The organism is Ensifer sp. Root423 (assembly GCF_001426275.1).
Classification (GTDB): Bacteria; Pseudomonadota; Alphaproteobacteria; order Rhizobiales; family Rhizobiaceae; genus Ensifer; species Ensifer adhaerens.
On the sequence record NZ_LMEG01000045.1, the window covers coordinates 325,205 to 379,320 of the forward strand.

Consider the following 54,116-nt stretch of genomic DNA (forward strand, 5'->3'; position numbering starts at 1 on the left):
AGCCTCGTCGACCCCTGGGGCATCGGCCTCAAGCTCGTCGCCTGATCCTCTCTCCCAGGCCACAGGCGCCTTTGCGCCAGTGGCAAACTTGCCGGCCGCAGCCGCCTCAGGCGCTGCGGTCGTATTTTTGCTGGGCTTGCAGCACAGCCTCGATGTTCTCCTCCGCCCAGCGCGTCAGCGCCGCGACCGTCGATGTCAGCGTGCGACCGAGCGGAGTGATCGCATATTCCACGGTCACCGGCACCGTCGCAAAGACGCTGCGGCTGACGAGCCCGTCCCGCTCCAGCTTCTTCAGGGTCTGCGACAGCACCTTCTGCGAGATGCCGTCGATCTCGCGCTTCAACTGGTTGAAGCGCACCGGCTGTTCATCGAGCTTTCCAAGCACCAGCACGGCCCATTTGTCGGCAAGCCTGTCCAGCACCAGGCGGGTCGGACAGGTCTGGATATAGACGTCGTACTCCATCGGGCACCCCATCGCGGTTTCCGGGCGGAAACCATGTCACCAAAAACTGCCTCCTTTACAGCATTTTCCCGGACCAATATCCAGTATCCATCCGCAACATGGTTTCATTTGGATACTCAGGAGAACGGTGATGGCAGGCAAGATTCTGGTTCTTGGATCGAACGGGACGATCGGCAGCAAGGTGGTACGGGCGCTGGCCGCACGTGGCGAAACGGTCAGGGCTGCGTCCCGAAAGGCGACAGCCGTTGATGGCGCGGAAGCCGTCGCCTTCGACTACGAGGATGCCACGACCTTTGGCCCGGCGCTCGACGGCGTCGACCGCCTGTTCGTTCTGACACCGGCGGGATATCTCGACCCGGTCGGGCTGGTCGGACCGATCATGGCCGCCGCTGCCGCGCGCGGCATCAAGGTCGTGCTGATGACCGTCATCGGCGTCGATGCGGACGATAACATCCCCTATCGCCAACTTGAGCTGCAGCTCGAGAAAACCGGAACACCCTTCGTCATCCTCCGGCCAAACTGGTTCTCCGACAATTTCCAGAGCTACTGGATCGAGGGTATCCGCCACGGCGCGATCGCGGTTCCGGCGGCCGAAGGCAGGACGAGCTTCATCGATACACGCGACATTGCCGAAAGCATCGTGGCAGCGTTGACCAGCGAAGCCTTCAACGGCCGCGCCTTCAACCTCACCGGGCCGGAAGCGCTGAGCTACGGCGAGGCGGCAGCGATCCTGTCACGCGTGACCGTTAAGCCCATCGCCTACACGCCTGTCGATGACGAGACCTTCGTCGGCGTGCTGGTCGGCGCCGGGGTGCCCGAGGACTACGCCCACTTCCTCGCGTCGATCTTCCATCCCGTGCGCGAAGGCTGGGTGGCAAACCCTACCGGCGACGTAAAGATATTGACAGGCCACGAGCCGCGTAGCCTGGAAACCTACGCCAAGGACAATGCCGAGGCTCTCAGGGCCTGACCGAACCCGGACGATGGCCGCTCGTTCCCGCGCGGGCGGCCTGCGTCAACACGCCGCTGGATAGTTCCCAGACAACCGATCAATAAACTTGAGTATTATACTCACATATTTTAACCGCATGCCCAATCGGCCTCGCCCAAGGTCGCATTCATGCGGAGTTAATAATATGAAAAATAAGAGTTTTCTTGCGGCTGCCCTGGCGAGCAGCACCCTTCTTTCGAGCCCCGCGCTGGCGGTGGATTTTCGTCCGCAGGCGGAAATCGAAGGCGGCTTCTTCAGCGGCGGGTCAGCTGCCGGCGGCGGCTTTTTCCTCCCCTTCGTGCTCGATTCGGGCAATGCGATTTTCATCGATACACGCGGGGCCATTGCCAACGATTCCGTCCGCCAGGGCTCCGTCGGCGTGGGCTATCGTTTCCGCGCCAACGACCAATGGGTCATCGGCGGCTACGGCTACTACGACTATCTGAAGAGCGACCACGGCAACGCCTTCAGCCAGCTGTCCTTCGGCCTCGAGGCGCTCAGCGGTGACCTCGAAATGCGCAGCAACTTCTATCTGCCTTTGACCGGCGCCAAGACGCTGAGCGCCTTCAATGCCGCCTATGTGCGCGACCACGTGCTCGTCTTCCAGGAAGGCAAGGAACGGGCGCGGCGCGGCATCGACGCCGAAATCGGCGGGCGCCTGCCTGTCTTTGCGGAAGACTCCAACGTTCAGCTGAAGGTTTTCGGCGGCAGCTACTGGTATGGCGGCCGCAACCTCGGCGACATGTTCGGCGCCAAGCTGCGTGCGGAACTGACCTTTGCCGACCTGCCGGGCCTTTCCGAGGGATCGACCGTCTCGCTCGGCGTGACCGGCACCTATGACAACGAGGACAAGCTGAAGGGCGCCGTCATGGCACGGCTGCGCATCCCGTTCGGCGCGACCGGCTCGACCGCCGACGCTTTCGATCCGATGACCCAGCGTGTCGAGCGCGCCACCCGCATCCGCACCCATGCGGGCGCCACCGGCGATGTCGAGGCCGCGCAGCTTGCCGGCACCGGCCGTAATGCCGGCCGGGTGGTAACCCTTTCCTCGGCTTCCGGCAATGCCTCCGACATCAACGCCCTGATCGGGGCTGCCGGCGCCGACGCGCTGATCCTCGCGGACGGCAACCTCGGTCTCGACCGCACACTCGCACTCGGCAACGGCCAGACACTCCTTGGCGGCGGCGGCGCAATTGCCGTTAGCGGCGCGCGCAGCGGCGCGACCGCAACCTTCGTCAATCAGGGTGCGGCCACCACGATCACCGGCTACAACCCGGCCCAGGACGTGATTGCCATGGCGTCGGGCAGCACCATCTCGTCGCTTTCGGTCCGCGGCGGCCTAGCCGGCATTTCGGCCACGAATACCGCAGATGTCACCGTCGACAAGGTCGACATTGGCGCCACCAACCACGACGGCATTCGCTTCACGCGCGTTAATGGCGCGCTGGTTCAGGACAGCCGCATCCACGACCTCTACATTTGCGAGAACAACACGACCTGCGAATTCTCGATCTACAACCCCAACAAGGCGCCCTATGCCGCCGTCAGCTCCGTCGGCAGCCGAAACGTGACGGTGCGCGACACTGTCATCGACAAGGTCACCTATGGGGTCTTTGCCGGCGGCGAGTTCAGGAAGGTCGGACGGACAGACTACGAACTGGTCACCGGCACGCAGAACGTCACGCTCTACAAGGTGACGATCAGCAACTCCCGCCGCGAAGGCGTGCTGCTCGTCGCCGGCAAGGATGTCAGGCTCAACCGTGTAACGGTCGACAATGCCAAGCAGGACCGGGACATGGATCTCGTTGTGCTGCAGGGCACCTCCAACGTCGCGATCAACGACATGCGGCTCTTTGGCGGCATCAACGGTCTGATGCTGGTCTCGAGCCCGAACCTCGATGCGACGACCACCAACGTCAACGTCAAAGGACTGACCGTCGACGGTACCCGCAACGCCGGCATCTTCTTCAATCCCGTCTCCGGGATTTCGCTCGAGGACGTCAAGGTAACGAATGCCGGCACCTATGGCGCCTTCATCTACGGCAACGAGTTCGAGTTCCTTGGAGGACCGGTGCGCGACGTCGTGCTGAAGAACATGACCGTCGACAAAGCCGGCAAGGCGGGCCTCTACTTCTCGGGCCCGACCGAAGACATCACCGGCAATGTCAGCGTGAGCAACACGCCGAAGGATTGCCTGCTCGACAACGGCTGGTCGGCCGGGACGATCACCCAGTCGCCGGGTTCGGTGCTGACCGTCAACGGCGTCAAGCTCGATCAGGGCAACGCCGCGGCCCGTTGCCGCTGATAACCGAAGCCACGCCCGGGCGACCGGGCGTGGCTCTTTTGTCCGGTTTGCTTCGACGCGCGACCTATACCGGGCGTCGGCATTCGAAGGTGACGACATGGTCACCGTCCCTTGGAGCACGGCCGAAGGTATAGTCGCCGGAAACGACGAGATCTTCGAAACCGGCTGCCTGCAGCGTCAGCAGCATTTCCTGAATGCCCCACCAGCGCATGGTGAAGAATTCAAGCTCGCTCGACGCCAGTCGTCCTTCTTGCCAGAGGTCGTAGCGCAGGTGGGAAACGGTCGTCTGGCCGATGATGTCGGTCTTCACACGCTGGCTGGTCAGGGTCAAAAGGTCGCCCGTCTCCGTTTGCCAGCTCCGGATATTCGGCTGCAGGTCGGCAACCATGTCGCCCGGGTAAAGATCGAAGATCAACCGACCATCCGGCGCCAGGTGATCGTAAAAGCGCTTCAGCACGGCTGATGCCGCTGCATGATCGGCGATCAGCTGCAACGAACCGGCGGGTACGACAATCGCATCGAAGCGCTTTGCATAGGTGAAGGTTTCGAAGGTCTGGCGAGACAGGGCCGGCGCCAAGTCGCGGCCGGCGCATTGGGCGAGGCAATAGTCGAGCATGTCCTGCGAGGCATCAAACCCGCAGACATCGAAACCGGCCTCCAGCAACGGGATCAGCGCTCGGCCGTTGCCGACGGCTGGTTCGAGGATCGGCCCACGATAGCCGTCGAGCCTCTGCCGATAATACTCGATGTCGCCGAAGGACTTTCCAATATATTTGTCTAAATTATAAACATGAGAGGCAAGTCTGCCATAGGTATTGTTCACGATACCTCTGCTCCCGATAAAACAAAGCAACGCTGTGCTTTATACGGGAGTATGCGACCAGGGCTGTTGTTTGCCAGCCACGCCGACGCTTTATCGTCATCGTCCAAACGTGTCAGAAGCGCGCCGGCCGGATGAACTTGCCGTAAACCCAGCCCTCCTGCCAGTTTCCGCTGCGCTGCGGATCGTGCCAGATCTGGCACCAGGTGGCCCGCACGGCCTGGCGCTGGGCGGAAGCCGACCAGCGGGCGATGCGCTTGAGATCGACACCGTTCATGCAGCGGCCGGTCATCTGCAGTTTCGTGCCGTTGGGATAGCCGGCGCGGATCGCCGAGGAGGAGGATGGCCAGGCGCGCGCGTTGAGCACGTCGTTCCAGTCGACCCCGGACACTTCCCAGGCGACAAATGTGCTTGCGGTAGCGGGAAGTGCGGCGGAGAGCGCCCCGGCCAGAATGGCCGCCTGCACCAGCTTGTTCAACATGCCCATCTCCTTGCCCCTTGATCAGACCGCCAGTCGTTGCGGCAGAAAACAGAATGCGACCCCTCGGCTGAATTGCAACTGAATGGATTTCACGACGAGAGCGCCCCTTATCCCATGACGACGTGGGCACGCCGCCCGTCCCGGTTTTCCGGGACGGGGTCTTGTCAGCCCGGCAGGCGGCAGACGACGCCGACCAGCCGCGCGACCACGGGGCGGACCATGAGCACGCAGACGAAGGCGACGGGCATGGCGAGCGCGTAGGAACCGAGCACGCGGGCCGGGTAGCCGGCGTCGATGCCGGTGTTGACGCCGACGATGACGCAGCACATCAGAAACGCCATGATCGCCGACATGAAGAAGGCGAAGGCAACGGGGGCCGCACGCGGCGGCAGCTTGCGGCTGCGCGCGAGCCGCGGCGCCGATAGGGTGTCTCCCATCAGAAGTCTCCTGGTTTGATCGAGGGGACCACCCCCTCGTTTCTGGCCGCACTATACGGATCGCGTCGCAGCCAAGTAGGCCATTGCAGCCTTGTTCAGAAACAGGCAAAACCATCGAATAGATGTTTCTATTCGATGGTTTGGGTGATGGACACTTTGCGCGGCGTCGAGAGTTTCGTCAGGAGCGTCGAGGAAGGCAGCATCGCCGCGGCGGCACGAAAGCTCGGGATTACACCCGCTTCCGCGAGCCAGAACATCGCCCGCCTGGAGCGAACGCTCGGCAGCCGGCTGCTCAGCCGCACCACGCGCCAGTTGGGCCTGACCGAGAGCGGGCGGATTTACTACGAGAGGGTGCGCGGCGTCGTACACGAGCTGGAGCTTGCAGCAGCAGCCGTTTCGGCACTCAGCACCGAGCCGCGTGGGCCGCTCAAGATCGCCTCATCCGTCGCCTTCGGTCGTCATGTGGTGGCGCCGCTCGTCCCCTCCTTCGCCGCCCGGTATCCGGATGTCTCGATCGAGCTCGTCGTCACCGACCGCGAGATCGATCATATCGGCGAAGGCATCGACATCAGCGTGCGCTTCGGTCTGCAGCTCGAACAGGGGCTGATTGCCCGCAAGCTTGCCTCCGTGCCGATGATCATCTGTGCAGCCCCCTCCTATCTGGAGCGACGCGGCCGCCCGCAGCAACCGGAAGATCTCGTGCACCACGATTGCCTGGTCTACCGCTATGCGGGGCATGGCCGGATCTTTCGCTGGGCGTTTACCCGCGACGGCCTGCGCTTCGAGCCGGAACTGAAGGCGACGATCGTCAGCAACGATATCGACACGCTCGCCGAGATGGCGATCGCCGGCGCCGGCATCACCCGGCTCGGCGCCTTCATCGCAGCGCCGCTGATCGAACGCGGGCTGGTGGTGCCGCTGTTCGGCGAACTGCCGCAGGAGGGATTGGCCAGCACCGACCACGAGCCCTTCGATTTCTATGCCTGCTTTGCCGACCGCCAGGCGCAAACGCCGAAGGTGCGCGCGTTCATCGAGCATGCGGTGCAGAGCCTGAAGGGGCGCTGGTAGTGACCGGGACCGGAGCGGCAGCCGTTTCCTTGCGCACGACCTCGACGCCTCGCCGCTGCTTCAGCCGATAGCCGACCTCGACGATGGCATGGATGGCCGGGATGAACTCCGCGCCGAGCTCACTGAGGCTGTATTCCACGGAAGGCGGCGACGTCGGCATGATCCGCCGCTCGACAGCACCCTTCTCCTCAAGTTCCTTCAACCGAGTGCTCAGCACCTTTGCCGAAATACCGGGCACGTCGATCCTCAGTTCACTGAAGCGGCGCGGCCCGGCGCTCAAGGACCAGAGGATGTTCGGCGTCCATGCGCCGCCGAGTAGCACCATGCACTCGCCGACCGGGCAGTTCGGCGGCAAGGCCGCGGCCCGATTTTTCCGAATTTTCAAGCTCATGGGCAAAACTTTCCAGTTACCGCGGGGAAACCGGAAAGGGAGGTAACATAAGGTTATCTGATATACAAAGGTTACCGCTTCCGCTTAGGTTCCGCCGTCCTCGACAAACGGACAATCATTTCAGAAGGAACCAGATGATGAAGCTCTATTACGCCCCCGGCGCCTGTTCGCTTTCCCCCCATATCAGCCTGCACGAGGCCGGTGCCGATTTCGAGATCGTCCGGGTCGATACCAAGACTCATCGCACCGAGACCGGTGCGGATTACAAGGCGGTCAACCCCAAGGGCTACGTACCGGCGCTGGTGCTGGAAAGCGGCGAGGTCGTTACCGAAGGTGCTGCTGTGGTGCAGTACATCGCCGATCGCTTTCCGGCGGCGAAACTTGCGCCTGAAAACGGCACGCTGGCGCGCACCCGCCTTCAGGAACAGTTGAACTTCATCTCATCGGAACTGCACAAGGCCTTCTCGCCGCTGTTCGACCCGACCGCATCCCCCGATGCAAAGGAGGCAGCCACGCTGCAGGTGGCGAAACGCTTGACCCATGTCGAAAGCCTGCTCGCGGACGCGCGCCCTTACCTGCTCGGGGAGGTCTTCTCCGTCGCCGACGCCTATCTCTTCACGGTCGTCAACTGGAGCAGCGGCACCGGGATCGCGCTCACGCAATGGCCGCATCTCGCAGCCTACATGCAACGGATCGGCACACGTCCTGCCGTGCGCAGCGCAATGCGGGCGGAAGGCCTGGTCGCGGCATGAGCGCGTCACCGAAGGATCCGCAGTTCGCAGCCATCGTCCACGTCCTGCAACGCTACTTCGACGGGCTCTATCGCAGCGACACCGACATTCTCAGGCAAGTCTTCCACCCGAAGGCGCTCTATGCCACCGCAACGGACGGAACCCTGCTCGAACTCGACATGAACAGGTACTTTCCGATCGTCGAAAAACGTCCCTCGCCCGAAAGCCGAGACGAAGCGCGCATCGACCGTATTCTTTCCATTGAGTTCGCAGGCCCCGTAACCGCATTTGCCAAGGTGCAATGCGCCATCGGCGAGAAGGCCTTCACCGACTTTTTGTCCCTGGTCTTTCTTGACGGCCGCTGGCAGATCATCGCCAAGGTCTTCCATTACGACATCGCATCCGCGCAATAGGAGAAGCTTGTGCCCTACGTAAACATCAAGATAACCCGCGAGGGTGCAACCCCCGAGCAGAAAGCAACCCTGATCAAGGGCGTCACCGATCTGCTTTACACCGTGCTCAACAAGGATCCGGCCACCACCTTCGTTGTCATCGACGAAGTGGCGCTCGAAGACTGGGGCGTCGGTGGATTGCCGGTTGATGCGTACCGGCGAAAGGTCGGCGAAAAATCGTAGCAACACGCTGCCCCTACCCACCACGATGGAAGGGGCAGCAGCCCACCCGATGCCGCGGTGATCCGCGCGTAGCTCGATTGCGCTTGATCGCTTTCGACAGGGTCTCTATCTCATTGTCTCCCGCCGCATTGATCCCGGAGACGTATCTTGTCCGTATTCAGCAACCTCCCCAAAGCTCCCGTCGCCGCAAAGAAGCCGGTCAGCGACACGCGCCACGGCATTACCCGCACCGACGACTATGCCTGGCTGCGCGCGGACAATTGGCAGGCGATGTTCAAGGATCCCTCGATCCTCGATCCTGATATCCGCAAGCATCTGGAGGCCGAAAACGCCTACATGAACGCGGCGATGGATGACACTAAGGCTCTTCAGAAGACGCTGTTTGCCGAGATGCGCGGCCGGATCAAGGAGGACGACAGCTCGATCCCGGTCAAGGACGGTCCCTTCGCCTACGGCCATGCCTATGTCACCGGCGGCGAGCAGCCGCGTTACTTCCGCATTCCCCGTGACGGCGACCACAAGGACGAGGCGATCCGGCAATTGCTGCTCGACGGCGACAAGGAAGCCGAAGGCAAGGCCTATTTCCGCCTTGGCGGGCTCGACCATTCGACCGACCATAGCCTCGGCATCTGGGGCTATGACGACAAGGGTTCGGAGTATTTCACGCTTCGGGTGCGCGACCTCGCAACGGGCGAAGACCTGGCAGACGTGATCGAGAACACCGGCGGCGGCGGCGCCTGGGCGCCCGATGGCAAGAGCTTCTTCTACACAGTGCTCGACGACAACCACCGCCCGTCGAAGATCTTCCACCATATCCTCGGCACCGCCCAGACCGACGACCGGCTGGTCTTCGAGGAGACGGATCCCGGCTTCTTCATGTCGGTCGGCGGCTCGCTGCTCGACGATTTCATCTACATCGACATCCACGATCACGAGACGAGCGAATACCGACTGCTCTCGACAAAGGATCTGACGGCTGAGCCGAAGCTCGTCGCCGAGCGCGTCACCGGGCTCGAATACGCGATGACCGAAGGCGGCGACGTCTTCTACATCCTCACCAATGCCGACGGCGCCAAGGACTTCAAGATCGTCGAAGCGCCGGTCACGGCACCGGGCAAGGAGAATTGGCGCGAGGTGGTGCCGCATAAGCCCGGCACACTGATCCTCAGCCACATGGCCTATGCCCGCCACCTCGTCTGGCTGCAGCGCCGCGAAGGCCTGCCGGAGATCGTCATCCGCGACCGCAAGACCGGCGAAGAGCACGCGATCGCCTTTGCCGAAGAGGCCTATTCGCTCGGCCTTTCCGGTGCTGCCGAATACGACACCGACGTCATCCGCTTCTCCTACTCGTCGATGACCACGCCGTCGCAGCTCTTCGACTACGACATGGCGACGCGCGCGCGCACGCTCTTGAAAACCCAGGAAGTGCCTTCGGGCCACAACCCGGACGACTATGTCACCCGCCGCGTCTTCGCGCCGTCCTGGGATGGCACCGAAGTGCCGGTGACGCTGCTTTACCGCAAGGACACGCCGCTCGACGGTTCGGCGCCCTGCCTGCTCTATGGCTATGGCGCCTATGGCATCACCATTCCAGCCGGCTTCAACACCAATTGCCTGTCGCTGGCCGATCGCGGCTTCGTCTATGCCATCGCCCATATCCGCGGCGGCAAGGATCGCGGCTTTGCCTGGTACGAAGACGGCAAGATGGCCAAGAAGACCAATACCTTCAAGGATTTCATAGCGGCCGCTGACTATCTGAATCAACAGAAGTTCACGTCCTACGCGAAGATCGTCGCAGAAGGCGGCTCCGCCGGCGGCATGCTCATGGGCGCGATCGCCAATATGGCGCCGGAGAAGTTCACCGGCGTTATCGCGGCCGTACCCTTCGTCGACGTGCTCAACACCATGCTCGACGACACCCTGCCCCTGACCCCGCCGGAATGGCCGGAATGGGGCAACCCGATCGAGAGCCGCGAGTTCTACGACATCATCGCCGGCTACTCGCCCTACGACAATGTCGAGGCGAAGTCCTATCCCGCGATCCTGGCACTCGGCGGTCTCACCGATCCGCGCGTCACCTATTGGGAGCCGGCGAAGTGGGTCGCGCGGCTGCGCGAGAAGACGACGGGCAGCGCGCCGATCCTGTTGAAGACGAATATGGACGCCGGCCATGGCGGCGCTTCGGGCCGCTTCCAGCGGCTCGAGGAGATCGCCTTCGAATACGCCTTTGCCATCAAGGTCGCCGGCAAGATGTAAACGGATCGGGATGAGGAAACCTGTTTGCGGTTTTTCTCATCCCGTTGCCACCTGATGTGAAAGGTCCCACCATGCCCGTCCACGTCGCCCTGCTGCGAGCCGTCAATGTCGGTGGTACGGGATCGCTTCCAATGGCCGACCTCAAGGCGATCTGCGAGGGGCTCGGCTTTGCCGACGTCAAGACCTACATCCAGAGCGGCAACGTGCTGTTCCGCTCCGATCTGCCGGCGGCAGAGGCGGCGGCAATGCTGGACAGCGCACTTCAGGAAAAGCTCGGTAAGGCGCCAGGCGTGATGATCAGGACCGGCGCGCAATTGCAGGCGATCGCCGATCAGGCCCCCTTCCCGGACGCCAAGCCCAATCTGCTGCTTGTCGTTTTCCTGCGCGAGCCGGCACCATCAGACGCGCTCGACAAACTCGTGGCACCCGATGGCGAAGAAGCCCAGGTTGCCGGAGCTGAGATCTATATCCACTTCCCGAACGGCTCCGGCCGTTCGAAGTTCAAGCTGCCGGCCGCCAAACCAGGCACCGCGCGCAACCTCAACACGGTGCGCAAGCTTGCTGCCTTGGCGCTTGAGATGGAAGGCTGACGCACCGCAAGGCGCCATTCCGGACGGAAAACCGCGCTTTTCCTGGAATTGCTCACGCTGCCGGCTGGAACAGCAGCCGGACGAAGGATCGGAGTACGAGCAGCTGCTGCGGCAGGCTTTCAGGCTGCTTCAGCGCCTTCGACAGGATGATGCCGCCTTCAAGCACGGTCGAAACCATATCGGCCAGCTGGTCGACGTCGAGCGGCTCGCGTGGCCGGTAGACTTGCATGATCGCCTCGAACATCGTGCCGAAACGCCGACGCCACATCAGCGCCGCCTGCCGGTTGATCTCCTGGATCTCGCGATCGAAAGCACGCTCCTGCGTGCACATGACCGCGACCAGGCAGCCGGGATGACCGTTCGGCAGGTCAGCGAGAATTTCCGACAGCATCTTCAGTCCCAGAAGAAAAGCCTGCAGCGGGTCGTCTGACAATTGATGGGCGCGGCCGAAGATCTCGTCGTAGATGCGCTCGTCGTTCTCGATGTAGCGCTCGAGCAGAGCCCGCGCGAGTTCGTTCTTGTCGCGGAAATGGTAGAAGAATCCGCTCTTGGTGATGCCGGTCTCGGCGATCAGCTCGTCGATCGAAGTCGCGCCGAAACCCTTGGCAAGCACCGCCGCCTCGGCGACGTCGAGGATTCTGGCGCGCGTTTCCTCACCCTTTCGCATTAGCTGCTCCCTACCATTGGTACGGTTTCCAGCAATTACTCGGCGGCCAGCTCCTAGCGCAGCGGCGGCTGCAAGCCAGTAAGTCACTGATTTTTCGACACTAATTTAGTATATTAGCAATAGTATACCGCAAGTCGTCTAGTTTAGAAGATGATCATAAGGCAGAAATTTACTTGGTTCTGCGGTGTTGGAGGCATCCGCGGGCCCTTCAGCCAAGACTGAACCGGTGGAGACCGATATGGCCAAATACAGACGCAGCCTGCCGCTCTTGAAGGGTGGACTGTTCCTGAGTGACGGTGGCATCGAAACGACGCTGATCTTTCATGAGGGCATCTCCCTCCCGCATTTTGCCGCCTTCGTGCTCATTTCGACGGCGGACGGGCGCCGGCGCTTGCTCGACTACTACAAGCGATATCTCGCAATTGCACAGCAGCACGGCACCGGCTTCGTGCTCGACACACCCACCTGGCGCGCCAGCGCCGATTGGGGCGTGAAGCTCGGCTATGACGCCGCGGCCCTGGCCGAGGTCAACCAGAACGCCATCTACATGCTGGCGGAACTGCGCGCCGAGTACGAACGTCCGCAAGCGCCGATCGTGCTTAGCGGCGCCATCGGGCCGCGCGGCGACGGCTATCGCCTGGGCCGCATGAGCGCGGATGAGGCCGAGGATTATCACGGACCACAGATCTCCGCCTTTGCCGCCAGTGACGCCGATATCGTCGGCGCCTATACGCTGACCAGCATCGACGAGGCGACCGGCATTGCCCGGGCGGCCCAGAGCCATGGCATGCCCTGCTCGATTGCCTTCACGGTGGAAACCGACGGCCGGCTCCCAGACGGCCGAACCCTTCGGGCCGCGATCGAGACCGTTGATGCGGCGACCGGCGGCTATCCGCACTACTACATGATCAACTGTGCCCACCCCGATCATTTCGAGACCAGCCTCGATACGGGGAGCGCCTGGGCGCAGCGCATCGCCGGTATCCGAGCCAACGCTTCCAGGATGAGCCATGCCGAGCTCGACAACAGCGAAATCCTGGATGCCGGGGATCCCCTCGACCTCGGCCAGCGTTATCGAACACTGACGACGCATTTGCCACGATTGCGCATCCTTGGCGGTTGCTGCGGCACCGACCATCGCCACATCGCGGCAATCTGCGAGGCCTGCCTTCCACCGACGGCGCTTAGCGCCTGAGGCGCGGGGCCTCGCCCTCCCGGCCCTCTCGCAAGCAATTGCGGGAGGGCGCCTTCTCGTCGCCACCCTCGCGAAAGCCACAGTGTTTGTGTAGACTTGAACGGAAAGGACGGCAGCCGGACATCCCGGCAAAGGCCGTTGACCGCCCTGTCATGAATTACGCTCCCGCCTCGCCGACCGGAAATGCCGAAGCCTTTGCCTTCGACAACAGCTACGCGCGCCTGCCGCAGCAGTTCTTCGCGCGCGTCGCGCCCACTCCGGTGGCGGAGCCCTGGCTGATCAAGCTCAACAAGCCATTGGCCGAGGAGCTCGGTCTCGACGTGGCGACGCTCGAACGCGAGGGCGCCGAGATCTTTTCGGGCAACCGCCTTCCCGCCGGTGCCGATCCGCTTGCCATGGCTTATGCCGGCCACCAGTTCGGCACCTTCGTGCCGCAACTCGGTGATGGCCGGGCGATCCTCCTTGGCGAGGTGATCGACCGCAACGGGAAGCGGCGCGACATCCAGCTCAAAGGACCGGGCCAGACCCCCTTCTCACGGCGCGGCGACGGGCGCGCGGCACTCGGTCCAGTCTTGCGCGAGTACATCGTCAGCGAGGCGATGTACGCGCTCGGCATTCCGACGACACGGGCGCTTGCCGCCGTCGTCACCGGGCAACCGGTCTATCGCGAACAGATCCTGCCGGGCGCCATCGTCACGCGGGTCGCGGCAAGCCATATGCGCGTCGGCACGTTCCAATTTTTCGCGGCGCGCGGCGATATGGAGTCGGTGAAGGTGCTTGCCGACTACGCGATCGATCGCCACTACCCTGAGGTCAGGGACGCTGAACGGCCCTATCTTGCCTTCTACAAGGCGGTGACCGCGCGCCAGGCGGAGCTGATCGCGCGCTGGCTGCACGTCGGCTTCATTCATGGCGTGATGAACACCGACAACATGACGATCTCGGGCGAGACAATCGACTTCGGCCCTTGCGCCTTCCTCGATGCCTATGATCCCAAGAAGGTGTTTTCCTCGATCGATCAGATCGGTCGCTATGCCTATGCGAGCCAGCCGGCGATCGGGCAATGGAACCTGGCGCGCCTGGCAGAAACCCTGGTGCCGCTCTTCGACGACAACCAGGATACTGCGGTGGAACTGGCCAATGATGCGCTCGGCGAGTACGGCGCGATCTTCCAGCGCCACTGGCTGGATGGCATGCGGCGCAAGATCGGATTGGCCATGAGCGAAAAGGGAGATCTCGACCTGTTGCAGGCGCTGCTGACGGCCATGCATCAGGGGGAAGCGGATTTCACCCTCACCTTCCGGCGGCTGTGCGACAGCGCCCGCGACCCGGCCGCCGATGCCGCACTCGCCTCGACCTTTGCCTCTACCGGGGCAATCGGGCCGTGGCTGCAAGAGTGGCGTCAGCGTCTCAGCCGCGAGAAGGCGACGCCGGATGAACGCGCGACCGCCATGATGGCGGTCAACCCGGCCTTTATTCCGCGTAACCACCGGATCGAAGAGGCGATCGCGGCCGCGACCGAGGATGCGGACTTCTCGCTCTTTGAGGCCCTGGTCGAAGTTACCGCCAACCCCTATACCGACCAGCCGCAGTTTGCCCGCTACCAGGCTCCGCCGAGCCCGGGAGAGGAAGTCCAGCGCACCTTCTGCGGCACATAGCCGTCTCGGGAATGCGGCATTCCGGTGCGCCGTATTTCCGCGGCCTTGCGCTTCTGCTGCCAGGCCGATTCATCAAATCGTTCTATGCCGCTGTTTTTACGCGGGGACGGGCACCTGGCTGCCCTCAGCCAACGCGCCGCCAGCGGCGCTTAAACGCACCGGTCGTCCACGTTCGGTCGCCTTGACCGCAACTTTATTGCGGGCCTGCGAATATTTCCGCGTTGCGGAATGTGGCTATTGAAAGGCAGAGACGGCGCGTTAGGTGCTAACAGGACAGGCGCTCTGCGCCTTCCCTGACCGGGCGGCCGCGACAGGCTTGCGACCGCCGCTTCGAAGCCACCTGTCTCACGCGGTCCCGGCGACGGACCGCCGCAATGGAAAGAACCGTGCCACTGCACCGTTCTTCGATGCGGGAGTTCCCATCATGCTCGTTCTGACGGCCATCGTCTTTGCAATCATCGGCCTCGCGCTTGGCGGCGGCGGCGCCAAGCTGCTGATGCTTGGCGGCAGCCCCTATTACCTCGCAATCGGCATCGGCTTCCTGCTGACGGCGGTGCTGCTGTTCATGCGGAAATCGGCGGCGATCTGGCTCTATGCGTTCATGATCCTGGGCTCGCTCGGCTGGGCGGTGTCTGAGGTCGGTTTCGACTGGTGGCAGCTTGGCCCGCGTGGCGGCGTCATCGTCCTTCTGGGGCTCTGGCTGCTGTTGCCGGCCGTGCGCCGGCCGCTCGGCTTCGAAAGCCCGACGGGCGAGCGTTATGCCGTGAGTGGCTGGCCGCTGGCATTTGCGGTGCTGGTATCGGTTGGTGTCGCGGGCTACGCAATCATGCAGGACCCGCACGACATACGCGGCGATCTGCCGAGCGATGTCGTCGCTGAAAATCCACCGCTCGGCGGCTCGGTGCCGCCGGACGAATGGCACCAGTACGGGCGCACCGCCTTCGGCCAGCGCTACTCGCCGCTCGATCAGATCACGCCTGAGAATGTCGGGGGGCTGAGGGTTGCCTGGCAATACCAGACCGGCGACATCAAGAGACCCGACGACGTGGGCGAGACGACCTATCAGGTGACGCCGCTCAAGATCAAAGACACGCTCTATGCCTGCACACCGCACAACTGGGCGATCGCGCTCGATGCGGCAACCGGCGAAGAGAAATGGAAATATGACAGCAACTCGGGCATGAACCCGGACCGCCAGCACCAGACCTGTCGCGGCGTTACCTATTGGGCCGACCCGGCTGCAGCCCCGGGCAGCCCCTGCGCCGAACGGGTGTACCTTCCGACCTCCGACGCGCGGTTGATCGCGCTCGATGCGGCGACGGGGTCCGTCTGCACCAGCTTTGCCGACAATGGCGTCCTGCATCTCGAAACGGGCATGAAATACAACCCGGCCGGTTACTATTATTCGACGTCGCCGCCGGTTGCCGTCGCCGGCAAGCTGATCATCGGCGGTGCGGTCAACGACAACTATTCCACCCAGGAACAGTCCGGCGTCATCCGCGCGTTCGACATCAACACCGGTGCTCTGATCTGGAACTGGGACAGCGGCAACCCTGATGTGACGGCACCGCTCCCCGAAGGCCAGACCTACACCACCAACTCGCCGAACAGCTGGTCGGTCTTCAGCTATGACGAGGGTCTCGGCCTCGTCTACATCCCCATGGGCAACCAGGTGCCCGACCAGCTCGGCATGGGCCGCAGCGAACACGTCGAGAAATATTCCTCCTCGATCGTCGCGCTCGACATCAATTCGGGCGCGGTGCGCTGGGTTCGCCAGACCGTACATCACGACCTCTGGGACATGGACGTGCCGGCGCAGCCGGCGCTGCTTGACATCACCAAGGAGGACGGCACCGTCGTGCCAGCTTTGGTCGGACCGACGAAACAGGGCGACATCTACGTGCTCGACCGCAGGAGCGGCGAACCGATCATCCCGGTCGAGGAGGTGCAGGCGCCGGGTGGCGCGATCCCCGAGGACTTCACCGCCCCGACCCAGCCGGTCTCCGGCCTCACCTTCATGCCTGCACCGCTACAGGAAAAGGACATGTGGGGCGTCACGCTGTTCGACCAGCTTGCCTGCCGCATCGCGTTCCGCTCGCTGAAATATGAGGGACGCTACACGCCGCCGTCGATCGAGGGCACGCTCGTCTATCCCGGCAACTTCGGCACCTTCAACTGGGGTTCCGTCGCGATCGATCCGGAGCGGCAGGTGATGTTCGGCATGCCGACCTATCTCGCCTTCACCTCGCGGCTCGTGCCCCGCGACCAGGTGCCGCCGAAGGGCCAGGACGAGAAGGGATCGGAGCAAGGGCTCAATCGCAACGATGGAGCGCCCTATGGCGTCTTCATGGGCCCCTTCCTTGGACCGCTCGGCATTCCCTGCCAGGCGCCGCCGTGGGGTTACGTCGCTGGAGCCGATCTCAGGACCGGCAAGATCGCCTACAAGCACAAGAACGGCACCGTCGAGGACATGACGCCGTTGCCGCTGCCGTTCAAGGTCGGCGTACCGGGCATCGGCGGGCCGATGATCACCAAGGGGGGCGTCGCCTTCCTGGGTGCCGCTGTCGACGATTATCTGCGCGCCTATGACCTCACGACCGGACGCCAGCTCTGGGAGGCGCGCCTTCCCGCCGGCGGCCAGTCGACGCCGATGAGCTATGCGGTCGGCGACAAGCAATATGTGCTGATCGTTGCCGGCGGCCACGGCTCGGTCGGCACCAGGCCCGGTGACTACATCATCGCCTACACTCTGCCTTGACGCGCGCGAAGCATCCCTAATTCTCGCTAGAAGGTTGCAAAAGTAAGCTCCGCGCAAGCCCGCGACAGCAGCTTCCCCCGGACGACAGATTCCGGGGGATTCCCATGAAGATCGACAACAGCATTTCGAACTACTACTTCTCCCAGCGCCGCCAGCAGGCGGGCACTATCGCGCCGATCGAGGAGAGCGGCGGTGATGCGCGCCCGCGCCAGGCCCCGACGATCGCGCCGCCTTCGACCTCGAACGCCCTTTCCAACGCGCTGTGGATGACGGCGGCGCGCGACGGCGAGAGCACGGCTTCGATTTCCGCCAAAGAAGGCCCTGCGGCCTCGGACGGTTCGGTCAGCGACGAGTTTCTGAAGGAAGCGAAGAAGAGCCTGGTTGAGAAAATCCGCGAACAGGTCCTCAAGGCGATGGGCCTGACCGAATCGGATCTCAAGGAGATGCCCCCCGAGCAGCGGCAGGCCGCCGAGGAAGAGATCCGCAAGGCTGTCGAGCGCGCGATGGGTGTCGAGCAGCAGCGCGACGTGGCGACCGCCGATCTCGCCAACGGCGGCGACGACATCCCCTGAGAGGGCGGTTTGCGCCGATCGGCTTGTCTCGGTCGGACAATCGATGATATCCAGCGATCCTCCAAAGAGGACCAAGATCCATGCGCCTGATCCGTTAGCGACTTTCGCCGGCAGAAAACGACCGACGCCACAGCCGCCCTTCGGCGGTTTTTGGCATGGCTTTTTTTTCGGCCGCCTGAACGTCCTGACACGGACATGACCGTTCACCGGCCATCGCTAGGATCATCCTCATGACCACCAAAGACGGATTTGTTTCCGAAGCCGGCAGCCTTGGCGCCGGCCCCTTCGACCTCGGCTATAGGATCGAAGGCAGTGGCACGCCGCTGCTCGTCATCGGCAGCGCCGCCTACTACCCCCGCACCTTCTCCCAAGCGCTTCGCGAGAAGTTGCGGCTGATCTTCATCGACCACCGCGGCTTCGCACCGGCGCGGACCAACTATGCCGCTGGCGACATCGGCTTCGAGACGGTGCTCGATGATATCGAGCGAATGCGGGCGCATCTGGGGCTCGAACGCTTCGCCATTCTCGGACACTCCGGCCATGGCTATATGGCCCTCGAATATGCCAAGCGACACCCGGAGCGCGTCAGCCACGTGATCATGGTCGGCACCGGTCCGAGCCATTCGGCTCGTCATATGGCGCTCGCCGACCGGATCTGGGAAGAAACGGTGTCGCCGACCCGTAAAGCGATCTTCGCACGGGAGATGGCCAAGCTTGGCGACGATATCACGGCGCGGCCTGAGGAACGTTTCAAAGCCCTGCTGATCCGGCTCGGCGCGAAGAGCTGGCATCAGCCGGACTTCGACGCAACGACTCTTTGGCGAGATGTCACTGCCAACAACGCGGTATTCGACCATCTCTGGGGCGAGGTGTTTCGCGATATCAATATCCGCAAGGGTTTGAACAGGCTGGCAGCGCCGGTGCTGCTTGCGCTCGGCCGCTCGGACTATCTCGTCGCCCCGGCCTTCAGCTGGGACGAGTACCGGGCGGACTTCACGAACCTGACGGTGCGGCTCTTCGAACAGAGCGGGCATACGCCGCAGCTGGAAGAAAGCGATCTCTTCGACGAAGCCCTGCTCTCGTTCCTCGAAAACGACCGCGGCTAGGACAAGCCGCCCTCGCAGCGTCCAGCATTCGGAGGGGCCGAGACCGGCCCCTCCCCTTCCCAACCATTGACACTTGGTCGCGCCCAACTATCTATTGCTCCAGAAGCTATAGGTTTGAGGCGAGCATGTATTCCATCGGCGATCTCTCCCGGCGCACCGGCGTCAAAATCCCGACGATCCGCTACTACGAGCAGATGGGACTGATCGCAGCGCCCGAGCGCTCCGAAGGCAATCAGCGGCGGTACGAGAAAGGCGAACTTGAGCGACTGGCCTTTATCCGCCATGCGCGCGACCTCGGCTTGTCGATCGATTCGATCAAGGACCTGCTCGCCCTCAGCCAGCATCCGGAGCGACCTTGCGGCGAAGCCGACCGCATCGCCAGCGAGCACCTGGCAACGGTGCGCGAGAAGATCGCGCGATTGAGGAAGCTGGAGCAGGAACTGGAACGCATCGTCGCCTGCGACGGCAATCACACCGTCGGCGACTGCTACGTGATCCGGGCGCTCGCCGACCACTCTATGTGCGAGAGCGAGCACTGAGGCGGCAGCTTAATTAGTCGCCTTGAAAAATCCCCGTTGACAAAATCACGAAAACAAACAATCTAGCGCCCATGATCAAGAACGCACCCATTTGCCGCGTGTATTTTTGGCTGTTCCGATAGGAGCGGCCTGCTGATCATATTCAACAAGGCCGCCATCAGGCGGCTTTTGTTTTTCCGGCTCCTGATGGCGAGAAAACCCGAGGAGCCCAGACATGCTACAGACCGCCATCCCCACCCTTCATGCGACACCGGCGACGCGCCCGCCGATGGTGACGATCCGTTGCGCCAAGCAGCGCGACCTGCCGGAACTGCGCGACATGATCGCCGAACTTTCGGCCCATCACGGCGACGCCGCCCCGATCACGCCCGAACAGCTGGAGCGTGACCTTTTCGGCCGTACGCCGTGGATTACGGCGCTCGTCGCCGAGGCCGGCAACCGGCTGATCGGCTACGCGATCCTCGTGCCGATCTACCGGGCCGCCGAAGGCGCACGCGGCATGGAGCTGCATCACCTCTTCGTTCGCCCGGAAAGCCGCGGCACAGGCATTGGCCGCCACCTGGTCGCCAAGGCGCGTGAGCAGGCGAAGATGGCCGGCTGCGACTTCCTTTCGGTCAGCGCCGCCACGGGCAACTTCCAGGCACACCATTTCTACGAATCCGAACGCTTCGTCCCTCGCCCGGTGACCGGCATGCGCTATATGCAGAAGCTGGGCTGAGGAGCTGCCGATGCGTCTTGCAATCGTCCTGTGCGAAGGCTTCGCCGATTGGGAATGTGCGCTGTTGATGGCGGCGGCGCGCACCCATCTCGGCGTCGATATCGAGGTTGCCACCGTCGACGGCGCGCGTGTCACCTCGATGGGCGGCCTCGACGTCTCGGCGCATCTCTCCGTCGATGCCCTCGACCCGGCCGGCTTCGACGGGCTGGTGATCTGCGGCGGCGCAATCTGGGACACGAACGAGGCGCCCGATCTCTCCTCGACGATCCGTGCCTTCGATCGCAACAAGCGGGTGGTCGCAGCCATTTGCGGCGGCGTCCATGCCCTTGCAACATGCGGCCTTCTCGACCGCGTCGACCACACCGGCAACAGCGCCGAAAGCCTTGCGGCGCTGACCGGCTATCATGGTGCTTCGCACTATCGCGATCAGCCGCAGGCGATGCGCAGCGGCCACGTCGTCACCGCCGCCGGCACCGCGCCGATCAGCTTTTCCGGCGAGATCCTGCATGGCCTCGGTCTCGGCTCACCGGAGCTCGACGGATTTCTTGCACTCTACGGGCGGGAGCATCGGCCCGACGACAGCGGCAGCATCGGGTAAGCCGCCTTCCATTTCGGTGCAGAAAGCGGCCTCTCCACTTTTGGCAACAGGCCTAGAGCCAGTTCGAGATCTGATCGAGCGGCTTCTTCACCTTGCCGGCCACCGGCACGGTCGCATCCGGGGCTGGATAGCCGGCCACCAGAATCAGGAACGGCTTTTCACTGTCCGGCCGACCGCAAATCTCGTTGAGGAAGTTCATCGGCGCCGGCGTATGGGTCAGTGTCGCAACGCCCGCATGATGCAGCGCCGTGATCAGGATGCCGGTGGCAATGCCGACGCTTTCGTTGATGTAGTAGTTCTTTTTCAGATCGCCCGGATTGGGACCACCGCGCTTCTGCGAGAAGACGACGATCAGGTAGGGAGCGGTCTCAAGGAAGGGCTTGTCTTCGTCGGTGCCGAGCGGCGCCAGCGCGTCGAGCCACTCCTGCGGCGCCTTGTCCCGATAGAAGATACGCTCCTCCTCTTCCGCCGCGTGGCGCACCTCGGCCTTGATCCGGGGGCTCTCGATCACGGTGAAATGCCAGGGCTGATGGTTGGCGCCGCTCGGCGCCGTGCCCGCCGCCTTCAGACAGGTTTCGATGACCTCACGCGGCACCGGACGATCGCTGAAGTAACGCGTGGTGCGGCGGCGGTTGACCTCTTCGTAGAAGTCCGCAGCGCGGGCCACCATCTCCTCGGGGCTGCGTTCGATCCACTGGTCGTAGGGCGCGGTTTCGTGTGGGCGCATTCAGTCTCCTCCTCGTTATGAAGCCGAGTTGAGCGCGCCTTGCTACGAAGATCAAGCGTTAGAGCGCCGGTACCGCCTTCAGGTAGGCGGCGATCGCCTCGCGGTCGGCCGGCGTCAGTTTTGCCATGTTCTTCTGCACTTCCACCATGGAACCGCCGACGGAATCGAACTCCGGCGTGAAGCCGGTTTCCAGATAGGAGGCGATATCAGAGGCGCTCCAGCTGCCGATGCTCTTGGAGCCGGGCGTGATATCAGGAATACGGCCCTCGCCTTCCGGGTTCGGCGCGCCTGCGAGCCACTGATCCGGCTCGAAGCCTCCGAGCGCGTTTCTCGGCGTGTGGCATTCGCCGCAGTGGCCAAGCCCCTCGACGAGATATTGCCCGCGGGCGAGCTTCGGGTCGTTGGCGTCCACCGCGGCGCGTGGCTTGTCGGTCAGGAACAGCAGCTTCCAGCCACCCAAGGCTATCCGCATGTTGTAAGGGAATGGCAATTCGTGCGGCGGCGCCACCTCGGTGCTCTTCGGCAGCGTCTTCATGAAGCCCCAGAGGTCGTTGACGTCCTTGGCCGCCATGCGCGCATAGGAGCCGTAGGGGAACGACGGATAGAGATGCTCGCCGTTGCGCCCGACGCCGCGGGTCATGGCGTTGCCGAACTCGGCGAGCGTCCAGGCGCCGATTCCGGCCGTTTCGTCCGGAGAGATGTTCGGCGCGTGGAAGGTGCCGAAGGGGCTCTTCAGCGGCGCGCCACCCGAAAGCACCAGACGCGCGTCACCTTCGGCGCCCTTGTTGGCATGACAGCTGACGCAGCCGCCGGCCCAGAAGACCTGTTCGCCATTGGCAAGATCCGGTTCTCCGAGGCCCTCCCAATGGGAGGCGCTCCAGGGTGCCGGCTTCGTCAGCCACCAGAACGCGGCACCGCCGACGACGCCCAGCACCACAAGACCCGATATCAGCTTTCTCGCCCGACGACCCATAGTCTCCCCTCATGCCCTGCCGCAAACAGTGTGCTCAATACGAGTGAAGGCACGCGGCGGGACGTCGCGTGCCTCCTCTTTCAGCCGGATAGGACGTTGCCGCCGGTCAATTCTTCTTCAGGCGGTAGCTCTCATGACAGCTGCCGCAGTCCTTGCCGATGCCCCCGAGGGCCGCGCCGACGGCCGCCTGGTCAGCGGGCAGCTGCGCCAGAACCGCCTCGGCATCGGTGCCGAGCTTGGCGGCCTTGGCCTTGAAGTCATCCAGGTTTTCCCAGATCTTCGGGCTCGCCTCGGTCTCGTGGCCCGCTTCCGAGCCGGCCGGGAAATGGTCCGGGAAGGTCTTCATCGTCTCGCTGATCGTCGTCAGCGATGCCTTCACGACCTCCGCGTCATAGGGCTTCTCGCCCTTGGCGATGCCGGCAAGCGCGCCAGTCGCAGCGCCCACCTTCTTCATCGCCTGCTGGCGAACCACCTGCGGCTCGTCGGCTGCAGTCACGGCAGTAACACCCAGGCCCGCAAGAGCGGCAGCCAACATGAGTGCGCGTATTTTCATCAGGATCTCCCGGTCAATGAAATCTATTCGGCGAATCTGCCTGCCTGGCCTTCATGCCCAATGCGGCCGCATGATGTCATCTTGAGTATTCGACGGAAGTAACATTTTTTTGATGTGCTTGTTAGGACAAAGGAATTTCCGTCGGCCGGCGTAATTTCGGGATTTCAACAGGCCCGCCAATAACATGACTTTAATATTCATGTTTATACTTTGCAGAAACCGGGACAGCTTCACTGTGCCGACCAGCCCTGCCACACAGTGAAAGCCGCGACCAGAACGAGCACCGCCCCGGCGGCCCGGCCGATCCACATGGTCGTCTCAGGGCTGCCGACCAGAAAATCCCGGCCGCGGCCGGCAGCAAGGGCAAGGCCGCCATAGACAGCGAGCTGCGTCGCCGCAATCATCGCGGCCATGACCAAGGCCTGCGACCAGATCGGCCCGAACTGCGGCTTGAGGAACTGCGGATAGACCGCCAGCATGAAGAGATAGGCCTTCGGGTTCATCAGGCTCGTCAGCGCGCCCTGGCGAAAACTCGCCCAGCGCGACAGCCCGTCCGCGCCGTCGATGCCGCCGATGGTGATCGAGCTTTTGACCAGGGAAAAGCCGATCCAGGCGATATAGGCTGCACCCGCGACGAGCAGCACGTTGAAGAGGCCGGGCACCAGATGCAGGATGACGCTGACGCCGAGTGCCGCATAGAGCGTGTGCAGCACGCCGCCCGCCATGATGCCGGCCGTCGCCGACAGACCGGAGGCCCGCCCTCCCGTTAGCGAGTTCGCCAGGACGAAGACCATGTCCATACCCGGCACGATGATGATGCCGAACAGAAGGGTGAAGAAGAGCCAGAGGTTTTCCGTGTAGGTCATGTCAGTTGTCCGTCGTCCGGGTTTTCACTTCTCAAACGAATTGCTGTTTTTTCAATCCGTTGGCTGATGGTATAAATCCGGTCAACTGACAAGGTAGTGTCAGGAGCGTTGACGACGGGGGAGGTTTTCGATGCGCAAGGCGGCACGGCTTTTCGAGATCATCCAGATCCTCCGGCTTGCGAAAAAGCCCGTGACCGGCGCGCAAATGGCCGAGACGCTGGAGGTGACGGTGCGCTCGATCTACCGCGATATCGCGGCACTCCAGGCGATGCGCGTGCCGATCGAAGGCGGCCGCGGCATCGGCTATATTCTTAGGCCCGGCTTCGACCTGCCGCCGCTGATGTTTTCGATCGAGGAAACGGAAGCGATCGCCTTGGCTCTGGCGCTGCTGGCACGAACCGGCGACGAGGAACTGAAGGCAGCCGCCGGCCGCGTCAACCAGAAAATCACTGCAGCCGTGCCCGAGCCGCTGAGACTGGCCTTTCGTTCGCGGGCGCTGCACGCCTGGGGAACGATCGCCCCCTCGCCCGCCGGCATCGATCTCGCTCTGGTACGCCGGGCGATCCGCGACGAGCAGAAGCTCGAACTCGACTATCGCGACGAACTCGGCCGCGCCACAGAACGCACGATCCGGCCGGTGGCGCTGATCTACTATTCGGAAACTGCCAACATCGTCGGCTGGTGCGAGTTGCGCCAGGCGATCCGCAACTTTCGCGCCGACCGTGTCGAGCACTGCGAGGCGGTCGGCGCCTATTTTCCAGGCGAGGGAAACCGCCTCAGGGAACTCTGGATCAGCGGCTGGAAGACCACCTGAGCCTGGCCTCATCGGTACCCAGCACAAACGAAAAGACCCGGCGCAAGCGCCGGGTCCAAACGTCATGCATCGAAGACGGGCAGCTTACTTGGAAGCCGCTTCGTACATTTCGAGCACGTAATCCCAGTTGATCAGGCTGTCGACGAAGGCTTCGAGGTACTTCGGACGGGCGTTGCGGTAGTCGATATAGTAGGAGTGTTCCCAGACATCGACGCCGAGGATCGGCGAGGCGCCGTGAACGAGCGGGTTTTCGCCGTTCGGGGTCTTGGAGATTTCGAGCTTGCCGTTCTTGACCGAGAGCCAGGCCCAGCCCGAGCCGAACTGGCCGGTGCCGGCGGCGATGAAATCGGCGCGGAACTTGTCGTAGCCGCCGAGGTCGGACTTGATGGCCGCGTCGAGCTTGGCCGGCAGGCTGGTGCCGCCGCCGCCCTTCTTCATCCACTTCCAGAAGTGGATGTGGTTGTAGTGCTGGCCGGCATTGTTGAACAGCGGCTGGTTGGTGCCGTAGGACTTCTTGACGACTTCCTCCAGCGACAGGTCGGAGAGGCCGGCCTCTTCAGCAAGCTTGTTGCCGTTGGTCACGTAAGCCAGATGGTGCTTGTCGTGGTGGTACTCGATCGTCTCGCGCGACATGTAGGGCGCCAGCGCATCGTAGTCATAGGGAAGGTTCGGCAATTCGAAAGCCATGTGGGCATCTCCTCTTGGCATGGAATTTCGTCGGGAAATCCGTGAGCGGGAACATAGGCACCGACCCTCATGGAGGCAACCGATGCAATGCCAATTTTTCCTCAACCCACGGAATATACTTTCAACATCATTTTGAAAGCATGACACTTTCAAGCACATTCATGCCACGGTTTGGCTGCAGCTTCGCGACCGTTGCAACCATGCATAAAGGACAGTCCATGCCGCAGCGTCTCATCCCTGCCCTCGCCCTTTCCGCCATCGCCGCTTTTGCTGCGTCCAGTGCAGCAGCCTCTTCCGGCGACGCGTGGGAGACATTCCGGGCAGAGGTTTCGAAGAAGTGCCTCGCCGCCGCCACCTCGCTGCAAAAACCCAGCGTCGTCGTAGACCCCTTCGGCTCGCAGAGTTTCGGGCTGGCGCTGGTGATCGGCACGCCCAAGGGCTCCAAGGCCGCCATCACACAGATCTGCGTCTTCGACAAGCAGAAGAAGACGGTCGAGCTCGGTGGTGAGCTTGCACCCGACGCGGTCAAGGTGGGCGTGCCGGCAAAGAAGAAATAGCGCGCGCGGCCCGGCGCAAGCCGTCCAGTTGCCGCCCACGTCGGCCCCGGTCACTGCATATGTGGACTGCTCCTCACTTGAGCTTCGACCGACCGGTTGATAGATTTTGCTAATGGTGAGCGATACTTCCGAACGAATCCTGGACGCAACCGAACGCCTGATGGTGTCGCGGGGCTACAGCGCGTTCAGCTACGCGGACATCTCGGCCGTGGTCGGCATCGGCAAGGCGACCATCCACCATCACTTCCCGACCAAGGCGGACCTGGCCGCAGCCGTGCTTGCCCGCTACCGCAAGAACAATCGCCGCAGCGTTGAAGGACTGCTAGCAGCTGTCGGCGATCCGGCGGCCCGGCTCGAGGCCTATGTCGGCTTCTGGGAAGAATGTATCGCCAAACGGGACATGCCCTTCTGTATCGGCGCCCTTCTGGCCTCGGAAATACCTTCGCTTCCCGATATTGTCGTCGCGCAAGTGCGCGGTCATTTTGCCGACCTTTCCGGCTGGCTCGGAGCCGTGATCGAGGATGGCGTAGCGAAGGGATCCCTGAGGACCGCTCACGGCCCCAAGGCGGCCGCCGAGGCGCTGATGGCGACGGTCCACGGCGCAATGCTCGCGGCCCGCGTCGCCGGCTCGGATCAAGCCACGTTTTCGGCGATCGCACGGCCCGCCTTGGCACAGCTTCAGGCGCCAAGCGATGTCTGACCCCGAAGCTCCGACCCTTCGAAGCGACACCGGTCGAAAAAGACAGTTGTTCCCGTGGGAACGGCGGGCCACATTTGCGAGCGCTAGAAATCAAACCGAACGGACGCGATGGCAGGTGAAATCATCGCGTTTCTTTTTCAAATCTCTCCCGACCAACTAGTCGGTCCAACGAAGGAGGAAGATCATGGCAAATCCGCTTTCCACACTCGGCATCATCCATACCGTCATCAGCCTCGCCCCCGTCGTGGCGGGCCTCTATGGCTTTGCCCGGTATGGTGCGATTGTTCCCGGCACGCGCTCCGGCAAGCTTTACCTCGCCGCGATCATCCTGGCGGTGCTGACGTCCGCGGGGCTTTCGAGCACCGGCGGCTTCAACGCGGGCCATGCGCTCGGGATCGTCACGCTGCTCGTCATCGGTGGAAGCCTTGCAGCACAAAGGCTCGAATTTTTCGGCCGCCTGCGCCCCTACCTGGCAACGCTTGGCCTTTCGTTCAGCTATTTCCTGCTGATCGTGCCGGCGATCGCCGAGACGTTGAAGCGCCTGCCCGCCTCGCAGCCACTTGCCAGCGGCCCGGAATCGCCGATCGTGCAGACGACGCTGCTTGCCTGGCTGGTGATCTTCCTCGCAGGCCTCTCCGTCCAGGCCTACCTGATCCACAGGCGCGCCGTGGTCGGTGCGCGCGCGCCCCGCTCGCGCTGAGTGCCTGAACCGAAGGCCATCTTGCCCCGGCGCAGCGGGTACGACCGTGCGCCGGGGTTTTGCATACGCGCGGTGTCAGACGTCGCGGGCCGCGTGCGCCCAGTCCATGTAAAGATCGCGCGCCTTGGCGGCGACCGGGCCGGCCTGCAGGTCGCGGCTTTCGAGACGCGTCACAGGCAGCACCTTGGAGTAGTTGCCGGACGTGAAGATCTCGTCAGCCGCTTCGAAGTCCGCCATCGTCAGCGTCGCCTCGACCACTTCGAAACCGGCTTCGCGCAGCAGCGTCATGACGCGGAAGCGGGTGATGCCGGCAAGGAAGGTGCGGTTGGCGGCCGGCGTAAAGACGACACCGTCCTTGACCAGGAAGACGTTGGAAGAACCGGTCTCGGCGATGTTGCCGAGCATGTCGCGCACCAGCGCATTATCGAAGCCGCGCGAACGGGCCTCGGTCAGGATGCGCGCGTTGTTGGGATAGAGGCAGCCGGCCTTGGCGTCGGTCGGCATCGATTCCAGTGTCGGACGGCGGAAGGGCGACAGCGTCAGCGACGAGCCGCCGTGGCCGTTGCCCATCGGCGCCTCGAACAGGCAGAGCGCAAAACGAGTCGATTCCGGGTCGATGGCGACGACACCGGCCGCGCCGTGCTCGGCCCAGTACATCGGCTTCACATAAAGCGCCGTCTTGCCGTCGAACTTCTTGGCGCCTTCCCAGGTCAGCGCCTCGATCTCTTCCGCCGCCATCGTCGGCTTCAGGCCAAGTGCGGCGGCCGAGCGGTTGACGCGCTGGCAATGCAGGTCGAGGTCGGGAGCGACGCCGTCGAAAACGCGGGCGCCGTCGAACACCGTCGAGCCCAGCCACATCGCATGCGAGGTCGGGCCGATCAGCGGCGGATTGCCCGAGAGCCATTCACCATCGACATAGGTCCAGGTCACTGAGCGGGGGGATGTATCGACGGCCATCTGCGTCTCCTTGAGGTTTTTATTCTAGTCTTTCCGCATACCCCGAAAAAACAGCATCGGGGTGAATGGGTCTATCAAAAAATGTCATGGCGGCCGTTCTGGTACCGCGAAGGCCTCTCGCTTAGTCTCTGCGCCAAAGAAAAGGGAAAGCCGTGCGCATCAAGCATCTCGACGCAGACGACGTGGACATCTTCCGCCGCATCAGGCTGGAAGCGCTCAACCGCGAGCCGCAGGCCTTCGCCTCGACAGCGGCCGACTGGGAGCGCCTTTCGGCTGAGGAATGGCGCGCGCGGCTGATCGCCAACGCCGTATTCGTGGCCTTCGACAGCGATGAGCCGGTCGGCATCATGGGCCTGATGCGCGAGCGTGCGAGCCGGCTGGCGCATCGGGGCACGATCATCATGGTCTATGTGTGCGACGAGGCCCGCGGGTCCGGCGTGGCGCGACAGCTGCTTGCGCAACTGACCGACCATGCGCGCTCGGCCGGCATCCGACTGCTCGAACTCGTGGTGCGTGCCGACAATCCGACGGCGATCCGCTTTTATGAACGTGCGGGTTTCTACAAGATCGGGCACGTTCCCGGCGGCATGCTCGACGGCGACCGGGAGGTCGACGAATTTCTGATGGCACGCCACATCGACGGCCGCGCCCCACCCATTGAGACATTGCAAGGAGCGACCCGATGAAAGCCATGTATTACGACGCCTTCGAGAAGATGCCGGAAATCCGTACCCTTCCCGATCCGACACCGACGGAGAACGGCGTGGTCATCAAGGTCGAGGCAACAGGGCTTTGCCGGTCCGACTGGCACGGCTGGATGGGCCATGACGCCGATATCCGCCTGCCGCATGTGCCCGGCCACGAGCTGGCGGGCGTGGTGACCGCCACCGGCCGCGGCGTCATGCGCTACAAGGTCGGCGATCGGGTGACCGTGCCCTTCGTTTCCGGATGCGGCCGTTGCGGCGAGTGCCGCTCCGGAAACCAGCAGGTCTGCGAGGCGCAGTTCCAGCCGGGCTTTACCCACTGGGGCTCGTTTGCCGAATATGTCGCGCTCGACTTTGCCGACCAGAACCTCGTGCATCTGCCTGAAAGCATGGACTTCACCACGGCTGCGAGCCTCGGCTGCCGCTTCGCAACGTCGTTCCGCGCCATCGCCGACCAGGCCAAGGTCAAGGGCGGCGAGTGGGTGGCGGTGCATGGCTGCGGCGGCGTCGGCCTCTCGGCAATCATGATCGCGGCGGCCCTCGGCGCCCAGCCGATCGCGATCGACATCGCCGAAGACAAGCTCGCCTTCGCCAAAAAACTCGGCGCGGTCGCTGTCATCAATGGCCGTGACGTGCAGGACGTGGCAGCGGCGGTGAAGGATATCACCGGCGGTGGCGCCCATGTCTCGATCGACGCGCTCGGCAATCCCGTGACCTGCTTCAACTCGATCAAGAACTTGCGCCGGCGCGGCCGCCACGTCCAGGTTGGCCTGATGCTCGGCGACCAGGCGACGCCACAGATCCCGATGGCGCAGGTGATCGGCCACGAACTCGAAATCTATGGCAGCCACGGCATGCAGGCCTGGCGCTACGACGCCATGCTGGCGATGATCGCCGACGGCAAGCTGAAGCCGCAGCAACTGATCGGCCGGGAAATTTCTCTTGAAGAGGCGATCCCTGCCCTCGTCGCCATGGACCGCGCCACCGATCTCGGAATCAGCGTCATCACCCGCTTCTGACGGCCACGGCAAGCCGTGAACGCCGCAGCCGGTAGGCAATATGATGACCGCCCATTCCGACTCACCATCCGCATGCGCTAGCCTTGTCCCCAATCGGGGGCAAGGCAGATGACCATTGCGAGACGACGAAGACTGATCAAGCGGCAGCGCACCGGCACGGCGCTGGCCGTCGCCGCGACGATCTCGTTTCTCGCCGGGATGACCGACGCGATCGGGCTCTTGAGCATCGGTGACTTCGTCTCCTTCATGAGCGGCAACACGACGCGGGCGGCGATCGCGCTCGGCGACGGCGACTTCACCGGCGCCCTGCTGCTCGTCGGCGCGCTTGGAGCGTTCATCATCGGCAACGCGCTCGGCGTGATTGCGGCCGCACGCCTCGGCGTCGTCGGCGTCCTCTCGATGGTCAGTTTGGTGCTGATGCTCTGCGCTGGCTTCGGAACCTCGATGCCAAAGCCCTTTTATTTCTACGGCATCGTGCTTGCCATGGGCCTGGTCAATGCCGCCGTCGAGCACATCGAGGGCCTGCCGATCGGGCTCACCTACGTGACTGGTGCCCTTTCCCGTTTCGGGCGCGGTCTCGGCCGCTGGCTGCTCGGCAACACCAACCGCCAATGGCTCATGCAGATCGTGCCCTGGCTTGGCATGTTCTCTGGCGCTGTCGCCGGCGCCGTCCTGCAGCGCCATTTCGGCCCGGCGTCTCTTTGGGCTTCCTTCGCGCTTAGCGCCGGGCTCACGCTGGCCACCATTCTGGTGCCGTCGCGCTGGTCGAAGCGCTACATCCATCCGGGCTGATCCCGCTCCGGCCACAGCTTTTCGCCTCCCCCAAGATTTTGCCCTTAAGCCCGGACGGGTTTCAGGGCAAAATCCGCGCTGAAGAATCACGAGCGAGGTCCTGCCATGGCGCTTGCGGCAGCCGTTACTGCGGATGAACTTTACCATCCCATCCTCAACGCCAATCCGGCGCATCCGGCCGGCTGGCCGATCCGTGTCATCGTCAGCTCGCAGACCGAGGCGCGGCACAATCGTGCGCTTTGGGCGCCGACGCATCTCATCTCCGTGCGCGCACCCGGCAGCCGGCTTTTGTCGATGATCGAGTTGCCGCCGGAAAATCACCTGGAACTCTTTTTCGGCGACACCACCGATCCGGACGAACCGGATGCGGCGCGTCCGCAGGCGATCGACGCCGCATTCGCTTTCATCGACCGCTTGCCCGAGGACGCGCATCTGCTCGTCCATTGCCTGCGGGGCATTGGCCGCGCGACGGCGCTGACGCTGGGCATTCTGGCACGCTACATGCCGCCGGAAGAGGCAGCCGCGGCCCTGCATGCGCTTCGCCCGGAAGCCAAGCCGAACCGGCATGTGGTCAACCTGTGCGACACGGCGCTCGGGTTCAAGGGCAAGCTCGCCAAGCAGGCGCTACGCTTCCCGGCAAAAGTCTGGAAACCGGCCAAGGGCTAAGGCAGGAAACCTGCCTTTGAGCGGCCAGCCGTTGTGCGACGCACAAATATTTGACATGATCCGCGTAAAGAACGGTGACAGCGGGCTGTCCGATCGGGCGTGATGCTGTAAGCCTTTGTTTTCGGATAGGCTTTGATGTGGCATGTTCGCCATGTCAGCCAGCACCGAAGACAACTGACGGGAGGAAACGATGTCCCACGCGGCCTATGTGTTTGACGCCTACGGCACGCTCTTCGACGTGCATGCGGCGGTCAGGCGCCACGCTGAGGAGATCGGTCCGGACGGACAGGCTTTTTCCGAACTCTGGCGCGCCAAGCAGCTCGAATATTCCTGGGTGCGCTCGCTGATGGGCAGCTACCAGGATTTCTGGAAGCTGACCGAACAGGCGCTCGACTTTGCCTTCGCGCGCTTTCCCTCCGCCGACCCGAAGCTGCGCAAGCGGTTGCTGGACGCCTACTGGACGCTCGACTGCTATCCGGAAGTGCCGGCCGTTCTGAAAGGTCTCAAGGAGCGCGGGGCGCGGATCGCCATCCTCTCCAACGGTTCGCCGGCCATGCTCGCGTCGGCCGTGCGCAACGCCGCACTCGATATCGTCATCGACGACGTCTTTTCGGTCGACGCGGTGAAGGCGTTCAAGACGGCGCCCGCCGTCTACGATCTCGTTACCACCAGCTACCGGCTCTACCCGCACGCAGTCTCGTTCCAGTCGTCGAACCGCTGGGACATTGCCGGGGCGACGAAATTCGGCTTCCGCACCGTGTGGATCAATCGGGCAGACATGCCGGACGAATACCGCGATCATGGGCCTGCCTTGATCCTGCCCTCTCTCGAAAGCCTGCAATTCGGTATCTGAAGGAGTTCTTTGATGGTCTGGTCGCCCGCGCAGTATCTCAAGTTCGAAGACGAACGCACCCGACCAGCCAGAGACCTTCTCGCCCAAGTGCCTGACCTGCCAGAAGGCCTCGCCTTCGACCTCGGCTGCGGCCCGGGGAACTCGACCGAGCTCATCCGCGACCGGTTTCCCTGGACCACGCTTTCCGGCCTCGACAGCGACGAGAACATGCTCCTTGCCGCCGCCAAGCGGCTGCCCGGGGTATCCTTCGAAAAGGCGGATCTTGCGGCCTGGGTTCCTCCCGCCGGCGCCTCGCTGTTTTACGGCAACGCCGTCTTCCAGTGGCTTCCGAACCATCTCACTATCTTCGAAAGGCTGATGAAGGCGCTTGCCTCCGGCGGTACGCTCGCGGTGCAGATGCCGGACAACCTCGGAGAGCCGAGCCACCTCCTGATGGAAGAGACCGCGCGCAGCCCGGCTTTCGCTGAAGCCTTTGCCGGCAAGACCATCCGCCGCAACCCGATGCCGCCGCCGGCAACCTATGTCGAATGCCTGGTTCCGTGGGCAGCGCGCATCGAGGTCTGGCATACGATCTACTATCATCGCCTCGCCAATGCCGAAGCGATCGTCGAGTGGGTAAAGGGGACCGGCCTCAGACCTTATCTCGATACCTTGCCCGAGGACCGGCGGAGCGCCTTTCTCGCCGATTACACCGACCGGATACGCGCGGCCTATCCGGCAACGAGCGACGGCAAAGTACTGTTGCGTTTTCCGAGGTTCTTCATCGTGGCGGTCAAGGCGGGCTGAGTTCGTCTGCCCGCCGGGCGCTTACATGCGCTCCGCCAGAAAATCGATAAAGGCGCGGATACGGGCAGCGAGATGCTCGTGGCCGGCATAGACGGCGTAGACCGTCTCGATCTCGCCCGACTGATAGTCCTCGAGCAGCGGCACCAGCGTTCCAGCCTCGAAATCCGGCTCGACATGGAAACGACCGATGCGCCCGATGCCGACGCTGGCAAGGCAAAGCTGGCGGACGATCGAACCGCTCGATACCTGCATATTGCCGGAGACGGTTCGGTGCGCGATCTGAGACTGGCCCGGCGCGCGAAACGCCCACTCGTCGACGCTGCGGCGGAAGTTGAAGCGAACGCAGTTGTGGCCGTCGAGATCGTCAGGGGTTTGCGGGATCCCATACTTTTCAAGATAGGCGGGCGTGGCGATCACCACCGGCCGGGTTTCCATCAGCTTGCGCGCCTTCAGGGATGAATCACGCAGCGGTCCGGTGCGGATCGCCACGTCCGTGCGTTCGCCGACGACATCGATCATGCTGTCGGTCAGCGTCAGGTCGAGCTGGACCTCCGGGTATCGCGCCAGGAACTCCGGCGCGAGCGGCATGATGTAGCGCTCGCCGAAGCCGACGGCGGCGTTCACACGCAAGAGCCCACGCGGCGCCATGCGTCCGCCGGCGGCAACGACATGCTCGGTCTCGGCGATATCTCCGAGGATCCGTTGCGCCCGCTGGAAATAGACTTCGCCTTCTGGGGTCAGCTGCAAGGTCCGGGTCGAGCGCACGAGCAGGCGCGTGCCAAGCCGGTCCTCGATGCGGGTCACCAGCTTGCTGACGGCCGACGGCGACAGTTTCAGGCGCCGCGCCGCAGCGGAGAAGCTGCGGGTCTCTGACACGGCGACAAAAACCTCCATCTCACCGGCTCGGTTGTCCATGCGCTTCCCTTTGAACTCAATTCACAAACGTTTGTCTGATTATGCGTATTATCGTGATGAGTGCAAAGGCTCATATTCCACCCGACTTCAACAACAACCACACGCCCGGTGCTCCCAGCCGGGTGGGAAAGGTCTCGTCGTGCCTATTGCCATACTTGCGCTGACGATCGCGGCCTATGCGATCGGAACAACGGAATTCGTGATCGTCGGCCTCCTGCCGACGGTTGCCACCGACCTCAATGTCACCCTGCCGCTCGCCGGCCTGATCGTCAGCGTCTACGCGCTCGGCGTCACCTTCGGCGCGCCTGTTCTCACCGCGCTCACCGGCCGGATCGAGCGCAAACCGCTGCTGATCGGCCTGATGGCGCTGTTCATCGTCGGCAATGCCGCCGCAGCATTGTCGCCGAGCTATGAACCGCTGCTCGTCGCCCGCGTCATTTCTGCCTTTGCCCATGGCGTGTTCTTCTCGGTCGGCTCGACCATTGCCGCCGACCTCGTACCGGAAGACCGCCGCGCCTCGGCCATTGCCATGATGTTCATGGGCCTGACCGTCGCGATCGTCACCGGTGTGCCGCTCGGCACCTGGATCGGCCAGACCTTCGGCTGGCGCGCCACCTTCTGGGCCGTCACCGGTCTCGGCGTCGTCGCTCTTGTCGCGATCGCAGCCCTGTTGCCGAACACGCTGTCCAAGGCGCCGCCGGCAAAGCTCATCGACCAGGTGCGCGTGCTCGGCTCCGGCCGCCTGCTGATCGTCTTTGCCATGACCGCGCTCGGCTACGGCGGCACCTTCGTCGCCTTCACCTTCCTGGCGCCGATCCTGCAGGACATCACCGGCTTTTCGGAAAGCGCCGTCAGCCTGATCCTGGTGCTCTACGGCATCGCGATTGCCATCGGCAACATTGCCGGCGGCAAGATCGCCAACCGCGACCCGGTCAAGGCGCTGATCGGCCTGTTCCTGGCGCAGGCGGCGGTGCTCGTGCTCTTCACCTTCGCGGCCCCCTCGCCGGTGCTGACGCTGGTCACGCTTGCGGCCCTCGGCTTCCTGTCCTTCGCCAATGTGCCGGGCTTGCAGCTCTATGTCGTGCAGCTTGCCAAGCAACATCGTCCGGGCGCCGTTGATGTCGCCTCGGCGCTCAACATCGCGGCCTTCAACCTCGGCATCGCCGTCGGCGCCTGGCTCGGTGGCGTCATCGTCGCCTCGCCGCTCGGCCTTGGCATGACGCCCGTGATCGGTGCCCTGCTCGTCGCCGCAGCCCTGCTGCTCACGCTCCTGAGCGGCGCCCTTGATCGTCGCACCGGGGCGGCCTACCAAACGGCTTGAACCGCCGTCTGCGAGGACCACCTATAGCCTCATTCCTTTTTCGCCCGGCCAGGTGGCCGGGGGCTTATCAAGCATAACATGCCCAGTACAAGGAGTTACCCACGATGCATTCCGTCAATTCCAACGGCGCCAACATTCCGGCGCTCGGCTTCGGCACTTTCCGCATGCCCGGCGCCGATGTGCTGCGCGTTCTGCCGGAAGCCCTGAAGCTCGGATTCCATCACGTCGATACGGCGCAGATCTACGGCAACGAGGCCGAAGTCGGCGAGGCCATCCATAATTCCGGCGTGTCACGCGCCGATATCTTCCTCACCACCAAGGTCTGGGTCGACAAATATGCCCATCGCGACTTCCTCGCCTCGGTCGACGAAAGCCTGAAGAAGCTGCGAACCGACCAGGTCGACCTGCTTCTCCTGCACTGGCCGGGCGGCAGCGACGTGCCGATGGCCGAGCGCATCGGCGCTCTCAACGAAGTGCACAAGGCCGGCAAGGTTCGCCACATCGGGGTCAGCAACTTCAACACGGCGCAGATGGAAGAGGCCGTGAAGCTGAGCGACGCGCCGATCGCCACCAACCAGGTCGAGTACCACCCCTATCTCGATCAGACCAGAGTGCTTCAGACCGCCCGCAAGCACGGCATGTCGATCACCGCCTACTATGCGATGGCGAACGGCAAGGTGCCGAGCGATCCACTCTTGAAGGAGATCGGTGCCCGCCACGGCAAGACGGCCGCGCAAGTAGCGCTGCGCTGGCTCGTGCAGCAGAAGGACGTGATCACCCTTTCAAAGACCGCGACGATCGATCGCCTGAAGGAAAACTTCGCGATCTTCGACTTTGCGCTCGGCGACGGCGAAATGGCCGAAATCCACGCCCTTGCGCGTGCCGACGGCCGCATCGTCAACCCGGAAGGCCTTGCCCCCGTCTGGGACAAGGCTGCTTAACGAACGCAATCATTTCGCCGCCGGCCAATTCCCTGCCGGCGGCGGATACGATATGGACATCGCCTCAAGGACACGGATCGTAGGGAGGGGGCGATGTCGTTGCACGAGGCAAAGGCGAGCGATTTTGCTCCCGACTGGCCGGCGATTATCGCCGTCGTTCTCGGTGTCACCGCCTTCTCGGTGGCGCAGGGTCTCACCTATCCGCTGATCTCGCTTTCGCTTGAGAGCCGCGGCGTTTCGGCCGGCATGATCGGCCTCAATGCCATGGGCTTTGCCGCCGGTCTCGGTGTTGCGACGCTTATTCTCGGGCGGCTGACGCGGCTCGCCTCGGCCGACAAGCTGATCATCGCCAGCCTCATCGGCTGTTCCATCTGTCTCGCGACACTTGCCTCGACGTCGGAACTCGTCATCTGGTTTATCGCCCGCTTTGCCCTGGGTTTCTTCGTCAGCATGGTCTTCATGCTTGGTGAAGCGTGGCTGAACACCGCCTGCCCGGACCGGCTGCGCGGCCGCGTCTCCGGCCTCTATGGCGCCGGCATGTGCGGCGGCTTTGCGGCCGGTCCGCTGGCGATCCCGTTGCTCGGCACCAGCGGCGGTCTCGGCTTTGCCCTCTTGGCGATCTATATCGCACTCGTCGCCTTCCTCACGGGGCTGCTGACCATGGGCGCCCGCACCCGGCCCGAGCCGTCCTCGACGCGGGACCTCTTCGCCTTTTTCGGGAAGGCGCCGATGCTGATCCTCATGGTGCTGATGTTCGGATTTGCCGATATCGCCGCGATCTCGGCGATGCCGGTCTATTTCGTCAAGACCGGCCACAGCCAGGCCTTTGCCGCGCTGAGCGTAACGGCGCTGGCGATACCGACAGCTGTGGCACAGCCTTTCATCGGCGTGCTTCTCGACCGCCTGCCGCGCCGCCGGGTGGCGATCTCGGCGGCCGCGATCGCTGCCAGCGGCTATCTGCTCGTGCCGTTGCTGTCGTCCGATATCGCTCTGCTTCTGACCTTCGCCTTCATCGGCGCGGCGAGCTTCGCGCTCTATACGGCGGCGCTCACCATGCTCGGGGAAGAGTATCGCGGCAGCATGCTGGTTGCCGGCAGTGCCGCCTTTTCGCTCGCCTATGCCGCCGGCAGCGCGGCTGGATCCGGCGCGACCGGCGCGCTGATGAACTTTATCAACCCGATCGCTGGCCCGATCGGCGTGGGCGTCGTGCTGGTGGTCTTCACGCTTGCCTTCGCGCTCAACGGCCGACGCTAGCCCTCCGCGCAGATCCGGGCGAGAGCCTCGCTGAAGATGCGGGCGGCCGGCCCGAGCGGCTCGTCGATCCGATGAACGAGATAGGCTTCGGCCCCCACCTGGCTGTTGCGGCCAAGGGCGGCCGTCGGCATGCGCACGAGCCGGCCTTCCGCAAGGTCGCGCTCCACCTGCCAGAACGGCAATCGACCCCAGCCGAGGCCCGAGCGGATCATCGCATGCTTTGTGTCCTGGCTGCTGACACGGCAGGTTTGCGGCGAGAGCACGCCGTAGTCGCGCCCGACCGTGCGCTGCGACTGATCCGACAGGACGATCTGCAGATGGTCCGCAAGCTCGGCATTGTCGAGCACGTCTCCCCCTGCGCGCAGCCCCAAGGGATGATTTGCGGCAACGACCGCGACGAGTTCGACCGTCGCAAGCGCCCGACGGGCGATCGCCGGGTCGCGGAAATCTTCGCCGACAGTGATGCCGAGCGTGAAGCGGCGATCGACCAGGCCGTCGAGCGGCCCACCGAGCGGCAGGACCGCAAGCCGGATCGACACATCCGGATAGGCGCCGCGCATCTCCTTCAGCGCCAGGCCGACGGTCTCGATCGGAAACAGCGTATCGACGACCAGAGAAAGCTCAAGCTCGATGCCTTCGCCGAGCCCGCGTGCCCGGGCGCGCATCGCGTCCACCCGCAACAGGATGTCGCGCGCATTGGCGAGCAGCGCATGCCCTTCCGCCGTCAGGACCGGCCGGTGGCCGGACCGGTCGAAAAGGCCGACCCCCAGTTCGGCCTCCATGTTGGCGATGGCGTGGCTGACGGCCGATTGCACCCGTGAGAGCCTGACGGCGCCGGCGCGGAAGCTTCCGCTTTCGGCGACGGTCACGAAGGTCCGCATCTGATCGAGAGTAAGGGCATCGAGCATGATCGATTCCATAGATTATCTTGATGAAAATTATATCACTCCAAGAGATCGAGAAAAGCACCCATCTTTTCTGTGAACGGCAATGCCGCCCACAAAAAGGAAACCGAAATGACCAAGGTGCTCGTGCTCTACTATTCCTCCTACGGCCACATCGAGACTATGGCGAACGCCGTCGCCGAGGGTGCGCGCACCGCCGGCGCCACCGTCGCGCTCAAGCGCGTGCCGGAAATCGTCCCGGAAGCCGTGGCCGTCAAGGCCGGCTACAAGCGCAACCACGATGCACCGGTGGCAACCGTCGCCGAACTGCCCGACTATGACGCGATCATCATCGGCACGCCGACACGCTTCGGCAACATGGCCGCCCAGATGAAGAACTTTCTCGACCAGGCGGGTGGGATCTGGGCACGCGATGCCCTGGTCGGGCGTATCGGCAGCGTTTTTACCTCGACCGGAAGCCAGCATGGCGGCCAGGAATCGACGATACTCGCCACGCATACCGTACTGCTGCATCTCGGAATGGTGATCACCGGCCTTCCCTACAGCTTCAAAGGCCAGATGCGCATGGACGAAATCACCGGCGGATCACCCTACGGCGCCTCGACGCTGGCCGATGACGGCAACGGCGGCGACCGGCAGCCGAGCGCCAACGAACTGGAAGGCGCACGCTTCCAGGGGCGCCACGTGGCGGAACTGGCGGCAGCGCTGGTTGCCGGACGCACCCGCGTTGGGGAGATCGCCTGATGGCCACGGCCGCAGCCTTTGTTCGCGAAAGAACCGATTGGTCGGGCGTGATGACCGTTGTTGCGGCCGGCGTGGTCGCGGCGATGCAGGTGGGCAAGGGGCTGATTGCAGGCCCGCTGCTTCAATCCGATCTTGGGCTCAACCTTTCTGCCCTCGGCTGGATCACCTCCGTCTTCGCAGTCGTTGGCGTCGTCGGGGGCATGGCAGCCGGCGCGTTCGTCACAGCTGTCGGCGACCGGCGCCTGCTTGGCATCGGCATGGCGCTGCTGGCGTTCGGTTCCTTTGCCGGCGCGGCGAGCCCAGCATTCACGCTGCTTCTGCTGTCGCGCATCATCGAGGGCTTCGGCTTTCTGCTTGTCGTCGTCGCCGGTCCCGCCATCCTCATGCGTCTGGTGACGCAGGAGCGCCGCGACCTCGTCTTTGCCCTCTGGAGCTGTTTCATGCCCGCGGGCATGGCGATCGCCATGCTGACGGGGCCCGCCTTTACCGGTTGGCAGGCGATCTGGTGGAGCAACGGGCTGCTCACGCTTGCGAGCCTCGCCTCCATTTTCCTGGCCGTGTCGCCATCCCGGCAAACGCCCCGTGTCGCCACCCGCTTCCGGGATGATGCCGCGGAAACGCTGACGAGCCGCGGGCCCGTGCTGCTCTTCGCGCTGTTTTCGCTCTACAGCCTGATGAGCTTCACGCTTTCCAGCTTTCTGCCGATCCTGCTGATCGAGCGCCTGCAGGTCTCGCTTGGAACCGTTGGCCTGTTGAGCGCCGTCATCACGCTGGTGAACGTCTTCGGCAATCTGGCCGCCGGCCATCTTCTGTCCCGCGGCTTCGCCCGCGGCAGGCTGGTCGCAAGCGCCGCGTTGCTGACCGGCGTGTCCGGCCTTTGGATCTTCCTGAGCCCTTCAGGCGGACATCTGATCCTGGCGCTCTGCCTCCTGTTTTCCGCGATCGGCGGGCTCATTCCGGCGACGCTGATCTCATCGGTGCCGCTCCTGTCGCCACGTCCGGCGCTTGCGCCGATGGCGATGGGCCTGCTGATGCAGGGCAGCAATCTCGGGCAACTCGTCGGCCCCGTCGCGGTCGGAACCGCGATCGAGTTCTACGGATGGACATCGGGTGCGGCTTTTATCGGCGCCAGTGCCGTTCTTTGCATCGCGCTGACGCCCACACTCGAACGGACGCTACGGGAAAGCAGGCCGGAACGCTGACAGGGGCCGCAGGCAACAAAAAACCCACCGGCAGACGCCGGTGGGCTTCGCTTTTTTACGTTCGGGTCGCCGGTATCAGACGAACTGGCTGAGACCCGGAACCGAAGCGACGACTTCGTCGACCACGTCTGCGCCGGCCTTCTCCTTGGCGAACGCGATGGTTTCCTTTGCAAGTCCGGTGATTTCACCCATGCCGAGGCCCTGGCTCATCAGCTGCTGGCCGAGCGCCATGACGCCGCCACCACCGATTGCCGACATCAGACCGCCGAGCAGGCCGCCGCCGCCCGTGCCTTCGCCGTTGTACTGAGCGATCAGTTCGGACGCGCCCGGGATCGCTTCAATCATCTGGGCAACCGGACCGTCGGCGGCTTCGCGCTGCAGGAAGCCGAGGATCATGCCGACAGCCTTTTCGGCGGTTGCCGGCTCGATGCCGACATTTTCAGCAACGCGCGTGACCAGTTCATTCATGGAGAAACTCCCTCATTTTGGATTTTTGACGTTGACGTCAAGGTAAATGATCGCCCACCAAATAACAAGCCGTGAGCCGTGACTATCGACCTATCGATATCGCCGCATTCCGGTCGCGGATAGGCACAGCCTTGTTGCCGGGCGCAACCGCACCACCTATAACAGAAATCCAGGCACATTTCGATGACGGCGCGCCCCTGCGACACTGCGAACCGCCCGCTTTCATTGATGAAACGGAGATGAAGCCCACATGTTGGAAGAAGGCAAGCTCTTTATCGGCACCAGCCGCAAGCCTGATGATTCGATCAACAAGGGCGAGTATCTGGAGCTCAAGTTCGGCAATCGACACGGCCTGGTCACCGGCGCCACCGGCACCGGCAAGACGATCACCCTGCAGGTGCTTGCCGAAGGCTTTTCCAACGCTGGCGTCCCGGTCTTCTGCGCCGACGTCAAGGGCGACCTCTCCGGCATCGGCGCGATCGGCGAGGCCAAGGATTTCATCCTGAAGCGTGCCGAACAGATCGGCCTGCCGACCAATCCTTACGAGTTTCAGGAATTCCCGGTCATCTTCTGGGATATCTACGGCGAGAAGGGCCATCGCGTTCGCACCACCATGTCGGAGATGGGCCCGCTGCTCCTGTCGCGGCTTATGAACGCGACCGACGCGCAGGAAGGCGTGCTCAACATCGCCTTCAAGATCGCCGATGAGGGCGGACTGCCGCTGCTCGACCTCAAGGATCTGCAGGCGCTGCTCAACTACATGGGCGACAATGCCAGCACGCTTTCCAATCAGTTCGGTTTCATTTCCAAGTCCTCGGTCGGCTCGCTTCAGCGCGAGCTGCTGATCCTCGAACAGCAGGGCGCCGAACATTTCTTCGGCGAGCCGGCGCTGAAGATTTCCGACATCATGCGCACCACCAATGACGGCCGCGGCGCGATCTCGGTGCTGGCCGCCGACAAGCTGATGATGAACCCGCGGCTCTACGCCACCTTCCTGCTCTGGCTGCTGTCGGAACTGTTCGAGGAGCTGCCGGAAGTGGGCGACCCGGACAAGCCGAAGCTGGTCTTCTTCTTCGACGAGGCGCATCTGCTCTTCAACGACGCGCCGAAGGCACTGATCGAGCGCGTTGAACAGGTCGTGCGCCTCATCCGCTCCAAGGGCGTTGGCGTCTATTTCGTCACCCAGAACCCGCTCGACGTGCCCGACACGGTTCTCGGTCAGCTCGGAAACCGCGTTCAGCACGCGCTGCGCGCCTATACGCCGCGCGACCAGAAGGCGGTGAAGACTGCCGCCGACACCTTCCGCCCGAACCCGGATTTCGACTGCGCCACGGTGATCACCAATCTCGGCACCGGCGAGGCTCTGGTCTCCACACTCGAAGGCAAGGGCGCGCCCTCGATGGTCGAGCGTACGCTGGTGCGACCGCCGCAGTCCCGCGTCGGTCCCCTGACGGAGGCCGAACGGAAGAAGGTCATGGATGTCAGCCCGGTCCGTGAGCTTTACGATGAGGATTTCGACCGTGAATCGGCCTACGAAATCCTGGCGGCGCGCGCCAAAAAGGCTGCCGACGCACAGGCCGAGGCACAGTCTCAGGCCGAGCAGCAGACGAGCGAGGCGAGCACCGGCGGCAGCCGCTGGACGCTGCCGGGCTTTGGCGACGACGATCCGGCGGCACCGGCCGGCAAGCAGGCGCGCCCGCGCAGCTCCGGCTACCAGCGCGAGACGGTCGTCGAAGCGGCGATGAAATCGGTCGCCCGCACAGTCGCGACCCAGGTCGGCCGCGCCCTGGTGCGCGGCATCCTCGGCAGCCTTAGCCGACGCTAACCAAGACCGGCCGACGCGGCCCATCCATTCCCACGCGCCCTGACCAAATCAGGGCGCTTCGTCATTTCTGGAACATCCGCATGGATGTGAAGGATTCAATCGGCGCCATCCTCAAGGACGGCGACAACGTCACCCTGATCAGAGACCTGAAAGGCAAGGGAACCTCGACGACGCTGAAGCGCGGGACGATGGTCAAGCGCATCCTCCCCCGATGAAGTCGAGTGCCGCGTCGAAAAGACCAAGGGTCGGGTGATGCGCACCGAATTTCTGAAGAAGGCTTAAGGCCCGCGCGGGATGCCGGAACGGCACGGCGAAATGACTCGACGGCCCGCCGTGCCGATCAATGCCGTGTCTTGTCAATGCCGTGTGTTGGGGAGGGTGAAGCGCTCAAGCGGCGCCCCCTCACCGCAACGGCGGCCCGCTGCGTGGCGGCGTATTCGTCCGTCAACTCCAGCAGAGCCAAGGCGATCTCGTCCCAATGCCACCCTACCCGCTCGGCGAGATCCGTCAGCAGTTGGAACTCCTCGCGCAATGCGGTCGCGCATTCGAGCTCTCGCTGCGCAAGCGCGTAGGTTCTGGTTTTCGGCCTGGCGATCATCCTATTTTACCTCCTGCTCATCAACTCCTCAGCCCGAGCATAGGTTCCAGCAGCTCCCAGTCGAAGCATAGGTTCCCGCGCCGCGGCAGGGGAACCAATCGGTCGCCGGACCGTTGGCTAGGGACAGGAGGTACTGTCATGAAGAAAATCATCCTAGCCGGTTTTGTGGCAAGCCTTGCCTTTTCCGGCGTCGCCCTGGCTCAGACCACGACGTTCCCGGCGAGGTCAAAACCTACGTCCTTCAGCAAACCAGCCCATCCGTGACCTATGACGGCACTGTCGTCGTGGGCGACCCTTTGCCCGACACGGTCGAGGTCTACCCGATCCCGCAGCAACCGACCTACGGCTATGTCGTCGTCAACCAGCAAAGGGTGCTGGTTGATCCGCAGAGCAGGCGGGTCATCGAGGTTCTGCAGTAGACCGGCACAGCATGCCTGAAAAAAGAAGCCCGACGGAGACCGCCGGGCTTCTTTCAACAGGGGATCTGAGAGAACTCAATCTGAGAAACTCAGGCGACGGTCAGCTTGACGTCGATGTTGCCCTTGGTTGCATAGCTGTAGGGGCAAACGATATGCGCCTTCTGGACGAGATCTTCGAGCACGGCCTTGTCGACGCCCGGCGAAGAGATTTCGAGCGCAGCGTCGATGCCGAAGCCGGTACCATCCTCGCGCGGACCGATGCCGACGGTTCCCGTCACCGTGGTGTCTTCCGGAAGCTTTACCTTCTCCTTGCCGGCAACGAATTTCAGCGCGCCGAGGAAGCAGGCCGAGTAGCCGGCTGCAAAGAGCTGCTCGGGATTGGTGCCGCGGGCGCCGTCGCCGCCAAGTTCCTTCGGAACGGTGAGCGTGACGTCGAGCACGCCGTCGGCGCTTTTGGCCTGGCCGGCGCGGCCACCGGTTGCGGATGCAGTGGTGCGGTAAAGAATGGGCATTGGCGGGGTCTCCTTTGCGTTTCCTGAGTGAATGCGATTTAGATAGCGCAAAATTCAATTGTACGCAAATTAATTTTGCAAATTGCATTTCGAGCGTCTTTTTGCGACAATGGCGCATGGCGAACAAGGCGGCACATAGCGACAACATTCCCGAGGAAGCACTCGCGCTCGGCAAGCAGCTGTGTTTTGCGGTCTATTCTGCGGCCCATGCATTCAACCGCGCCTACAAGCCGCTGCTCGATCGTTTCGGCCTCACCTATCCCCAATATCTCGTGCTCCTGGCGCTCTGGCAACAGGACGAGATGACGGTCAAGCGGATCGGCGAGGAGATCGGTCTGGATTCAGGCACGTTGTCGCCGCTTCTCAAGCGCCTGGAGGCAGCCGGTTATGTCGGTCGCCAGCGCGACCCGAGCGACGAACGTCAGGTGATCGTGCGGCTGACGGACGAGGGCCAGCACCTGAAAAACGAGGCCTTCGGCATCCTGATCGGCATCAGCAAGGCCTCGGGATGCAGCCTGAAGCAAGCAGAAGACATTCGCGAAACGCTGCATCAGTTGACGCGGCAGCTCAATGCCGGCCCCGGCGAGGATTGACCGACCCGCCTTCCGCTCGACGCGGTGGGTGCTGTGCGGAAACGTGAGGGGCGGATATCCGTCCCTGCCCGTCATCAGATAACGAGGATCGGCGCCTTGCCGCGGACGCGATCGTAGAGATCCATGACATCCTGGTTGAGCATGCGCACGCAGCCCGACGAGACCGCCTTGCCGATCGACTTCCATTCCGGCGTGCCGTGAACACGGTAAAGCGTGTCCTGGCCGTTCTGGAAGATGTAGAGCGCGCGCGAACCAAGCGGATTGTTGAGGCCTGGGGCCATGCCGCCGTTCTGGGCCGAATAGGGCTTTAGCTGTGGCTGGCGGGCGACCATGCTGTCCGGCGGGGTCCAGCGCGGCCACTTCTGTTTCCACTGGATGACGCCGCGACCCGACCAGGCAAAACCCTCGCGACCGAGGCCGACGCCGTAACGCAGCGCCCGGCCACCCGGCTGGATCAGATAGAGGTAGCGGTCACCGGTATCGACGACGATCGTGCCCGGCTGCTCGCCGAAGGGATCGCTGACCTCCTGGCGGTAGAAGCGCGCGTCGATCTGGCGATAGGGAATTTCCGGCACCTGATAGCCACTGTCGCTCACAGAGGCATAGATGTCCGAGACATAGAGGCCCTGCGGCGGAAGACCGGTTGGAACTGGCCCTGGGCCATCCTGCCTTTCATAGATGCCTTCGGCGCGCGGATCGGTAAACCGTCCCTCGACCGCTGGATTGCGGAACACCGGCGCCGTCTCATAGCGAAAGACATCCGTGTTCATCGACGAAGTGCAGCTCGCAAGACCGGCGGAGGCGAGCGCCACGCCGGACGAGCGAAGAAACTGGCGACGGGAGAAAAGGACTGAAGAGGACATCGAACTCTGGGGGCTTGAGTGCGGCATGAGGAGTGCTGCATGAATTTGCTTAACGAAGTGCTACGCACAGCCCCCACGGATTGGGGCGATGCTTGCATTTACGGCTGGAACGAAGCTTGCGTCGCGAGGGTGGCAGGGCTCAAACGCTGTGGATACTGAACCGCGGCTGCAGCATCAGCGCCTCGAAATCCGGAGCCGAGAGCGGCCGGCTGAAGAAGTAGCCCTGGATTTCGTCGCAACCGCTCTGGCGCAGGAATTCCACCTGGGCCTGGTTTTCCACACCCTCGGCAATGACACGAAGGCCGAGGTTCCGCGCAAGCGAAATGATCGCGGCGGTGATCGCGTTGTCGTCGAGATCCGTCGGAATGTCGGCGACGAAGGACCGGTCGATCTTCAGTCGGCGCACCGGGAAGCGTTTGAGCGCGCTCAAGCTCGAATAGCCGGTGCCGAAATCATCGATCGCCAGGTGCACCCCGATCGCCTGCAGCTCGTGCATGGTGGCGATCGCGCCAGGGACATCCTGCATGATCAGGCTCTCGGTCAGTTCCAGTTCGAGGCGGAACGGGTCAAGCCCGGTCTCTGTGAGAATTGCCGCGACATGGGCGGCCCAGTTGCGCTCACGGAACTGGCGCGCCGAAACGTTGACGCTGATGATCAGCGGCGGCAGGCCCTCATCCTGCCAGGCCCTGGCCTGGCGGCAGGCCGCGCGCAGCACCCAGTCGCCGATCGGCACGATCAGCCCGGTTTCCTCGGCGAGCGGAATGAACGCCGCCGGCGAGACCGTGCCGCGTTCGGGGTGGCGCCAGCGCAGCAACGCTTCGGCCGCGAAAACGCGGCCAGTCGCCAGATTCATCTGCGGCTGGAACTGCAGGAAGAACTCTTGCCGCGCGAGCGCCTGGCGCAGCTCCTCCTGCTGCTTGAGCTTCTCATGCGCCTTGGCGGCCATCTCTTCGGTGAAGACCTGCAGGTTGTTGCGGCCGAGCTCCTTGGCCCGGTACATCGCCATGTCGGCATTGGCGAGCAGTTCGCCGACCGTCTTGCCCTGATTGGGAAAACAGGCGACCCCCATGCTGCAGGTGACCTGCAGGCTGCGGCCCTCGATCTGCATCGGCGCGGCGATCGCTCGCCGGATATCCTCGAGCCGAGCCAGCACGATATCGCGCTCGCAGGGAAGCCCGTTCAAAAGCAGGATGAATTCATCGCCGCCGACCCGCACGACCATGTCGGACTTGCGCACCGAAGCGCGCATGCGCGAGGCCGTGACCTTCAAGAGTTCGTCGCCGGCGGCGTGGCCGAGCGTATCGTTGACCAGCTTGAAATTGTCGAGATCGAGGAAGGCGAGCACCGCCCACTGGCCGCTGCCGCGCAGGGCTTCCAGCGCCTCGGCGACCTGTTCCTCGAACTGTGCGCGGTTGGGCAGACCGGTCAGCGCGTCGTGGTGCGCCATGAAGCTGATGCGATCTTCCGCCTGCTTGCGCTCGATCGCGATGCCGGCGAGATGCGCCGCCATGGCGATCAGTTCCTTTTGTCCGTCGTCGGGCACGCCGACGACATCGGAATAGAGCGCGAAGGTGCCGAGCACCTTGCGCTCGCGCGAATGGATCGGGGTCGACCAACAGGAGCGGAAGCCGTAGGGAAGCACCAGCTCGCGATAATCGTCCCAGAGCGGATCGACCTGAATATCCGAGACGATCACCTGCTCGCCGCGCCAGGCGGCCGTGCCGCAGGAGCCCATGCGCGGGCCGATCTCGACGCCGTGGATGGTCGCGCAATAGGCCTCGTCGAGGCTTGGCGCTGCGCCGTGGAAGAGATAGCGGCCATCGGGCGACAGCAGCAGCACCGAGCCCTTGATGCCCGGCATCAAGGCTTCGATCAACAGGATCATGTCGCGGAAGAAGGCGTCGAGCGGCCGGCCGTTGGCGATCATCTCAAGCAGGCGCGCCTGCCCTTCGAGCAGCCGCTCGGCCGCCTTGCGGTCGGAAATGTCACGCGAAACGCCGACGATGCCGACGATCTTGCCGCTCTTGTTGCGCAGCGGCACCTTGGAGGTCATCAGCCAGCGATCGCGGCCCTTGCTGACGATGGCCCGTTCCTCGATGCCGAAGATCGGCTCGCCGGTTTCGATGACGCGACGCTCGATGTCGGCAATCGCCTTGGCCATCTGCGGCGGATGGAGATCGAAATCGGTCTTGCCGACGATATCCTTCATGGCTTCGAGCCCGTTGTCGGCAACCGTCACCTGATTGGCGATCAGGAACCGCCCCTCCACATCCTTGGCGTAGATGTAGTCCGGCACGTGGTTGATAATGGTCTCCAACCAGTAGTGGCGATCGGCGATATCGGGTTCGCTCGGAAAGATGCGCGCGACCTCCTCGGCCAGCCGATTGCTGGCGTCGATCAGGCGGCGCGTTTCCGCGTTGCCGCCGGCATTGAGAGCGGCATATCGCGGATTGCGGGACGTGTTCTTCGCCAAGCAAGGCCTCCCGACGCTCTTCGCCGCGTCGCTGGTCGATCTTTCCCCACTTCACGTTAGACGAGCAAGAGTTAGCTCTTCCTAAATAACTGTAGAAAAATCGTGTAGAGGTTGCAACGGTCAAGTTGCAAGAGGCGATAGAAGGGGTGGATGACGCCACCCCTTAATGTCCGTTCAGGACAACCGTCGGCGCACCGGTGCAACGCGCATCAGCAATTGATCGACGATCACCATGACGACGATCGAGATGCCCGTCAACGGAAACGCCAGCCCGAAGACAATGGCCATGAGCCACAAGCCCACATAGACGCTGCGCCGCGGCGGCATCGGGGGCACGCCGATGCGTCCCGCCGGGCGCCGCTTCCACCACATGATGACGGCGGAAAGGGAAACGAGCACGATGGAAATGCAGGCGGCCAGCATCAGGAGCTGGTTGACGCGCCCCCATTCCTGCCCCTTGTGCACGTTGATGCTCCATTCGATGGCCTTTCCGAACGCCGGGTAATCGCCAAAGGAAATGTCGACGAGAGGCTTCCCGGAATATTGATCGATATGGATCGTGCGCTCGCGCGCAAGGTCGGCGGGAAAGATGGCGGCCGTATAGACGGCAGTCTCGTCGAGCGGGATCGCGAGCTCGTAGCCGGGCAGCATGCCCTCAGCATCCGCGATCGCGACGGCGCGATCGATCCCGACCGGCTCGTCGGCGCCACCGCTGGACGCCGGAACCGGCGCGTTTTCCATCAGCCAATTGGCCCTGGGCAACACGTCGGTCGACACCTTGCTGGAGGTCGGGACCTCATCCCAAAGCGCTGCCGGATAGCCGAGCCCCATCGCCGTCAGCTTGCCGTTGACCGTTGCACCCCAATAGCCGGACCACAGAAGCCCGGAGAAGGCGAGAAAGACGATCAGCAGGCCGGCGCCGATACCGGTCACCGCATGGAGATCGCGCCAGAACACCCGGCGTGCCGGCGTGCCGCGCACGGTCAACACACCGCCGGTCTGCTGGCGCGGCCACCAGAGATAGATGCCGGTGAAGACCAACAGGATGGCAAAGCCCGCAACGATCTCGATGATTGTTTCGACCGACTTGCCGAAATAGTCGAGGCTGTGCAGGTCCTCAACCACCTGGTTGAACTCCTCCGATGGCGCGACCCGGTCGAGGATCGAGCCGGTGTAGGGATCGACGAAGACCAGCATGCGCGCTTTGCCGATGCCGACAGTGACGCGTGCGGAGCGATCCACGCCGGCCGGCGTGCGATAGGAGACGGCAACGCTGCCCGGCACGGACTCCACCGCCGTCGCGACGATCGCCGAGGGCGACATCCGTTCGGCGCCCGCTGCCACGACGTTGCGGTAGGCAAAGACGGTATCGTCGATCTCGTCGTTGAACAGATAAAGCCCCCCGGTCAGCGCCAGGCTGATCATGAAGGGGATGACGAGCAGGCCGGCAAAGAAGTGCCAGCGCCAGATGGCACGGTAGAGCGAGATGCCGCGCTCTGTGGCCGCGGAGCTGTCCACGGCATTGGTGAAGGATGCGGTTGTCATGGTTTTCTCCGGGAAGGACCGTTTGCACGGCTTCGCCTCTTGGTGATCGGGACGACCGCCGATCACGGCAATGCGCGTCGAAGATGGACGCCGCAAGGCCAATCAGCTGTCGTTCAAGCGCGTATCAGGTGGAGAAAACCGTTGGTGGCGCCCTTGGCCCCGCTCCGGTTAAGAGCACCGAGCGAACGAAACCGAAATCGCCGGCTGGAACGGAAAGCGGGCGCGCGCGGGCTTGCGACGGCAAGACGATCGGGTAAGGCGCCGGCAGGTCGGCGGGCGCAACCAAGCAGCAGGACTGGCAGCCGTGGCCCTTCGTGCCACCTTTTCCATCGGGATCGTCGTGGCCAGAGAGGCAAAGATCGGCAAGGCTGCCATCCGGGAGGACGTAGGCGATAGCATCCGGCGACCGCGGCATGGCGGCGGCCGGTTGCTGGATCAAGGCCGAAACGACGAGAACCAGCGCGCAAAGCATGCGCGCCGCCAAGTTCGTCAACCGATCCCCTAAAAGCCCTGCCAAATGCATCCCCAAATCGACGGCGACAGCTAAAGATCTGCGACCGCAAACGCAAGTCGGCAAAGCGCCGCACGGACCATCAAAAGATTTCATGTGTGCTATCAGCGCCGCCCGCTTCCGTCACTCCCGATGCTTGCCTAAGACAGGCGACAACGCAGGACGGGAGGAACACGGCATGCTGACGATCTATGGGGTTTATCGCTCGCGCGCATCGCGCAATTACTGGATGGCGCGGGAACTCGGCATCCATTTCCAATCGGTACCGGTCATCCAGGCACGCCGCGTCGCCGATCCGTTGGCTGCTGATGCGCCGATCAACACCAAGTCGCTCGCCTTCCTCGCCGTCAATCCGATGGGGCTGATCCCGGCGATCGAGGATGATGGCGTGGTGCTGACGGAATCGCTTGCCAACAATCTCTATCTCGCGCGCAAGTATGGCGGCCCACTGGCGCCTGCCGATATCGCCGAGGAAGGCTTGATCGGCAACTGGACGATGTGGGCGGCGACCGAGGTTGAGCCGCACACCGTAGAGATCATCCTGACCTACGACTACGGCGCCGAGAACACGGATGAAGGCAAGGCGATGATCGCCAGATGCGTGACGTCGCTCGACAAGGTCTTTGCCCGCATGGAAAGCCACCTCGACGGACGCGACTATCTCGTCGGCGATCGCTTCACCGTCGCCGACCTCAATCTTGCGGAGGTCTTCCGCTACGCCATGAGCCAGACGCAGCTGTTCGACAAGCATCCGCGGGTTTCGGCCTGGCTTGCCCGTTGCCATGCCCGCCCGGCCTTCAAGGCGATGATGGAAGAACGCCTGAAAGAACTGGCGGACTGAGCGGTCAATAAGGGGGGCCTCCCTGCGATCAGCCCATGGTCGCCGCGTCGAAGCGAACGCGCGGCGCCTTGATGTCGAGCAGGCGCATGCCCTCCTCCACCTCATCACGAACCCAGCGCTTGAACGCCTTGGCGGCCTTGCTTTCGCGCCGTGACGGCGCGCTGACGAAGTAGTGGCCGAAGCCCGTCGGCACCCGGATGCCGAACGGTACCACAAGGCTGCCCTGCGCGATCGCAAAGCCGGCGAGTGTCTGCCAGGCGAGCATCACCCCCTGCCCGGAGATCGCGGCGTCGAGCACCAGCGACGCCTCGTTGAATGTGTGGCGCACGTTCACTTCCGCGCCCGAGAGCCCGACTTCGCGGAGCCACACCTCCCAGCTGAACATCGAATGGCCGTCGATAACAGCGGGCAGTTTTAGAATATCTGCAGGCTTCCGAAGCCCTTCGGCCATGGCCGGCGAACAGACCGGAAAAACCTCCTGCTGCAACAGCGGCTCGGATTTCACGCCCGGCCACTCGCCCGTACCAACGCGAATGCCGACATCCACATCCGACGTGTCGAGATTGACGAGCTTTGTCGTCGCGTCGATGCGCAGGCGAATGTCGGGATGGCGTTCGGCAAAACGGTTGAGCCGATAGACCAGCCAGCGGGCGGCAAAGACCGGCGCGACCGAGATGGTCAGCACCGACTCGTCGCGGCGGCGCGCTGAAGCCACGGCCTCTGCCAGCTCGTGAAAGGCGTTGCTGATGCGCGCGAGGAAGCGCTCGCCGAAATCGGTGGGCAGGAGGCCGCGCGGGGTGCGCTCGAACAACACGCGGCCGAGCTGGGCCTCCGCCTTGGCAATCTGCTGGCTGACGGCGCCAGGGGTCACGCCCAATTCGTCCGCCGCGGCGGCCAGCGATCCCAGCCTGCCGGCAGCCTCGACGGCGCGCAGCCCGTTCAAATGTACCGTGTTCAGATCTCTCATATAGTTTTTCTAAACACGATCTCTGCCATTCTCAATTGAAAAGATGACGGGACAGGCGGATCATCCAAGCATCGAAAGGATGGTCCGCCATGTTTAGGCTTCTCTCGAAACTGACGCCGCTCAAAACATCCGACGACCGAAAGGACGATGCGCCGCTCGCCTGGGCGCGCGATCCGCTGCAGCATCCGGATCTCGAACGGATGGATGGGCGCGAACTCGGTGACCTGCCCTTCCCGGGTTGGCCGTGGCCACGCACGGCGGAGTGCACCGGCAGCCGCCTCTAGGACCTGCGGCTTTGAAGCTGCACTATGATATGCTGGCCGGATGAGCGACGATCTCGAGCGCAACTTCATCCGTGTCGTCAGGCTGGCGGAGGCCGCAGGCCTGCCCGAAGTGACGATCGGCACGTCCTACGGTACGCCGGCGCTGCTGGTGAAAGACAAGAGTTTTGTGCGCATGAAGGATGGCGAGACGCTGGTCGTCATGTGCGCGCTCGAAGAAAAGGAAATGCTGCTGGAGCTCGACCCGGGGCTCTACTTTCAAACGGATCACTACAAGGGCTGGCCCGCTATGCTGGTGCGGCTTTCGGAAATCGACGACCAAAGCCTAACCGGGCGGCTGGTTGCCGCCTGGCGCGAGAAGGCGCCAAGGCGGCTCGCCGCGAGCTTCCTCGAGCCAGGTCAGGCTCCGCCGCCGACCTTGTAGACCAGGCAGACCTTGCCACCATCCAGTCGCTTCACGTTATCGAGCTGCACATGATGGCGCTCCGCCACTGTGTCGAACAGCGCCTTGCCCTTGCCGACCACGAGCGGGTGGATGGTGAGACGCAGTTCGTCGATCAGGCCGTGGTCCATCAGGCTCGACACCGTGCGCGCGCCGCCGACGACATAGATAGTGCGGCCCGGCGCCTGCCTGAGCGTCTCGATTTCGGAGACGTCGCGCACGATCCTGGCGTTTTCCCATTCGACGTCGGAACGGGTTTTCGAGAGGACATAATGCGGCGTGCCAAGCGCAAAGTCCGCATATTCGATTTCTTCGGGCGTCGGCAACTGGCCGGTGAACTCCAGCGGCGCATGCGGGTCGCGCTTGATCGCGCTCCAATACTGCTCGTAGCCCGAATACATGCCGTTCCCGAGGACGCAGGCGTCGATCTCGGGCAGGAGGTCGAACGTATCCGACCAGGAATCGACCCAGTCCGTATAGCCATCCGGCCCGTCGATCAGACCGTCGATGGACATCTGCATGCCTGCAACCACCTTGCGCATCATCATTGTCTCCCTGTCGGCGTTACACGCCAAGGACGCGCGGCAGACAGGAAGCCCGACATCCCAGGCAAAATAATCCTGGTTACGCGAGGGACGTCGCCGAACGGACGGCTCTTCCATTTCCAAGCCGGCGCCTATACCGGTTAAGCGAACAGCCGGACAGGTATTTCCATGATCGTTCGCAACCGCCCCACCCTTTTGAAACTCTTCTTCATCCTCCGGGGTTCGGTCATCCAGCGGATCTTTCCGCAAGTGCTGTTCGTCTTTGCGCTCTCCGCCTTCGTCGTCTGGGCGCACCGCGTCGATCCCGGCCTGGTGCCGAGCGTCAGCAGCGGCCCCTTCGCGTTGCTCGGCATCGCGCTCTCCGTGTTTCTCGGCTTCCGCAACAATGCCTGCTACGACCGCTGGTGGGAGGCGCGGAAGGCCTGGGGACAGTTGATCTTCACCGCACGCGACCTCGCCCGCCAGACGCTGATCCTTGCCGGAACCGAGCGGCAGCGCCTGCTCGACATCACGATCGCCTTTGGCCACGCGCTGGTCTGCCATCTGCGGCCGGGAAGCGATGTCGGCAGACCGCTAGCGCGGCTGCCGACAGATCTCGTTGCCGGCTACAAGGCAAGC

Annotated in this window: 61 protein-coding genes and 2 pseudogenes (2 of these 63 running past the window's edge); 40 read left to right on the forward strand and 23 right to left on the reverse strand. The window is 63.5% G+C overall.

Going from position 1 to position 54,116, the window contains the following annotated elements; genetic code table 11:
* Positions 1-45, forward strand: partial view of a VOC family protein gene (locus tag ASD01_RS30170; RefSeq protein ID WP_034789472.1) — the 3' portion only. 834 nt of this gene lie to the left of the window's left edge; only the last 45 of its 879 coding nucleotides appear in the window; its start codon lies off the left edge, out of view; the stop codon is at positions 43-45.
* A 61-nt stretch (positions 46-106) separates the two neighbouring features.
* Here ASD01_RS30170 and ASD01_RS30175 read toward each other — a convergent pair whose 3' ends face one another.
* Complete coding sequence (locus ASD01_RS30175) at positions 107-463, reverse strand: winged helix-turn-helix transcriptional regulator (RefSeq protein WP_034789314.1); 357 nt, start codon at positions 461-463, stop codon at positions 107-109.
* A 130-nt stretch (positions 464-593) separates the two neighbouring features.
* Here ASD01_RS30175 and ASD01_RS30180 point away from each other — a divergent pair, with 130 nt between their 5' ends.
* Together ASD01_RS30180 and ASD01_RS30185 are read left to right on the forward strand one after the other, a co-directional pair.
* Positions 594-1,433 (forward strand): SDR family oxidoreductase, encoded by an 840-nt coding sequence (locus ASD01_RS30180; RefSeq protein WP_034789312.1) that lies wholly within the window; start codon positions 594-596, stop codon positions 1,431-1,433.
* Between the two features lie 166 nt (positions 1,434-1,599).
* Positions 1,600-3,759 (forward strand): inverse autotransporter beta domain-containing protein, encoded by a 2,160-nt coding sequence (locus ASD01_RS30185; protein ID WP_060644839.1) that lies wholly within the window; start codon positions 1,600-1,602, stop codon positions 3,757-3,759.
* 64 nt (positions 3,760-3,823) lie between these two features.
* Here ASD01_RS30185 and ASD01_RS30190 read toward each other — a convergent pair whose 3' ends face one another.
* The 3 genes from ASD01_RS30190 to ASD01_RS30200 form a co-directional block, all read right to left on the reverse strand.
* Complete coding sequence (locus ASD01_RS30190) at positions 3,824-4,582, reverse strand: class I SAM-dependent methyltransferase (RefSeq protein WP_034789309.1); 759 nt, start codon at positions 4,580-4,582, stop codon at positions 3,824-3,826.
* Positions 4,583-4,694: 112 nt separating this feature from the next.
* Entirely contained in the window at positions 4,695-5,060 is a 366-nt protein-coding gene (locus tag ASD01_RS30195) for an SH3 domain-containing protein (protein WP_051659157.1), read from the reverse strand.
* Between the two features lie 164 nt (positions 5,061-5,224).
* The gene (locus ASD01_RS30200) at positions 5,225-5,497 is read right to left on the reverse strand and encodes a DUF2798 domain-containing protein (RefSeq protein ID WP_034789305.1); all 273 of its coding nucleotides are present in this window, start codon (positions 5,495-5,497) and stop codon (positions 5,225-5,227) included.
* 147 nt (positions 5,498-5,644) lie between these two features.
* On the opposite strand from ASD01_RS30200, the gene ASD01_RS30205 reads away from it, so the two are divergent.
* The gene (locus tag ASD01_RS30205; RefSeq protein WP_034789469.1) at positions 5,645-6,565 is read left to right on the forward strand and encodes a LysR family transcriptional regulator; all 921 of its coding nucleotides are present in this window, start codon (positions 5,645-5,647) and stop codon (positions 6,563-6,565) included.
* Here the strand turns inward: ASD01_RS30205 and ASD01_RS30210 are convergent.
* Positions 6,525-6,956 (reverse strand): winged helix-turn-helix transcriptional regulator, encoded by a 432-nt coding sequence (locus tag ASD01_RS30210; RefSeq protein WP_051659156.1) that lies wholly within the window; start codon positions 6,954-6,956, stop codon positions 6,525-6,527. The genes ASD01_RS30205 and ASD01_RS30210 overlap by 41 nt on opposite strands.
* Before the next feature lie 134 nt (positions 6,957-7,090).
* On the opposite strand from ASD01_RS30210, the gene gstA reads away from it, so the two are divergent.
* The 5 genes from gstA to ASD01_RS30235 all read left to right on the forward strand — a co-directional run bounded on the left by gstA (position 7,091) and on the right by ASD01_RS30235 (position 11,168).
* A complete protein-coding gene (gstA, locus tag ASD01_RS30215; protein WP_327437309.1) occupies positions 7,091-7,708 on the forward strand; it encodes a glutathione transferase GstA in 618 nt (205 codons plus the stop codon).
* Positions 7,705-8,100, forward strand: a complete 396-nt coding sequence (locus tag ASD01_RS30220) for a nuclear transport factor 2 family protein (protein ID WP_034789298.1) — start codon at positions 7,705-7,707, stop codon at positions 8,098-8,100. Before gstA ends, ASD01_RS30220 begins: the two co-directional genes overlap by 4 nt.
* Before the next feature lie 9 nt (positions 8,101-8,109).
* Positions 8,110-8,322, forward strand: coding sequence for a tautomerase family protein (locus ASD01_RS30225; RefSeq protein WP_034789296.1), 213 nt, complete (start codon positions 8,110-8,112; stop codon positions 8,320-8,322).
* Positions 8,323-8,469: 147 nt separating this feature from the next.
* Positions 8,470-10,578 carry a S9 family peptidase gene (locus ASD01_RS30230; protein ID WP_034789294.1) on the forward strand — a complete coding sequence of 703 codons (2,109 nt, stop codon included), beginning with the start codon at positions 8,470-8,472 and terminating at the stop codon, positions 10,576-10,578.
* A 71-nt stretch (positions 10,579-10,649) separates the two neighbouring features.
* Entirely contained in the window at positions 10,650-11,168 is a 519-nt protein-coding gene (locus ASD01_RS30235; protein ID WP_034789292.1) for a DUF1697 domain-containing protein, read from the forward strand.
* A gap of 52 nt (positions 11,169-11,220) precedes the next feature.
* Here the strand turns inward: ASD01_RS30235 and ASD01_RS30240 are convergent, their stop codons facing one another.
* The gene (locus ASD01_RS30240) at positions 11,221-11,835 is read right to left on the reverse strand and encodes a TetR/AcrR family transcriptional regulator (protein ID WP_034789290.1); all 615 of its coding nucleotides are present in this window, start codon (positions 11,833-11,835) and stop codon (positions 11,221-11,223) included.
* A 238-nt stretch (positions 11,836-12,073) separates the two neighbouring features.
* Between ASD01_RS30240 and ASD01_RS30245 the strand changes: the two genes are divergently transcribed.
* The 8 genes from ASD01_RS30245 to ASD01_RS30280 all read left to right on the forward strand — a co-directional run bounded on the left by ASD01_RS30245 (position 12,074) and on the right by ASD01_RS30280 (position 20,979).
* Complete coding sequence (locus ASD01_RS30245; RefSeq protein ID WP_034789288.1) at positions 12,074-13,030, forward strand: homocysteine S-methyltransferase family protein; 957 nt, start codon at positions 12,074-12,076, stop codon at positions 13,028-13,030.
* Between the two features lie 152 nt (positions 13,031-13,182).
* Positions 13,183-14,688: a protein adenylyltransferase SelO gene (locus tag ASD01_RS30250; protein ID WP_034789286.1), complete on the forward strand. Its 1,506-nt coding sequence runs from the start codon at positions 13,183-13,185 to the stop codon at positions 14,686-14,688.
* A 424-nt stretch (positions 14,689-15,112) separates the two neighbouring features.
* Positions 15,113-17,446 carry a glucose/quinate/shikimate family membrane-bound PQQ-dependent dehydrogenase gene (locus tag ASD01_RS30255; RefSeq protein WP_210338948.1) on the forward strand — a complete coding sequence of 778 codons (2,334 nt, stop codon included), beginning with the start codon at positions 15,113-15,115 and terminating at the stop codon, positions 17,444-17,446.
* Positions 17,447-17,550: 104 nt separating this feature from the next.
* The gene (locus ASD01_RS30260; protein WP_034789284.1) at positions 17,551-18,018 is read left to right on the forward strand and encodes a hypothetical protein; all 468 of its coding nucleotides are present in this window, start codon (positions 17,551-17,553) and stop codon (positions 18,016-18,018) included.
* Positions 18,019-18,248: 230 nt separating this feature from the next.
* On the forward strand, positions 18,249-19,124 hold the full coding sequence (locus ASD01_RS30265; protein ID WP_034789280.1) for an alpha/beta hydrolase: 876 nt from the start codon (positions 18,249-18,251) through the stop codon (positions 19,122-19,124).
* Positions 19,125-19,249: 125 nt separating this feature from the next.
* The gene (locus tag ASD01_RS30270) at positions 19,250-19,663 is read left to right on the forward strand and encodes a MerR family transcriptional regulator (protein WP_034789279.1); all 414 of its coding nucleotides are present in this window, start codon (positions 19,250-19,252) and stop codon (positions 19,661-19,663) included.
* 214 nt (positions 19,664-19,877) lie between these two features.
* Positions 19,878-20,381 carry a GNAT family N-acetyltransferase gene (locus ASD01_RS30275; RefSeq protein ID WP_034789278.1) on the forward strand — a complete coding sequence of 168 codons (504 nt, stop codon included), beginning with the start codon at positions 19,878-19,880 and terminating at the stop codon, positions 20,379-20,381.
* A 10-nt stretch (positions 20,382-20,391) separates the two neighbouring features.
* The gene (locus ASD01_RS30280; RefSeq protein WP_034789277.1) at positions 20,392-20,979 is read left to right on the forward strand and encodes a DJ-1/PfpI family protein; all 588 of its coding nucleotides are present in this window, start codon (positions 20,392-20,394) and stop codon (positions 20,977-20,979) included.
* Between the two features lie 52 nt (positions 20,980-21,031).
* Here ASD01_RS30280 and ASD01_RS30285 read toward each other — a convergent pair whose 3' ends face one another.
* From ASD01_RS30285 to ASD01_RS30300, 4 genes are all read right to left on the reverse strand, one after another.
* On the reverse strand, positions 21,032-21,706 hold the full coding sequence (locus ASD01_RS30285; protein ID WP_034789276.1) for a nitroreductase family protein: 675 nt from the start codon (positions 21,704-21,706) through the stop codon (positions 21,032-21,034).
* A 58-nt stretch (positions 21,707-21,764) separates the two neighbouring features.
* Positions 21,765-22,679, reverse strand: a complete 915-nt coding sequence (locus tag ASD01_RS30290; protein WP_034789275.1) for a c-type cytochrome — start codon at positions 22,677-22,679, stop codon at positions 21,765-21,767.
* A 106-nt stretch (positions 22,680-22,785) separates the two neighbouring features.
* Positions 22,786-23,232: a c-type cytochrome gene (locus tag ASD01_RS30295; RefSeq protein ID WP_034789273.1), complete on the reverse strand. Its 447-nt coding sequence runs from the start codon at positions 23,230-23,232 to the stop codon at positions 22,786-22,788.
* A gap of 230 nt (positions 23,233-23,462) precedes the next feature.
* Positions 23,463-24,098: a LysE family translocator gene (locus ASD01_RS30300; RefSeq protein WP_034789271.1), complete on the reverse strand. Its 636-nt coding sequence runs from the start codon at positions 24,096-24,098 to the stop codon at positions 23,463-23,465.
* A gap of 130 nt (positions 24,099-24,228) precedes the next feature.
* Here ASD01_RS30300 and ASD01_RS30305 point away from each other — a divergent pair, with 130 nt between their 5' ends.
* Positions 24,229-24,912, forward strand: a complete 684-nt coding sequence (locus ASD01_RS30305) for a helix-turn-helix transcriptional regulator (RefSeq protein WP_034789264.1) — start codon at positions 24,229-24,231, stop codon at positions 24,910-24,912.
* Between the two features lie 84 nt (positions 24,913-24,996).
* On the opposite strand, the gene ASD01_RS30310 is transcribed toward ASD01_RS30305, so the two are convergent.
* Positions 24,997-25,599 carry a superoxide dismutase gene (locus tag ASD01_RS30310; protein WP_034789262.1) on the reverse strand — a complete coding sequence of 201 codons (603 nt, stop codon included), beginning with the start codon at positions 25,597-25,599 and terminating at the stop codon, positions 24,997-24,999.
* A gap of 218 nt (positions 25,600-25,817) precedes the next feature.
* On the opposite strand from ASD01_RS30310, the gene ASD01_RS30315 reads away from it, so the two are divergent.
* From ASD01_RS30315 to ASD01_RS30325, 3 genes are all read left to right on the forward strand, one after another.
* The gene (locus ASD01_RS30315; RefSeq protein ID WP_034789460.1) at positions 25,818-26,156 is read left to right on the forward strand and encodes a hypothetical protein; all 339 of its coding nucleotides are present in this window, start codon (positions 25,818-25,820) and stop codon (positions 26,154-26,156) included.
* Positions 26,157-26,268: 112 nt separating this feature from the next.
* Positions 26,269-26,856, forward strand: a complete 588-nt coding sequence (locus ASD01_RS30320) for a TetR/AcrR family transcriptional regulator (RefSeq protein ID WP_034789261.1) — start codon at positions 26,269-26,271, stop codon at positions 26,854-26,856.
* Positions 26,857-27,040: 184 nt separating this feature from the next.
* Positions 27,041-27,556 (forward strand): hypothetical protein, encoded by a 516-nt coding sequence (locus tag ASD01_RS30325; RefSeq protein ID WP_034789260.1) that lies wholly within the window; start codon positions 27,041-27,043, stop codon positions 27,554-27,556.
* Positions 27,557-27,631: 75 nt separating this feature from the next.
* On the opposite strand, the gene ASD01_RS30330 is transcribed toward ASD01_RS30325, so the two are convergent.
* A complete protein-coding gene (locus ASD01_RS30330; protein WP_034789259.1) occupies positions 27,632-28,513 on the reverse strand; it encodes a branched-chain amino acid aminotransferase in 882 nt (293 codons plus the stop codon).
* Between the two features lie 152 nt (positions 28,514-28,665).
* On the opposite strand from ASD01_RS30330, the gene ASD01_RS30335 reads away from it, so the two are divergent.
* The 6 genes from ASD01_RS30335 to tam all read left to right on the forward strand — a co-directional run bounded on the left by ASD01_RS30335 (position 28,666) and on the right by tam (position 33,333).
* Complete coding sequence (locus tag ASD01_RS30335; protein WP_051659155.1) at positions 28,666-29,199, forward strand: GNAT family N-acetyltransferase; 534 nt, start codon at positions 28,666-28,668, stop codon at positions 29,197-29,199.
* Positions 29,196-30,236: a zinc-dependent alcohol dehydrogenase family protein gene (locus ASD01_RS30340; protein ID WP_034789258.1), complete on the forward strand. Its 1,041-nt coding sequence runs from the start codon at positions 29,196-29,198 to the stop codon at positions 30,234-30,236. Before ASD01_RS30335 ends, ASD01_RS30340 begins: the two co-directional genes overlap by 4 nt.
* A 108-nt stretch (positions 30,237-30,344) precedes the next feature.
* The gene (locus tag ASD01_RS30345) at positions 30,345-31,028 is read left to right on the forward strand and encodes a YoaK family protein (protein WP_034789257.1); all 684 of its coding nucleotides are present in this window, start codon (positions 30,345-30,347) and stop codon (positions 31,026-31,028) included.
* A 105-nt stretch (positions 31,029-31,133) separates the two neighbouring features.
* Positions 31,134-31,694: a phosphatase gene (locus ASD01_RS30350; protein ID WP_034789256.1), complete on the forward strand. Its 561-nt coding sequence runs from the start codon at positions 31,134-31,136 to the stop codon at positions 31,692-31,694.
* Between the two features lie 190 nt (positions 31,695-31,884).
* Complete coding sequence (locus ASD01_RS30355) at positions 31,885-32,547, forward strand: haloacid dehalogenase type II (protein WP_034789254.1); 663 nt, start codon at positions 31,885-31,887, stop codon at positions 32,545-32,547.
* A gap of 12 nt (positions 32,548-32,559) precedes the next feature.
* Positions 32,560-33,333, forward strand: coding sequence for a trans-aconitate 2-methyltransferase (gene tam, locus ASD01_RS30360; RefSeq protein ID WP_034789252.1), 774 nt, complete (start codon positions 32,560-32,562; stop codon positions 33,331-33,333).
* A gap of 21 nt (positions 33,334-33,354) precedes the next feature.
* Here tam and ASD01_RS30365 read toward each other — a convergent pair whose 3' ends face one another.
* Positions 33,355-34,248, reverse strand: a complete 894-nt coding sequence (locus ASD01_RS30365; RefSeq protein WP_034789251.1) for a LysR family transcriptional regulator — start codon at positions 34,246-34,248, stop codon at positions 33,355-33,357.
* 139 nt (positions 34,249-34,387) lie between these two features.
* Between ASD01_RS30365 and ASD01_RS30370 the strand changes: the two genes are divergently transcribed.
* From ASD01_RS30370 to ASD01_RS30380, 3 genes are all read left to right on the forward strand, one after another.
* Complete coding sequence (locus ASD01_RS30370) at positions 34,388-35,569, forward strand: MFS transporter (RefSeq protein WP_034789250.1); 1,182 nt, start codon at positions 34,388-34,390, stop codon at positions 35,567-35,569.
* 104 nt (positions 35,570-35,673) lie between these two features.
* Complete coding sequence (locus ASD01_RS30375; RefSeq protein WP_034789248.1) at positions 35,674-36,510, forward strand: aldo/keto reductase; 837 nt, start codon at positions 35,674-35,676, stop codon at positions 36,508-36,510.
* 93 nt (positions 36,511-36,603) lie between these two features.
* Positions 36,604-37,764: an MFS transporter gene (locus tag ASD01_RS30380; RefSeq protein WP_034789246.1), complete on the forward strand. Its 1,161-nt coding sequence runs from the start codon at positions 36,604-36,606 to the stop codon at positions 37,762-37,764.
* Here the strand turns inward: ASD01_RS30380 and ASD01_RS30385 are convergent.
* Positions 37,761-38,672 carry a LysR family transcriptional regulator gene (locus ASD01_RS30385; RefSeq protein ID WP_034789456.1) on the reverse strand — a complete coding sequence of 304 codons (912 nt, stop codon included), beginning with the start codon at positions 38,670-38,672 and terminating at the stop codon, positions 37,761-37,763. The two genes, ASD01_RS30380 and ASD01_RS30385, sit on opposite strands and share 4 nt — an antisense overlap.
* A gap of 108 nt (positions 38,673-38,780) precedes the next feature.
* Between ASD01_RS30385 and wrbA the strand changes: the two genes are divergently transcribed.
* Positions 38,781-39,413 (forward strand): NAD(P)H:quinone oxidoreductase, encoded by a 633-nt coding sequence (wrbA, locus tag ASD01_RS30390; protein ID WP_034789451.1) that lies wholly within the window; start codon positions 38,781-38,783, stop codon positions 39,411-39,413.
* Positions 39,413-40,615: an MFS transporter gene (locus ASD01_RS30395; RefSeq protein WP_060516249.1), complete on the forward strand. Its 1,203-nt coding sequence runs from the start codon at positions 39,413-39,415 to the stop codon at positions 40,613-40,615. The genes wrbA and ASD01_RS30395 overlap by 1 nt, the downstream gene beginning before the upstream one ends.
* Before the next feature lie 75 nt (positions 40,616-40,690).
* On the opposite strand, the gene ASD01_RS30400 is transcribed toward ASD01_RS30395, so the two are convergent.
* Positions 40,691-41,083, reverse strand: coding sequence for a hypothetical protein (locus ASD01_RS30400; protein WP_034789243.1), 393 nt, complete (start codon positions 41,081-41,083; stop codon positions 40,691-40,693).
* Positions 41,084-41,333: 250 nt separating this feature from the next.
* On the opposite strand from ASD01_RS30400, the gene ASD01_RS30405 reads away from it, so the two are divergent.
* On the forward strand, positions 41,334-42,908 hold the full coding sequence (locus ASD01_RS30405) for a helicase HerA-like C-terminal domain-containing protein (RefSeq protein WP_034789241.1): 1,575 nt from the start codon (positions 41,334-41,336) through the stop codon (positions 42,906-42,908).
* Positions 42,909-42,988: 80 nt separating this feature from the next.
* Positions 42,989-43,190: pseudogene (locus ASD01_RS30410) on the forward strand (PhnA domain-containing protein).
* A 58-nt stretch (positions 43,191-43,248) separates the two neighbouring features.
* On the opposite strand, the gene ASD01_RS30415 reads toward ASD01_RS30410, so the two are convergent.
* Entirely contained in the window at positions 43,249-43,506 is a 258-nt protein-coding gene (locus ASD01_RS30415) for a hypothetical protein (protein WP_060529825.1), read from the reverse strand.
* Positions 43,507-43,644: 138 nt separating this feature from the next.
* Here ASD01_RS30415 and ASD01_RS30420 point away from each other — a divergent pair.
* Positions 43,645-43,925 (forward strand): annotated as a pseudogene (locus ASD01_RS30420) (DUF1236 domain-containing protein).
* Between the two features lie 89 nt (positions 43,926-44,014).
* On the opposite strand, the gene ASD01_RS30425 reads toward ASD01_RS30420, so the two are convergent.
* Positions 44,015-44,437, reverse strand: a complete 423-nt coding sequence (locus tag ASD01_RS30425; protein ID WP_034789240.1) for an organic hydroperoxide resistance protein — start codon at positions 44,435-44,437, stop codon at positions 44,015-44,017.
* Between the two features lie 116 nt (positions 44,438-44,553).
* Between ASD01_RS30425 and ASD01_RS30430 the strand changes: the two genes are divergently transcribed.
* On the forward strand, positions 44,554-45,030 hold the full coding sequence (locus ASD01_RS30430) for a MarR family winged helix-turn-helix transcriptional regulator (RefSeq protein WP_034789238.1): 477 nt from the start codon (positions 44,554-44,556) through the stop codon (positions 45,028-45,030).
* Between the two features lie 74 nt (positions 45,031-45,104).
* On the opposite strand, the gene ASD01_RS30435 is transcribed toward ASD01_RS30430, so the two are convergent.
* The 4 genes from ASD01_RS30435 to ASD01_RS30450 all read right to left on the reverse strand — a co-directional run bounded on the left by ASD01_RS30435 (position 45,105) and on the right by ASD01_RS30450 (position 50,404).
* A complete protein-coding gene (locus ASD01_RS30435; protein WP_034789236.1) occupies positions 45,105-45,893 on the reverse strand; it encodes a L,D-transpeptidase family protein in 789 nt (262 codons plus the stop codon).
* A 139-nt stretch (positions 45,894-46,032) separates the two neighbouring features.
* Complete coding sequence (locus ASD01_RS30440) at positions 46,033-48,366, reverse strand: putative bifunctional diguanylate cyclase/phosphodiesterase (RefSeq protein ID WP_034789234.1); 2,334 nt, start codon at positions 48,364-48,366, stop codon at positions 46,033-46,035.
* A gap of 174 nt (positions 48,367-48,540) precedes the next feature.
* Positions 48,541-49,911: a PepSY-associated TM helix domain-containing protein gene (locus ASD01_RS30445; RefSeq protein WP_051659154.1), complete on the reverse strand. Its 1,371-nt coding sequence runs from the start codon at positions 49,909-49,911 to the stop codon at positions 48,541-48,543.
* 124 nt (positions 49,912-50,035) lie between these two features.
* Complete coding sequence (locus ASD01_RS30450; protein ID WP_060644840.1) at positions 50,036-50,404, reverse strand: hypothetical protein; 369 nt, start codon at positions 50,402-50,404, stop codon at positions 50,036-50,038.
* 196 nt (positions 50,405-50,600) lie between these two features.
* Here ASD01_RS30450 and ASD01_RS30455 point away from each other — a divergent pair, with 196 nt between their 5' ends.
* The gene (locus ASD01_RS30455; protein ID WP_034789232.1) at positions 50,601-51,263 is read left to right on the forward strand and encodes a glutathione S-transferase family protein; all 663 of its coding nucleotides are present in this window, start codon (positions 50,601-50,603) and stop codon (positions 51,261-51,263) included.
* Between the two features lie 28 nt (positions 51,264-51,291).
* Here the strand turns inward: ASD01_RS30455 and ASD01_RS30460 are convergent, their stop codons facing one another.
* A complete protein-coding gene (locus ASD01_RS30460; RefSeq protein WP_034789230.1) occupies positions 51,292-52,230 on the reverse strand; it encodes a LysR substrate-binding domain-containing protein in 939 nt (312 codons plus the stop codon).
* A gap of 89 nt (positions 52,231-52,319) precedes the next feature.
* On the opposite strand from ASD01_RS30460, the gene ASD01_RS30465 reads away from it, so the two are divergent.
* Entirely contained in the window at positions 52,320-52,514 is a 195-nt protein-coding gene (locus ASD01_RS30465) for a hypothetical protein (protein ID WP_034789229.1), read from the forward strand.
* A gap of 40 nt (positions 52,515-52,554) precedes the next feature.
* On the forward strand, positions 52,555-52,935 hold the full coding sequence (locus ASD01_RS30470) for an MmcQ/YjbR family DNA-binding protein (protein ID WP_034789228.1): 381 nt from the start codon (positions 52,555-52,557) through the stop codon (positions 52,933-52,935).
* Here ASD01_RS30470 and ASD01_RS30475 read toward each other — a convergent pair.
* Positions 52,911-53,501 (reverse strand): dihydrofolate reductase family protein, encoded by a 591-nt coding sequence (locus ASD01_RS30475; RefSeq protein ID WP_234798734.1) that lies wholly within the window; start codon positions 53,499-53,501, stop codon positions 52,911-52,913. The two genes, ASD01_RS30470 and ASD01_RS30475, sit on opposite strands and share 25 nt — an antisense overlap.
* Positions 53,502-53,666: 165 nt before the next feature.
* Here ASD01_RS30475 and ASD01_RS30480 point away from each other — a divergent pair, with 165 nt between their 5' ends.
* Positions 53,667-54,116, forward strand: partial view of a bestrophin family protein gene (locus tag ASD01_RS30480; RefSeq protein ID WP_060644841.1) — the beginning only. It continues 456 nt past the right edge of the window; 450 of the gene's 906 nt are visible here — the first part of the coding sequence; it begins with the start codon at positions 53,667-53,669; its stop codon lies off the right edge, out of view.

Coding starts and splice junctions, on each gene's coding strand:
- ASD01_RS30175 (WP_034789314.1), bottom strand. CDS start 463: ATGGAGTACGACGTCTATATCCAGACCTGTCCGACCCGCCTGGTGCTG.
- ASD01_RS30180 (WP_034789312.1), top strand. CDS start 594: ATGGCAGGCAAGATTCTGGTTCTTGGATCGAACGGGACGATCGGCAGC.
- ASD01_RS30185 (WP_060644839.1), top strand. CDS start 1,600: ATGAAAAATAAGAGTTTTCTTGCGGCTGCCCTGGCGAGCAGCACCCTT.
- ASD01_RS30195 (WP_051659157.1), bottom strand. CDS start 5,060: ATGTTGAACAAGCTGGTGCAGGCGGCCATTCTGGCCGGGGCGCTCTCC.
- ASD01_RS30200 (WP_034789305.1), bottom strand. CDS start 5,497: ATGGGAGACACCCTATCGGCGCCGCGGCTCGCGCGCAGCCGCAAGCTG.
- ASD01_RS30205 (WP_034789469.1), top strand. CDS start 5,645: ATGGACACTTTGCGCGGCGTCGAGAGTTTCGTCAGGAGCGTCGAGGAA.
- ASD01_RS30210 (WP_051659156.1), bottom strand. CDS start 6,956: ATGAGCTTGAAAATTCGGAAAAATCGGGCCGCGGCCTTGCCGCCGAAC.
- gstA (WP_327437309.1), top strand. CDS start 7,091: ATGATGAAGCTCTATTACGCCCCCGGCGCCTGTTCGCTTTCCCCCCAT.
- ASD01_RS30220 (WP_034789298.1), top strand. CDS start 7,705: ATGAGCGCGTCACCGAAGGATCCGCAGTTCGCAGCCATCGTCCACGTC.
- ASD01_RS30235 (WP_034789292.1), top strand. CDS start 10,650: ATGCCCGTCCACGTCGCCCTGCTGCGAGCCGTCAATGTCGGTGGTACG.
- ASD01_RS30240 (WP_034789290.1), bottom strand. CDS start 11,835: ATGCGAAAGGGTGAGGAAACGCGCGCCAGAATCCTCGACGTCGCCGAG.
- ASD01_RS30245 (WP_034789288.1), top strand. CDS start 12,074: ATGGCCAAATACAGACGCAGCCTGCCGCTCTTGAAGGGTGGACTGTTC.
- ASD01_RS30250 (WP_034789286.1), top strand. CDS start 13,183: ATGAATTACGCTCCCGCCTCGCCGACCGGAAATGCCGAAGCCTTTGCC.
- ASD01_RS30255 (WP_210338948.1), top strand. CDS start 15,113: ATGCTCGTTCTGACGGCCATCGTCTTTGCAATCATCGGCCTCGCGCTT.
- ASD01_RS30260 (WP_034789284.1), top strand. CDS start 17,551: ATGAAGATCGACAACAGCATTTCGAACTACTACTTCTCCCAGCGCCGC.
- ASD01_RS30265 (WP_034789280.1), top strand. CDS start 18,249: ATGACCACCAAAGACGGATTTGTTTCCGAAGCCGGCAGCCTTGGCGCC.
- ASD01_RS30270 (WP_034789279.1), top strand. CDS start 19,250: ATGTATTCCATCGGCGATCTCTCCCGGCGCACCGGCGTCAAAATCCCG.
- ASD01_RS30275 (WP_034789278.1), top strand. CDS start 19,878: ATGCTACAGACCGCCATCCCCACCCTTCATGCGACACCGGCGACGCGC.
- ASD01_RS30280 (WP_034789277.1), top strand. CDS start 20,392: ATGCGTCTTGCAATCGTCCTGTGCGAAGGCTTCGCCGATTGGGAATGT.
- ASD01_RS30285 (WP_034789276.1), bottom strand. CDS start 21,706: ATGCGCCCACACGAAACCGCGCCCTACGACCAGTGGATCGAACGCAGC.
- ASD01_RS30290 (WP_034789275.1), bottom strand. CDS start 22,679: ATGGGTCGTCGGGCGAGAAAGCTGATATCGGGTCTTGTGGTGCTGGGC.
- ASD01_RS30295 (WP_034789273.1), bottom strand. CDS start 23,232: ATGAAAATACGCGCACTCATGTTGGCTGCCGCTCTTGCGGGCCTGGGT.
- ASD01_RS30300 (WP_034789271.1), bottom strand. CDS start 24,098: ATGACCTACACGGAAAACCTCTGGCTCTTCTTCACCCTTCTGTTCGGC.
- ASD01_RS30305 (WP_034789264.1), top strand. CDS start 24,229: ATGCGCAAGGCGGCACGGCTTTTCGAGATCATCCAGATCCTCCGGCTT.
- ASD01_RS30310 (WP_034789262.1), bottom strand. CDS start 25,599: ATGGCTTTCGAATTGCCGAACCTTCCCTATGACTACGATGCGCTGGCG.
- ASD01_RS30315 (WP_034789460.1), top strand. CDS start 25,818: ATGCCGCAGCGTCTCATCCCTGCCCTCGCCCTTTCCGCCATCGCCGCT.
- ASD01_RS30320 (WP_034789261.1), top strand. CDS start 26,269: ATGGTGAGCGATACTTCCGAACGAATCCTGGACGCAACCGAACGCCTG.
- ASD01_RS30325 (WP_034789260.1), top strand. CDS start 27,041: ATGGCAAATCCGCTTTCCACACTCGGCATCATCCATACCGTCATCAGC.
- ASD01_RS30330 (WP_034789259.1), bottom strand. CDS start 28,513: ATGGCCGTCGATACATCCCCCCGCTCAGTGACCTGGACCTATGTCGAT.
- ASD01_RS30340 (WP_034789258.1), top strand. CDS start 29,196: ATGAAAGCCATGTATTACGACGCCTTCGAGAAGATGCCGGAAATCCGT.
- ASD01_RS30345 (WP_034789257.1), top strand. CDS start 30,345: ATGACCATTGCGAGACGACGAAGACTGATCAAGCGGCAGCGCACCGGC.
- ASD01_RS30350 (WP_034789256.1), top strand. CDS start 31,134: ATGGCGCTTGCGGCAGCCGTTACTGCGGATGAACTTTACCATCCCATC.
- ASD01_RS30355 (WP_034789254.1), top strand. CDS start 31,885: ATGTCCCACGCGGCCTATGTGTTTGACGCCTACGGCACGCTCTTCGAC.
- tam (WP_034789252.1), top strand. CDS start 32,560: ATGGTCTGGTCGCCCGCGCAGTATCTCAAGTTCGAAGACGAACGCACC.
- ASD01_RS30365 (WP_034789251.1), bottom strand. CDS start 34,248: ATGGACAACCGAGCCGGTGAGATGGAGGTTTTTGTCGCCGTGTCAGAG.
- ASD01_RS30375 (WP_034789248.1), top strand. CDS start 35,674: ATGCATTCCGTCAATTCCAACGGCGCCAACATTCCGGCGCTCGGCTTC.
- ASD01_RS30380 (WP_034789246.1), top strand. CDS start 36,604: ATGTCGTTGCACGAGGCAAAGGCGAGCGATTTTGCTCCCGACTGGCCG.
- ASD01_RS30385 (WP_034789456.1), bottom strand. CDS start 38,672: ATGCTCGATGCCCTTACTCTCGATCAGATGCGGACCTTCGTGACCGTC.
- wrbA (WP_034789451.1), top strand. CDS start 38,781: ATGACCAAGGTGCTCGTGCTCTACTATTCCTCCTACGGCCACATCGAG.
- ASD01_RS30395 (WP_060516249.1), top strand. CDS start 39,413: ATGGCCACGGCCGCAGCCTTTGTTCGCGAAAGAACCGATTGGTCGGGC.
- ASD01_RS30400 (WP_034789243.1), bottom strand. CDS start 41,083: ATGAATGAACTGGTCACGCGCGTTGCTGAAAATGTCGGCATCGAGCCG.
- ASD01_RS30405 (WP_034789241.1), top strand. CDS start 41,334: ATGTTGGAAGAAGGCAAGCTCTTTATCGGCACCAGCCGCAAGCCTGAT.
- ASD01_RS30415 (WP_060529825.1), bottom strand. CDS start 43,506: ATGATCGCCAGGCCGAAAACCAGAACCTACGCGCTTGCGCAGCGAGAG.
- ASD01_RS30425 (WP_034789240.1), bottom strand. CDS start 44,437: ATGCCCATTCTTTACCGCACCACTGCATCCGCAACCGGTGGCCGCGCC.
- ASD01_RS30430 (WP_034789238.1), top strand. CDS start 44,554: ATGGCGAACAAGGCGGCACATAGCGACAACATTCCCGAGGAAGCACTC.
- ASD01_RS30435 (WP_034789236.1), bottom strand. CDS start 45,893: ATGTCCTCTTCAGTCCTTTTCTCCCGTCGCCAGTTTCTTCGCTCGTCC.
- ASD01_RS30445 (WP_051659154.1), bottom strand. CDS start 49,911: ATGACAACCGCATCCTTCACCAATGCCGTGGACAGCTCCGCGGCCACA.
- ASD01_RS30455 (WP_034789232.1), top strand. CDS start 50,601: ATGCTGACGATCTATGGGGTTTATCGCTCGCGCGCATCGCGCAATTAC.
- ASD01_RS30460 (WP_034789230.1), bottom strand. CDS start 52,230: ATGAGAGATCTGAACACGGTACATTTGAACGGGCTGCGCGCCGTCGAG.
- ASD01_RS30465 (WP_034789229.1), top strand. CDS start 52,320: ATGTTTAGGCTTCTCTCGAAACTGACGCCGCTCAAAACATCCGACGAC.
- ASD01_RS30470 (WP_034789228.1), top strand. CDS start 52,555: ATGAGCGACGATCTCGAGCGCAACTTCATCCGTGTCGTCAGGCTGGCG.
- ASD01_RS30475 (WP_234798734.1), bottom strand. CDS start 53,501: ATGATGATGCGCAAGGTGGTTGCAGGCATGCAGATGTCCATCGACGGT.